This is a genomic window from Cytobacillus massiliigabonensis (assembly GCF_900199725.1).
GTDB classification, from domain to species: Bacteria; Bacillota; Bacilli; order Bacillales; family Cytobacillaceae; genus Cytobacillus; species Cytobacillus massiliigabonensis.
The window spans coordinates 2,591,130-2,648,800 of sequence record NZ_LT904904.1 but is presented as its reverse complement, the minus strand read 5'-3'; the positions used below and the strand labels follow the sequence as shown (position 1 = coordinate 2,648,800).

At 37.2% G+C, this 57,671-nt stretch carries 57 protein-coding genes and 2 riboswitches (1 of these 59 only partly in view); of the genes, 14 read left to right on the top strand and 43 right to left on the bottom strand.

The annotated features are described in order from the left end of the window. Positions 1-513 carry the 3' portion of a hypothetical protein gene (locus tag C1726_RS24250; protein ID WP_102275503.1) on the top strand. 258 nt of this gene lie to the left of the window's left edge, so only the last 513 of its 771 coding nucleotides appear in the window; its start codon lies beyond the left edge, outside the window; its stop codon occupies positions 511-513. A gap of 110 nt (positions 514-623) precedes the next feature. Next, positions 624-1,748 carry a glycoside hydrolase family 18 protein gene (locus C1726_RS24245; RefSeq protein ID WP_102275502.1) on the top strand — a complete coding sequence of 375 codons (1,125 nt, stop codon included), beginning with the start codon at positions 624-626 and terminating at the stop codon, positions 1,746-1,748. 1,796 nt (positions 1,749-3,544) lie between these two features. Here C1726_RS24245 and C1726_RS24240 read toward each other — a convergent pair. Next, complete coding sequence (locus C1726_RS24240) at positions 3,545-4,345, bottom strand: RDD family protein (protein WP_102275501.1); 801 nt, start codon at positions 4,343-4,345, stop codon at positions 3,545-3,547. A gap of 127 nt (positions 4,346-4,472) precedes the next feature. Between C1726_RS24240 and C1726_RS24235 the strand changes: the two genes are divergently transcribed. Beyond that, positions 4,473-5,453, top strand: coding sequence for a stage II sporulation protein M (locus tag C1726_RS24235; RefSeq protein WP_102275500.1), 981 nt, complete (start codon positions 4,473-4,475; stop codon positions 5,451-5,453). Here C1726_RS24235 and C1726_RS24230 read toward each other — a convergent pair. From C1726_RS24230 to shc, 6 genes are all read right to left on the bottom strand, one after another. Continuing rightward, complete coding sequence (locus tag C1726_RS24230) at positions 5,431-6,789, bottom strand: DUF58 domain-containing protein (protein WP_102275499.1); 1,359 nt, start codon at positions 6,787-6,789, stop codon at positions 5,431-5,433. The genes C1726_RS24235 and C1726_RS24230 overlap by 23 nt on opposite strands. After that, positions 6,740-7,669, bottom strand: coding sequence for an AAA family ATPase (locus tag C1726_RS24225; RefSeq protein ID WP_102275498.1), 930 nt, complete (start codon positions 7,667-7,669; stop codon positions 6,740-6,742). The genes C1726_RS24230 and C1726_RS24225 overlap by 50 nt, the downstream gene beginning before the upstream one ends. Beyond that, complete coding sequence (locus C1726_RS24220; RefSeq protein ID WP_102275497.1) at positions 7,666-8,805, bottom strand: DUF4350 domain-containing protein; 1,140 nt, start codon at positions 8,803-8,805, stop codon at positions 7,666-7,668. The genes C1726_RS24225 and C1726_RS24220 overlap by 4 nt, the downstream gene beginning before the upstream one ends. Before the next feature lie 38 nt (positions 8,806-8,843). After that, the gene (locus C1726_RS24215; RefSeq protein ID WP_102275496.1) at positions 8,844-9,473 is read right to left on the bottom strand and encodes a DUF4129 domain-containing protein; all 630 of its coding nucleotides are present in this window, start codon (positions 9,471-9,473) and stop codon (positions 8,844-8,846) included. A gap of 13 nt (positions 9,474-9,486) precedes the next feature. After that, a complete protein-coding gene (locus C1726_RS24210) occupies positions 9,487-10,398 on the bottom strand; it encodes a hypothetical protein (protein ID WP_102275495.1) in 912 nt (303 codons plus the stop codon). 125 nt (positions 10,399-10,523) lie between these two features. After that, a complete protein-coding gene (gene shc / locus C1726_RS24205) occupies positions 10,524-12,425 on the bottom strand; it encodes a squalene--hopene cyclase (protein WP_407642065.1) in 1,902 nt (633 codons plus the stop codon). A 90-nt stretch (positions 12,426-12,515) separates the two neighbouring features. Between shc and C1726_RS24200 the strand changes: the two genes are divergently transcribed. Together C1726_RS24200 and C1726_RS24195 are read left to right on the top strand one after the other, a co-directional pair. Beyond that, positions 12,516-13,655 carry a DUF2515 domain-containing protein gene (locus C1726_RS24200; protein ID WP_102275494.1) on the top strand — a complete coding sequence of 380 codons (1,140 nt, stop codon included), beginning with the start codon at positions 12,516-12,518 and terminating at the stop codon, positions 13,653-13,655. After that, positions 13,579-14,040 (top strand): CBO0543 family protein, encoded by a 462-nt coding sequence (locus C1726_RS24195; protein WP_235822838.1) that lies wholly within the window; start codon positions 13,579-13,581, stop codon positions 14,038-14,040. The genes C1726_RS24200 and C1726_RS24195 overlap by 77 nt, the downstream gene beginning before the upstream one ends. Positions 14,041-14,058: 18 nt before the next feature. Here C1726_RS24195 and C1726_RS24190 read toward each other — a convergent pair whose 3' ends face one another. From C1726_RS24190 to C1726_RS24110, 17 genes are all read right to left on the bottom strand, one after another. After that, positions 14,059-14,388 (bottom strand): rhodanese-like domain-containing protein, encoded by a 330-nt coding sequence (locus C1726_RS24190; protein WP_102275493.1) that lies wholly within the window; start codon positions 14,386-14,388, stop codon positions 14,059-14,061. Between the two features lie 56 nt (positions 14,389-14,444). Next, positions 14,445-15,716: a sensor histidine kinase gene (locus C1726_RS24185; RefSeq protein ID WP_102275492.1), complete on the bottom strand. Its 1,272-nt coding sequence runs from the start codon at positions 15,714-15,716 to the stop codon at positions 14,445-14,447. 108 nt (positions 15,717-15,824) lie between these two features. Then, entirely contained in the window at positions 15,825-16,703 is an 879-nt protein-coding gene (locus C1726_RS24180) for a 2OG-Fe(II) oxygenase (protein ID WP_102275491.1), read from the bottom strand. Positions 16,704-16,870: 167 nt separating this feature from the next. Beyond that, positions 16,871-17,494, bottom strand: a complete 624-nt coding sequence (gene thiE, locus C1726_RS24175; protein WP_102275490.1) for a thiamine phosphate synthase — start codon at positions 17,492-17,494, stop codon at positions 16,871-16,873. Beyond that, positions 17,491-18,294, bottom strand: a complete 804-nt coding sequence (gene thiM / locus C1726_RS24170; protein ID WP_102275489.1) for a hydroxyethylthiazole kinase — start codon at positions 18,292-18,294, stop codon at positions 17,491-17,493. The genes thiE and thiM overlap by 4 nt, the downstream gene beginning before the upstream one ends. 21 nt (positions 18,295-18,315) lie before the next feature. Beyond that, positions 18,316-19,122, bottom strand: a complete 807-nt coding sequence (gene thiD, locus C1726_RS24165) for a bifunctional hydroxymethylpyrimidine kinase/phosphomethylpyrimidine kinase (protein ID WP_102275488.1) — start codon at positions 19,120-19,122, stop codon at positions 18,316-18,318. Then, positions 19,091-19,612 carry an energy coupling factor transporter S component ThiW gene (gene thiW / locus C1726_RS24160; RefSeq protein ID WP_102275487.1) on the bottom strand — a complete coding sequence of 174 codons (522 nt, stop codon included), beginning with the start codon at positions 19,610-19,612 and terminating at the stop codon, positions 19,091-19,093. Before thiW ends, thiD begins: the two co-directional genes overlap by 32 nt. Before the next feature lie 24 nt (positions 19,613-19,636). After that, complete coding sequence (locus C1726_RS24155) at positions 19,637-20,632, bottom strand: ABC transporter substrate-binding protein (RefSeq protein WP_102275486.1); 996 nt, start codon at positions 20,630-20,632, stop codon at positions 19,637-19,639. A 23-nt stretch (positions 20,633-20,655) separates the two neighbouring features. Beyond that, a complete protein-coding gene (locus tag C1726_RS24150) occupies positions 20,656-21,423 on the bottom strand; it encodes an ABC transporter permease (RefSeq protein WP_102275485.1) in 768 nt (255 codons plus the stop codon). Then, entirely contained in the window at positions 21,410-22,168 is a 759-nt protein-coding gene (locus C1726_RS24145) for an ABC transporter ATP-binding protein (protein WP_322091012.1), read from the bottom strand. Before C1726_RS24145 ends, C1726_RS24150 begins: the two co-directional genes overlap by 14 nt. A gap of 10 nt (positions 22,169-22,178) precedes the next feature. Then, positions 22,179-22,868, bottom strand: coding sequence for a thiaminase II (tenA, locus tag C1726_RS24140; RefSeq protein ID WP_102275484.1), 690 nt, complete (start codon positions 22,866-22,868; stop codon positions 22,179-22,181). Between the two features lie 90 nt (positions 22,869-22,958). After that, positions 22,959-23,048: riboswitch (TPP riboswitch) on the bottom strand. A gap of 75 nt (positions 23,049-23,123) precedes the next feature. After that, a riboswitch (TPP riboswitch) is annotated at positions 23,124-23,231 on the bottom strand. Between the two features lie 54 nt (positions 23,232-23,285). Further along, a complete protein-coding gene (locus C1726_RS24135) occupies positions 23,286-24,377 on the bottom strand; it encodes a branched-chain amino acid aminotransferase (protein ID WP_102275483.1) in 1,092 nt (363 codons plus the stop codon). Positions 24,378-25,238: 861 nt separating this feature from the next. Next, positions 25,239-25,838 carry a response regulator transcription factor gene (locus C1726_RS24130; RefSeq protein WP_102275482.1) on the bottom strand — a complete coding sequence of 200 codons (600 nt, stop codon included), beginning with the start codon at positions 25,836-25,838 and terminating at the stop codon, positions 25,239-25,241. Between the two features lie 15 nt (positions 25,839-25,853). Next, positions 25,854-26,972 (bottom strand): sensor histidine kinase, encoded by a 1,119-nt coding sequence (locus C1726_RS24125; protein ID WP_180968292.1) that lies wholly within the window; start codon positions 26,970-26,972, stop codon positions 25,854-25,856. Positions 26,973-27,531: 559 nt separating this feature from the next. Continuing rightward, on the bottom strand, positions 27,532-28,131 hold the full coding sequence (locus tag C1726_RS24120) for a response regulator transcription factor (RefSeq protein WP_102275482.1): 600 nt from the start codon (positions 28,129-28,131) through the stop codon (positions 27,532-27,534). Between the two features lie 15 nt (positions 28,132-28,146). Continuing rightward, entirely contained in the window at positions 28,147-29,265 is a 1,119-nt protein-coding gene (locus tag C1726_RS24115) for a sensor histidine kinase (RefSeq protein WP_180968292.1), read from the bottom strand. 63 nt (positions 29,266-29,328) lie between these two features. Next, entirely contained in the window at positions 29,329-30,363 is a 1,035-nt protein-coding gene (locus C1726_RS24110) for a fatty acid desaturase (protein WP_102275921.1), read from the bottom strand. Between the two features lie 139 nt (positions 30,364-30,502). Between C1726_RS24110 and C1726_RS24105 the strand changes: the two genes are divergently transcribed. Then, entirely contained in the window at positions 30,503-30,862 is a 360-nt protein-coding gene (locus C1726_RS24105) for a hypothetical protein (RefSeq protein WP_102275481.1), read from the top strand. Positions 30,863-30,885: 23 nt separating this feature from the next. Here the strand turns inward: C1726_RS24105 and C1726_RS24100 are convergent, their stop codons facing one another. The 4 genes from C1726_RS24100 to C1726_RS24085 form a co-directional block, all read right to left on the bottom strand. After that, complete coding sequence (locus C1726_RS24100) at positions 30,886-31,809, bottom strand: DUF1002 domain-containing protein (RefSeq protein WP_102275480.1); 924 nt, start codon at positions 31,807-31,809, stop codon at positions 30,886-30,888. Positions 31,810-31,824: 15 nt separating this feature from the next. After that, positions 31,825-32,403 carry a branched-chain amino acid aminotransferase gene (locus C1726_RS24095; protein WP_102275479.1) on the bottom strand — a complete coding sequence of 193 codons (579 nt, stop codon included), beginning with the start codon at positions 32,401-32,403 and terminating at the stop codon, positions 31,825-31,827. A gap of 12 nt (positions 32,404-32,415) precedes the next feature. Continuing rightward, positions 32,416-33,777, bottom strand: coding sequence for a DEAD/DEAH box helicase (locus C1726_RS24090; RefSeq protein ID WP_102275478.1), 1,362 nt, complete (start codon positions 33,775-33,777; stop codon positions 32,416-32,418). A gap of 114 nt (positions 33,778-33,891) precedes the next feature. Then, on the bottom strand, positions 33,892-34,542 hold the full coding sequence (locus tag C1726_RS24085) for a spore coat protein (protein WP_102275477.1): 651 nt from the start codon (positions 34,540-34,542) through the stop codon (positions 33,892-33,894). Between the two features lie 165 nt (positions 34,543-34,707). On the opposite strand from C1726_RS24085, the gene C1726_RS24080 reads away from it, so the two are divergent. After that, positions 34,708-35,841 (top strand): zinc-dependent alcohol dehydrogenase, encoded by a 1,134-nt coding sequence (locus tag C1726_RS24080; RefSeq protein ID WP_102275476.1) that lies wholly within the window; start codon positions 34,708-34,710, stop codon positions 35,839-35,841. A 220-nt stretch (positions 35,842-36,061) separates the two neighbouring features. Here C1726_RS24080 and C1726_RS24075 read toward each other — a convergent pair whose 3' ends face one another. Next, positions 36,062-38,629 carry a helicase-related protein gene (locus C1726_RS24075; RefSeq protein WP_102275475.1) on the bottom strand — a complete coding sequence of 856 codons (2,568 nt, stop codon included), beginning with the start codon at positions 38,627-38,629 and terminating at the stop codon, positions 36,062-36,064. A gap of 197 nt (positions 38,630-38,826) precedes the next feature. Between C1726_RS24075 and C1726_RS24070 the strand changes: the two genes are divergently transcribed. Further along, positions 38,827-39,357, top strand: coding sequence for a YceI family protein (locus C1726_RS24070; RefSeq protein WP_102275474.1), 531 nt, complete (start codon positions 38,827-38,829; stop codon positions 39,355-39,357). A 145-nt stretch (positions 39,358-39,502) separates the two neighbouring features. On the opposite strand, the gene dacB is transcribed toward C1726_RS24070, so the two are convergent. The 7 genes from dacB to C1726_RS24035 all read right to left on the bottom strand — a co-directional run bounded on the left by dacB (position 39,503) and on the right by C1726_RS24035 (position 45,605). Further along, positions 39,503-40,981: a D-alanyl-D-alanine carboxypeptidase/D-alanyl-D-alanine endopeptidase gene (dacB, locus tag C1726_RS24065; RefSeq protein ID WP_102275473.1), complete on the bottom strand. Its 1,479-nt coding sequence runs from the start codon at positions 40,979-40,981 to the stop codon at positions 39,503-39,505. 169 nt (positions 40,982-41,150) lie between these two features. Then, entirely contained in the window at positions 41,151-41,468 is a 318-nt protein-coding gene (locus C1726_RS24060; RefSeq protein ID WP_102275472.1) for an MGMT family protein, read from the bottom strand. 26 nt (positions 41,469-41,494) lie between these two features. Continuing rightward, positions 41,495-42,019 carry a mismatch-specific DNA-glycosylase gene (locus tag C1726_RS24055; protein ID WP_102275471.1) on the bottom strand — a complete coding sequence of 175 codons (525 nt, stop codon included), beginning with the start codon at positions 42,017-42,019 and terminating at the stop codon, positions 41,495-41,497. Positions 42,020-42,132: 113 nt separating this feature from the next. Next, entirely contained in the window at positions 42,133-42,324 is a 192-nt protein-coding gene (locus C1726_RS24050) for a YbxH family protein (protein WP_102275470.1), read from the bottom strand. Between the two features lie 94 nt (positions 42,325-42,418). Further along, entirely contained in the window at positions 42,419-42,856 is a 438-nt protein-coding gene (locus C1726_RS24045; protein WP_102275469.1) for a peptidylprolyl isomerase, read from the bottom strand. A 301-nt stretch (positions 42,857-43,157) separates the two neighbouring features. Then, positions 43,158-43,352, bottom strand: a complete 195-nt coding sequence (locus tag C1726_RS24040) for a hypothetical protein (RefSeq protein ID WP_102275920.1) — start codon at positions 43,350-43,352, stop codon at positions 43,158-43,160. Between the two features lie 183 nt (positions 43,353-43,535). Continuing rightward, on the bottom strand, positions 43,536-45,605 hold the full coding sequence (locus tag C1726_RS24035) for a transglycosylase domain-containing protein (protein ID WP_102275468.1): 2,070 nt from the start codon (positions 45,603-45,605) through the stop codon (positions 43,536-43,538). A gap of 307 nt (positions 45,606-45,912) precedes the next feature. Here C1726_RS24035 and C1726_RS26400 point away from each other — a divergent pair, with 307 nt between their 5' ends. Further along, a complete protein-coding gene (locus tag C1726_RS26400) occupies positions 45,913-46,086 on the top strand; it encodes a hypothetical protein (RefSeq protein ID WP_180968291.1) in 174 nt (57 codons plus the stop codon). 9 nt (positions 46,087-46,095) lie between these two features. Here C1726_RS26400 and C1726_RS24030 read toward each other — a convergent pair whose 3' ends face one another. From C1726_RS24030 to C1726_RS24020, 3 genes are all read right to left on the bottom strand, one after another. Beyond that, positions 46,096-47,358, bottom strand: coding sequence for a glycoside hydrolase family 18 protein (locus C1726_RS24030; protein WP_102275467.1), 1,263 nt, complete (start codon positions 47,356-47,358; stop codon positions 46,096-46,098). A gap of 123 nt (positions 47,359-47,481) precedes the next feature. Then, positions 47,482-48,060 (bottom strand): TerD family protein, encoded by a 579-nt coding sequence (locus C1726_RS24025; RefSeq protein ID WP_102275466.1) that lies wholly within the window; start codon positions 48,058-48,060, stop codon positions 47,482-47,484. Between the two features lie 97 nt (positions 48,061-48,157). Next, on the bottom strand, positions 48,158-48,739 hold the full coding sequence (locus C1726_RS24020; RefSeq protein WP_102275465.1) for a TerD family protein: 582 nt from the start codon (positions 48,737-48,739) through the stop codon (positions 48,158-48,160). A 325-nt stretch (positions 48,740-49,064) separates the two neighbouring features. Between C1726_RS24020 and C1726_RS24015 the strand changes: the two genes are divergently transcribed. After that, complete coding sequence (locus tag C1726_RS24015; protein WP_102275464.1) at positions 49,065-49,835, top strand: hypothetical protein; 771 nt, start codon at positions 49,065-49,067, stop codon at positions 49,833-49,835. Positions 49,836-49,879: 44 nt separating this feature from the next. Here the strand turns inward: C1726_RS24015 and C1726_RS24010 are convergent, their stop codons facing one another. Continuing rightward, positions 49,880-52,039: a PAS domain S-box protein gene (locus tag C1726_RS24010; RefSeq protein WP_102275463.1), complete on the bottom strand. Its 2,160-nt coding sequence runs from the start codon at positions 52,037-52,039 to the stop codon at positions 49,880-49,882. A gap of 275 nt (positions 52,040-52,314) precedes the next feature. Here C1726_RS24010 and yhfH point away from each other — a divergent pair, with 275 nt between their 5' ends. Then, on the top strand, positions 52,315-52,428 hold the full coding sequence (gene yhfH, locus C1726_RS24005) for a protein YhfH (protein ID WP_235822885.1): 114 nt from the start codon (positions 52,315-52,317) through the stop codon (positions 52,426-52,428). A gap of 192 nt (positions 52,429-52,620) precedes the next feature. Continuing rightward, positions 52,621-52,800: a hypothetical protein gene (locus C1726_RS24000; protein WP_102275461.1), complete on the top strand. Its 180-nt coding sequence runs from the start codon at positions 52,621-52,623 to the stop codon at positions 52,798-52,800. Between the two features lie 52 nt (positions 52,801-52,852). On the opposite strand, the gene C1726_RS23995 is transcribed toward C1726_RS24000, so the two are convergent. Continuing rightward, positions 52,853-53,041, bottom strand: coding sequence for a cold-inducible protein YdjO-related protein (locus tag C1726_RS23995; RefSeq protein WP_102275460.1), 189 nt, complete (start codon positions 53,039-53,041; stop codon positions 52,853-52,855). A 175-nt stretch (positions 53,042-53,216) separates the two neighbouring features. On the opposite strand from C1726_RS23995, the gene C1726_RS26395 reads away from it, so the two are divergent. Then, entirely contained in the window at positions 53,217-53,360 is a 144-nt protein-coding gene (locus C1726_RS26395; protein WP_180968290.1) for a hypothetical protein, read from the top strand. A gap of 18 nt (positions 53,361-53,378) precedes the next feature. Here C1726_RS26395 and C1726_RS23990 read toward each other — a convergent pair whose 3' ends face one another. Beyond that, entirely contained in the window at positions 53,379-54,566 is a 1,188-nt protein-coding gene (locus tag C1726_RS23990; protein ID WP_235822884.1) for an MFS transporter, read from the bottom strand. A 396-nt stretch (positions 54,567-54,962) separates the two neighbouring features. On the opposite strand from C1726_RS23990, the gene C1726_RS23985 reads away from it, so the two are divergent. After that, a complete protein-coding gene (locus tag C1726_RS23985; RefSeq protein ID WP_102275458.1) occupies positions 54,963-56,180 on the top strand; it encodes a NupC/NupG family nucleoside CNT transporter in 1,218 nt (405 codons plus the stop codon). A gap of 68 nt (positions 56,181-56,248) precedes the next feature. Here C1726_RS23985 and C1726_RS23980 read toward each other — a convergent pair. Further along, a protein-coding gene (locus C1726_RS23980; RefSeq protein ID WP_102271266.1) for an IS3 family transposase occupies positions 56,249-57,618 on the bottom strand; the annotation gives its coding sequence in 2 pieces (ribosomal slippage) (positions 56,249-57,153 and positions 57,153-57,618; 1,371 coding nt in all). Positions 57,619-57,671 lie beyond the last annotated feature (53 nt).

The window sequence follows — 57,671 nt, the reverse complement described above, 5'->3', positions numbered from 1 at the left end:
AACCTAAGCTGCATTCATCCTGCTTATTTAAAGGAAATGCAGGCATCAAGCTTTGGGAAGGTGTCATTTTCTGACGGTGCTGAACCATCTCCAGCACCTCCCAAGAAAAGCGAGCAGGCTAATGCCGCAAAACCAAAGGATGTAAAAAAAGAGGCACCGCCGAAGAAAGAAAAACAAACTAAAATTGAATTGCCAGAAGAAAAGGTGCATTTTACAGCGACGGTTAAACAGTTTGCATTAAGCTGGAATCATTTCAATGAAGAAAATGATGAAGTCGTCGTTCTCGAAAAAGTTGTGATCGAGCAGGAAAATCCAATTGAAATTGGACTTGCCTGGTGTGCCCACTCTAAAACATTGAAGAAATTTGAACTTGCGCCTGGTGAAAAACTTGAATTCGATGGAAAAATAGTGAAAAAGAAATTGCCTAATGGCAAAGATGTGGAAGAAGAATTTATTGTATCAGATTCCGTTCTATATAAGGTCAATAACCCTTCCAAGTTGAAAAAAAGCTAAGGGAACGTGGTCACGTTCTCTTAGCTTTTTTACTTAATATTACCACCCCTTCCCCCTTCCCTTTTTTGTTACACTTTTATGGTTGAAGGAATTTGAGGAGGGATGAAAGGATGAAAAAATTATATCTGCTGGTTGCAATCATCCTAATTTTTTCAGGAGGATTTCTGGCTGGCTCTTTATATTCTAAGAAAAACAGCTCATCAGATCTTAAAGCAATCGGTCAAAACCCCTCATCCTCGAAAAAAGTGGAATCTAAGGAAACACCAAAACCCGAGCAAGAAGCATCAAAGCTGCTGATTGGCTATGTTCAAGATTTTCGTGATCCGTCTGAAGTGAAATACAGTCAATTAACTCATGTGATCTTTTCATTTGCCCATCCGACTAAAGATGGAAGGCTGTTATTTAACGGTGATAGCGCTCTTTCTAATTTACGTGCAATGGTTACAAAAGCACACCAAAATAAAACAAAGGCAATACTCGCCATCGGGGGCTGGTTCCATATAAATGGCGGGGAGTCATACGATTATTTTAAAGCAGCGATTGCGAGCCATGATACACGGACTAAGCTCGTTAATGAACTGGTGAATCTGGCAGCAGCTGAGAATTTAGATGGGATTGATATCGATTTTGAACATCCGCGATCAAAGGAAGATGCTGAGTACCTCCATGCTTTTACCAAAGAATTAAGTTCTAAGCTTCACCCTCAAGGAAAGGAGCTTTCCATTGCGGTCCATTCGAAGATTCATAGTGTAACTGGAACTGAGCTTGGCTTTGTCGTTTATGAGCCATCTATGTTTCAGTATGTTGATCATGTAAACATTATGGCGTATGACGGCCAATGGGATGGCGGATATAATGCAGCCAATTTATCCCCCTATCCATTTACAGAGGATATCGTAAATTATTGGACTGCTCTTTTTGATACACATAATCTATCAAAAGAAAAGCTTGTTCTCGGAGTCCCTTTTTATGCACAGCCAGAGGACCCAAATAGTAAACAAGTTTCCTATGAGGCTCTTATTAAGAAAAATCCAGATAATGCAGGCAGAGATTCTGTTAACTTAAATGGAACTATCTACCATTATAATGGAGAAGAAACGATTCAAAGGAAAACCAAACTCGCACTTGATCATGGCTTTGGCGGAATGATGATGTGGGAAATTGGACTTGATGCCAAGGGCACGCATAGTTTAACTGCAGCGATCTCTGAGGAAATGAAGGAATCAGGTGATTAGCAGAAGTAACAGGACTTTTTATGATAGGTTTCTTTTGTAAAATATATAGGCTGTGAAAAAAGTTCGAACTCGGGCATCTATAACTTTGCTAAACTTGACCTAAGGCTGACCATGTTCGGACTCGATTGTGCTTTATTTTGCTAAACTTGTCCGAAGACAGACCATGTTCGGACTCGATTGTGTTTTATTTTGCTAAACTTGTCCGAAGACAGACCATGTTCGGACTCGATAGTGCTTAAGTTTGCTAAACTTGTCCGAAGGCAGACCATGTTCGGACTCGATTGTGCTTTATTTTGCTAAACTTGTCCGAAGGCAGCGCATGTTCGGACTTGATTGAGCTTAAGTTTGCTAAACTTGTCCGAAGGCAGCACATGTTCGGACTCGCTTGTGCTTTAGTTTGTCAAACTTGTCCGAAGACAGACCATGTTCGGACTCGATTGTGTTTTATTTTGCTAAACTTGTCCGTAGGCTGAGCAAGTTCGGACTCGATTGTGCTTTAGTTTGTCAAACTTGTCCGAAGACAGAGCAAGTTCGGACTCGATTGTGCTTAAGTTTGCTAAACTTGTCCGAAGGCAGCGCAAGTTCGGACTCGATTGTACTTAAGTTTGCTAAACTTGTTCGTAGGCTAACCATGTTCGGACTCGATTGTACTTAAGTTTGCTAGACTTGTCCGAAGACAGAGCATGTTCGGACTCGAATGTGCTTTATTTTGCTAAATTTGTCCAAAGACAGACCATGTTCGGACTCGAATGTGCTTAAGTTTGCTAAACTTGTCCGAAGACAGAGCAAGTTCGGACTCGAATGTGCTTTAGTTTGTCAAACTTGTCCGAAGACAGACCATGTTCGGACTCGATTGTGTTTTATTTTGCTAAACTTGTCCGAAGGCTGACCATGTTCGGACTCGATTGTGCTTTATTTGGTCAAACTTGTCCGAAGACAGAGCAAGTTCGGACTCGAATGTGCTTAAGTTTGCTAAACTTGTCCGAAGGCTGACCATGTTCGGACTCGATTGTGTTTTATTTTGCTAAACTTGTCCGAAGGCAGCGCATGTTCGGACTTGATTGAGCTTAAGTTTGCTAAACTTGTCCGAAGGCAGCGCATGTTCGGACTCGATTGTGCTTTATTTGGTCAAACTTGTCCGAAGACAGAGCAAGTTCGGACTCGAATTTGCTTTATTTTGCTAAACTTGTCCGTAGGCTGACCATGTTCGGACTCGATTGTGCTTTATTTTGCTAAACTTGTCCGAAGGCAGCGCAAGTTCGGACTCGATTGTGTTTTATTTTGCTAAACTTGTCCGAAGGCTGACCAAGTTCGGACTCGATTGTGCTTTATTTGGTCAAACTTGTCCGAAGACAGACCATGTTCGGACTCGATTGTGCTTAAGTTTGCTAAACTTGTCCGAAGGCAGCGCATGTTCGGACTCGATTGTGCTTTATTTTGCTAAACTTGTCCGTAGGCTGACCATGTTCGGACTCGATTGTACTTAAGTTTGCTAGACTTGTCCGAAGACAGAGCAAGTTCGGACTCGAATGTGCTTAAGTTTGCTAAATTTGTCCAAAGACAGACCATGTTCGGACTCGAATGTACTTTATTTGGTCAAACTTGTCCGAAGGCTGACCATGTTCGGACTCGAATGTGCTTTATTTTGCTAAACTTGTCCGAAGGCAGCGCATGTTCGGACTTAGATATCTATGAAATTGCTAAACTTGTCCAAAGTCTAAAAAAGGAACGAAACTCATAACGGTTTCGTTCCCTTTTTTCATTACGATTAGCAGCAATCCATTCATTACCCCATTCTACAACTCAAATTCCCATTCGTCCTTCAAAATCAAGTAAAGGATAAGTAATGTATCTTCAATTTCACGGCCGCTTTTTCCTTCTAGCGGGATACCAGCTTTTTTAAAGAGAATTTCAGCCACTTGTAATGTAAGTTCATTCCTTTCTTCTAACGGCAATTGAGGAAACCGGCTGCAATATGTTTTAACTAGATTCCATTCCTTTGAAGTTAATGTTTTCAAGATCCATTCTTCAATAAGAAGATCTTCTTTTGTAATGCCTCTTTTTTCAATTTCCCGTTCAATCGCAGTCAGCTTCTTTTTCTTCTTTACTTTTCGCTCGTGCACAACGATTGTCCCTGCGACTAGATCGCCAATCCGCTTATGTTTTGAATGGAAAAAGATCATAATTAGCCCAAGAAAATAATTGGCAGGCAAAGAGTCTATGATTCGGAGCAGATTCCGAATAAAACTAGAAAGAAGGGTTAAACTGTGCCCATTATCCTGTATTACGCGAATGCCAATCACTTTTTTTCCAATTGTTTTGCCACCTGAAAAAAATTCGAAGACAAAAAAATAGCCCCAGTTGATCAAAAATATGAGAATAATCATAATGGCTAAAGGAAGTGAACTCATCTCCAATAGCATAATATCTGCTGTTCCATACATAAATAAGAAAAAAGCAACGATTATTAAAATATTTACAGCCATTAAAATCAATTGGTCGATTATAAATGCAGCCGTTCGACTGCCTAGACCTGCAAGCTGAAATTGAAGGGAGACATATTCAGGTGTTTTAATCCCCACATTCTCTTGATTCATTCAGTTTCCCTCTCTTCTGTTGTTGAATTTCGCTAAAGCGGTTTCTATTTTTCTACAAAATTACTATAATAAGGAGAAAAGAAACATATTTCCATTATTAAAAGTCAAACCTAAAGAAGGTGTAAATATGAATGTAAAACAATTTGTTAAGCAGCACCGGGAAGAATGGAAACAGCTCGAACAGCTCGTGACCATCCTCCATAAAAGGAAAAATCGGATTGCTGGTGCAGATATCGATCAGTTTCATCGTCTTTATCAAAAAGCAGCACAAAACCTGTCATACAGCCAGACATATTTTCCAGCAGAAGAAGTTACACCCTATTTAAATAGTCTAGTTTCGAAATCACATAATCTATTATATAAAGACCAAGTATCAAGCTTAAAGCAAATTCGTTATTTTTTTAGCACGAAATTTATTGGTTTATTAGTAGAGCAATGGAAGTTTGTCATTGCGGCGATGATTTTATTTACACTCGGTGCTGCAGGAAGCTTTATTTCTGTTGTCAATGATCCATTGCATATGTATAGCATCCTGCCGCCAGAGATAGCTCAGGGAGTAGATCCCAACGCACTAGGCTCAAGTGATGGCGAAGTAGATTCATCCTTCATGTCTGCAAGCATTATGACAAATAATATTCAAGTGGCGATTTTAGCTTTTGCTGGTGGCGTAACCTTTGGTCTCTTAACCGTTTATTTATTAATTTATAATGGCATCCTTGTAGGTGCACTAGCTGCCCTCTTTTGGCATTATGGAAAATCGTATGATTTTTGGGCCTATATCGTTCCTCATGGGATGATAGAACTTACAGCCATTTTTATTGCAGGTGGTGCGGGTCTTTTAATGGGCTATAAGCTCTTTGTCCCTGGCAAATTTTCAAGAGGGTACCAATTAAAACAGCAAGCAAAAAGATCAGTCCAGCTTTTACTCGGAACAATCCCGCTCTTTGTCATTGCTGGAATCATAGAAGGCTTTATTACTCCAGCAGACATTTCGCTGGAAGCTAAGTATTTCGTTGCATTTATCACCGTTATTGGGTTAGTCCTTTATGTGTTGATTGGGAAGCTTTTACTTTTGAAAAAACGACCTATAACAGATTTCGATTCATAATATTAATATAGGAAGATACTGCTGCGGTGGCTAATCTTTCTTCTCTGGCCTCTATCATTTGGAGGCCTTGTTTTTCCCATTTGATCTTTTCTTTCTTCTTTAATAGCATTTGCTGCTGAGCAATACTTTTTATCATGGCGATTTGTGCATTTTCTGGGGGCATTTGTATTCTTTTTTGGAGGGTCATATCTTCAATCCCAATCATAAGAAACAAATGCCGCTGTCTAATTCTTTTTAAGTATATTAAAGCACTTTCCTCGTGCAGGAATGTACGAACATCACTGAATAATAGAATGAGACTTCGCTTCTTCTGCATCGTTTCTAAGTAATGCAAAATGGCTGCATAATTGGATTCAGATGCATCCACTTCAATGTTATATATCGCTTGGAGAATGGTCTGCAAGTGTGCCATCCCTTTTGCTGCGGGAATGAAGACTTTAACATCCTTTGAAAAAGCCAGAACTGACACATAATCCCCTTTTTGGAGTGCAGCGGCTGCTACTGTGATGGCAGCCTCTAATGATTTTTCTAAACGGTTGCCTTTTTTCAGTTCAGCTCCCATCATTCTTCCGCAATCAATTAAGATTGTCATGTATTTTCCATGTTCAGGTTCATATTCATTTGTCATGACTTCCCGCAGCTTTGCTGTCTGTCTCCAGTTGATATTCCTTGGGTCATCCCCTACAACATATGATCGTATTTTAGCAAACTCACCAACGCCACTTTGCTGCTTTCGAATTTTTACGCCTTCATACAGTAAAAATTTTTGCGCATTTTCCAAGTATTGCTTTGTTTCTGTTAAATCAGGAATTACTTTAACAGCATGAGTTTGTTCAATTGTTAGCTGTTTTTCCCAGAAACCTAAAGGACTTGAATAGCGAAAATAGATTTTATCGATTTCATACTCGCCTCTTACAGGAGCAATCACTTCATATGAAACTAGAGCTTTTGAGTGATTAGACACATTTCCGCATAATGGAAATTTCTGAATAAAGGATTGTGGCACTCCATCAATCAAACGGAAGGATAATGCAAATGGCGAATCATTTGTTATTTCAATTTGTACTTGATAAGTAATGCCTCTTTCCATTTCTGCAGGAGATATTCTTTTAAAAGAAAGCTCCTTTTTTTTCGGCGAAAACAATAAATCGAATAGACTTGCAATTAATACAAGTATATTGACGGTCAGTAAAAATGGCCAAGGAATGTCCCAGATGGATACAACGATTAAAGCAATAGATAGAAGGGAAAAAAGCCATAATAATCGTTTGGCTGGTAAAATCCCTCTACCTTGGAACAGGAATCGAGCCCACAAGCTCTTCAATGATTTGGTCAACAGTCAATCCCTCCAATTCCACATGCGGGGAAAGTTGAATGCGATGTCTTAAAGCCGGTTTGGCAACCATTTTTACATCATCTGGTGTCACATAATCACGACCTGAGAGGTACGCCCAGGCTTTAGCAGCCTTCCCTATTGAAATGCCCGCTCTCGTACTCGCACCGAAACGAATCGATTCAGTTTCCCTAGTTCTTCTTACCAACTGCATGATATAATCAATCACTGACTCCTCCATAGTCACACTTTCAATCTCTTTTTTGATTGTAAAAAATGTGTCCATATCGAGAATGGATGACAAAGCTTGTTTTTCAAATTTATTTTCAATTACTTGTTTTAATACTTTTTTCTCCTCATCAAAAGTTGGAAATTCAATGTGGAGCTTAAATAGAAAACGATCCTGCTGAGCTTCAGGCAGCGGATAGGTACCTTCAAATTCGATTGGATTCTGCGTGGCCACAACAAAAAATACATCGGGTAATTGATACGTTTCCCCTTGAATCGTTACTTGTTTTTCTTCCATCGCTTCAAGAAGTGCAGCTTGTGTCTTCGCTGGTGTACGATTGATTTCATCAGCTAAAAGGATATTCGTAAAAACTGGTCCTTTAATCGTTTGAAACGTGTTATCTTTCATATTATAAATGGTGCTTCCAGTAATATCACTTGGAAGCAAGTCAGGGGTGAACTGAATTCTGCTAAAGTCTCCTCCGAGAAGAGCAGCTAGTGTTCTGACCATTTGTGTTTTCCCTGTGCCAGGCACGCCTTCTAAAAGGACATGCCCCCCTGCTAAAATAGCAGATAAAAGGAGTCTAAGATTTGTATTCTGACCTAAAATTCGGTCCTCATATTTTTCCAATAAAGATGTAATTTCTGTATTCAAGATTCCTCCACCTCTTTCCTTAAACGGTCAAGCTTTTTTGACCATAGCAAGTATTCTTGCTTGTTTATATTTTCTTTTTGCAGGATTGTGATAAGCTCAATTAAAAATGTTTTAATCTCTTGTGCAGGTATGTTTGTCCACTTTCGTTCTAATGGAGCAGAAAGATCCTTCCATTCTTTGCTGACCGGAATTCCCCATCGTTCCTGAATCAAAAGCTTCACATAATCAGCTTGGATCAATAACGATTCATGGTATCGGCGGCCTCTTATGTACCATGCAGACAAAGCACGAATGCCTTCATCACTAAATCGAACGCTTTCCTCCCTCGGGATAAAGATTGGTCCAAATCGCTTTCCGCGTGCCAATAGCCATAGAATGGCAATAAGCACACCTTGAAGCATCAAAAGTAAAAACCATTTTGGATACAATGTAAAAAATGTTGAGCTGTTTTGCGCTCCATGAATATATTCATCAAATAAGAGATTCGTATTCTCTTCTTCATTCATTAAAGATAGGATGAGAGAAAGATGATCAGCATCTAAAATGCTTCCATTGATTATCCATTCAGGTGAATTAGAGACAATTAATTGGCCTTTGCCAAAAGAACGTTTTAAAGCAAGTACTCCTGCATCATCTTTCAGGAGGACATCATCCTTCTCATTTGATTGAAGACGAATTGGCGAATGCAAATCAGCACGATAACCTGACCCATTTTTGTCAATAACACGTAAGTCATCACCCAAATACTCATCTGAGCTTAAATGCTCAATTTCAATATCAAACATCCCTTTCGGATTTGTATGAAACAAGAGAATTGTATTCCCTTTTTCCATAAACGCCAAATATGCTTCCATTTCTTCTTTTTCAGGAATAAAATAAGGCTCCACCATTAGAAGCAAATGCCCATCTTCATTTTTTGGCAGCTTCTCAGGAGAATGCGACCATCTTTTCACTTCTTTTTTATCCTTTAAATATGTATAAAAAGCTTTGATTCCAGTTGGTGATGGTGAATCTGACACATAATTAGGATAGTCCTTTGGCTGTTTAGAAAAAGCGAAATAACTAATGAGTATAAATAGAATTAGAAGAACACTTAGCCATAACCATGCTCGTTTCTTTTCAAGTGTCTTGTGCAAATTAGCAGCTACCTCCTTTCTTCTCCTATTTCACAGGTTCATTCCATTGAGTTCGCGAGCCATTTCATTGCTGTGGATTGAAACAGTGAAAACTCCTCTTTATGAACAACATGTTTTCCGTATGTCACTTCATCAAATAGTCGTGCAAGGTGATAAAATTGTTCAGCCCATTCATGATTTACTTTGCGGAGTTCATCATAGTACTCCCAATTGGTCTTCCATATGCGGGCTACAAGCCATTCTTTTTCATGAAAATAGAGCAGTAAGGCTAAAAATAAATGGCGGGCAGCTAATGTATATTCACCGCTGGCTTCAAGTTTTTGCGATTCTGACAGATGTCTTTGAAAAGACCAATTTATTTCGCTCATTGATTGCAATGGCTTATTTACCCGCAGCATCCGATTTCTTCTTCTATTTCGAATGATTAAAAAAGCAATGATGCCAAGGATTATTATCATGATAATAATGATTCCAATCAGGATAGGTCCTGCTGCAGCACTTGAAGGAGCAAAGGAAGGAAATAAATCTGCTAGCAGATTGGCAAACCATTCCTTCGCCTTTTCCCACCATCTGGAAATCAATCCCTGTGATTCGTCGTAATAAGCCTGATATTCGCGTGCCTGAAGTATCTCTTCAAGCTCATCTCTTGCCTGGCTATCCTTTAACATAAATCGTCACCTTTTAATAAGACTTGTAATCTTCAATCATATCTTTAATATCATCTGCATCATGTCTTGTTTTCAAATCCAGATACATGACGGCGTATCCAACAGTTAATAGCATGGTCGTCAAAATGGTTGCTAAATTGACAATGATTGATAATAGAACGCTATTTCCTAAGAAGATTCCAAAGGTGAGTTCAATCGCACTGCTAATTGTTGCTATAATGATATAAAAGATGATATAAAGCCCCATGAGCAGCCATGTACGCTTTTTCGTAAGCCTCCAGCTTCGAGTAAAGCCAGGTGATTCCCGGTCAAGAACAACAGAGCCAAAGTAAAAACTCCAGCGAGTCAATAAATATCCAATCCCAACAGCAAAACCCAAAAATAATACAATAGCAAAAATGATCCCGATTGCCGGGTGGATGATTGCCCCGAAAACACCTGTAAAGCTGATCATAAGAATAGGTATAATGATTAATCCAAATATAATTAGACCAAATAAAATTGTGCTTCCTAAAATTGGCCAAAAACGGGAAAATGCTTCTTTAATGACAGAACCAACTGTATATTCCTCATTTTTTCGTATGTGATTTATAGCGAAAAGAACTGCTGCTTCAGCAACTGGGAACAATACGATTCCAAATAAACCAGTCAATATTAATGCAATATCAGCTCCAATAGAACTGTCGAGCGGGACGGCCGTTTCATCAAAACTCGAAAGAATTTGTTCAAACCAAATTTCCCCATTTCCTAGTTCCCTGAAAAAGCTGACCCCTGATAACAGCTGAATGATTGCTTGCAGTAAATAAATGGGTCCCATTAATATAAGTAAGATCATAAAAAAGTCTTTAAAGCGATTTTTACTTAAACTGAATGTATGATCTAATATTTCGCCAAAAGTTTTTGGCTTACTAAATTTCGTATCCAATAGCTGTAATCCTCCTAATTAAATTTTTTGTCATATCGCCTATTTTAACATTTTTCTGGCATTTATTGTGTAAAAACTTGTAAATTGATAGAAAACGCAGGGCATTGAGTTATAAAATTTAGGGGTCATTTGTCTGTATCGTATTTGTTTTGATAATGGGCTAGTGCAAGTAAAGGGAAAATAAAACGATAGCTGTGGTAGTGAATATAAAAGTCACCTGCCATTCCCTGTCCTTTAGGATAATCCGTAGTCCAGTCCTTATGATGGAGGTGATCCAATAAATAATTTATTCCAGCAATGATTGCTTTAGTCGGTTTATTAGAGACTGCGATTAAAGCATCAACCGCCCAAGCGGTGTGAGTCAGTGTGCTTGCGTTTAGTGGAACATAGGCTTGACTACTATCGCTTTTACACGATTCTCCCCAGCCGCCATCTGTATTTTGAATTGAAATTAGCCAATCGGTTGCTGCTTTAATGGAAGCATGTGTTTCTCTTACACCTGCTGAACGAAGACCGGTGATCGCAGCCCATGTTCCATAAATATAACAAATGCCCCACCTTCCATACCAAGAGCCATCCTTTTCTTGATCATGAAGGAGCCAATTCAATCCGCTCTTAATTGAATGATGATTATTTGATAAATTCGTATATAAGCATAGAAATTCCAGTGTTCTTCCTGTTAAGTCTGCTGAAGATGGATCTGACAGAAGAAATTCTGCTTTTTCAATCGGAAGCATTTTTACAAGGCTGCTGTTCGTATTTTTTTCAAATGCAGGCCAGCCTCCATCATCGTTCTGCATAGATAATGCCCATAGAACTCCCCTATCCCATGATTGGCGGTATTTAGGTTTTTTTTGCACACTTCTTGCAATTGCCCGTAAGGAAGAAGTTGTATCATCCACATCAGGATGAAGGGTATTATTGTCTGCAAATCCCCAGCCTCCGGGAAAGCCGGATGGATTATGTATGATCCAATCGCCATATTTATAATGCTGCTGACTAAGCAAGTAGTTGTTGGCTCTATCTACCATTTGTTCCTTTGAGGAGAGCCCTGCCTCTTGTAAGACATAGCTTATTAACGAAGTATTCCATACAGAGGCAGTTGTATACTGGATATGAATCTGACCGTTAATTTCACATTTCATTGATTTTATCCCCTTAACTGCCTTTATTATGATTGGATCCTTTTTGGAATAACCTAATGACAGCAAGGCAAAAATCATTAAAAAGGTAGAGCTAAAGTAGCCAAGAAATGTTCCATTCGCTTCGATACGTGCAAGCATATACTGTTTTGTTTGCTCTGTTGCTAGTTTATGAATGTAGCTTGGCAGTCCGATTAGATTTTTGATTGCTTTCTCTATTGTTGCATATAAAGAACGCCATTCTTCCATGTTATTAAAATAAACAGAATCGTTGCCATAGTGATCATCCTTTCGAGTGAATAAATCGGTTAAATCTGGACTGTTTTTCGTGCGAATACGATATTTTCGATCAGCTAGAATCATAAGTGGAGCCATATTTGCCCTGCCAAACACTGAAAAACTATAAAAATTTATCGGGAATGCAGGCGGCAGCAATATTAGTTCTATAGGCAACGGGAATCTAGCTGGCCATTTCAGCTGACCTGTCATCGCAAGCATGAGTTTTGTAAGCAGATGTACATTGTCTAAACCGCCATTTGCTAAAATAAACTGCCTTGCCTTTACTAACTCCAAATCCTCTTTGCTGTAATATCCGGAATATAAAAGTGCATAATAGGCCTCTGCGGTGGCTGTTATATTCCCTTTTCCTTCATCATAATAGAGCTTCCAAGCTCCGTTCTTCTCCTGTTTGCTTACTATTCGCTCTGTCAGCTGTTTGATTAAGATTTCATCATGAATTTCTAATGTCCTTAATAAAATGATCATATAACAATCAGTAGATATTCCTGTTTCGAACGGATAATTCCATGAACCATTAGCTAATTGATCCTGCTGCAGCTTATCAATTAGCTGGTTTATTCCTGCATTGATACGGCTCTTCATCATTTATTTTCCTCTCCCTGCTATTGGATATATACAAATACATATTCAGCAAATATACTAACCATTCATTAGGGGGTGATTGACATCAGTTGCATGTTTAAGAAACAAGATAAACCCCAACCTTCAGAACGGCTGATAAAAATAAAGAAGGAGCTGAAGAAAAGGGCTAAAAAAATAAAACAAACTGAAAATCTATCACATTGTGAAAAAGATATAATACAAAGGATTAGAACGGAGACGAATCGTTTAAATGAAAATAATGTAACTAGAACAAAAGCATATCTGGACTTTTACAATCGGCATCCAGAAATCCACTGGGCTTTTTTAGGTCATATGGTGTCCAGGAATGGTGGGTGGAATATGACGGACTTGAAGGGCGGGATTCTATCAAAGCTATTAACAAGCAAAGAAGCGAAATCATATTTTTCATTTTTAGAGCGTGGAAATTGGCTGATTTTTCAAGATGCTTTTCCACAGTTTTTGCTTTATGAAGAAAGCTTAAATAAAGGGAAGACTCTTTTTCACTTATTGCCCTATTTAAATGTTTCAATTTTCATGGAGGTTATTTGGGATGACTTCTGGAAGGAACAAGATGTATACCTTTTGACATTGGCTTTAATCGTTAATGAACAAAGCTATTTAGAAGCAAGAGTTTTGCAAAACTCTTCATTTAAAAAGAAGGTGTTTAATACATTAGAATTTAAGCTCCAGGAGTTCCTATCTATGAATCATATACTTTTCCCCTATTTACGGAATGGAAAGCTCAAGCTAACTGGACAAACATTACGTCATTTCGAAAGTTTACATGAGCGAATTTTACTAGGCAAGCGCTTATACAATTTACTGTTCAATAATTCTGAACGGTTTGTACTGACAATGCAATGGGCGAATGCTCATCCGCATACTGGTTCGCGAAAGGACTACTGGCCTCATGTCTTCCATGATGTGGATGAAGGAGTTCCTGGACGCATTTTAAAACCTAGGATAAAATCATGTCAAATTACCCAGGGCTCATCACGAATTTATAGCCCACGTTTAGAATTTGCTTGGAAAAACCAAAACCATCAAAGTGCAGAATTGGGAGATTGGTATAAAGATTGGGAGGTAATCTACTACTTAACTCATATGGAAGAAATAATAAATGGAGAGATTGAAAATGACTATTGCAAAACACTTGAAAGGCTCGAACTTGCGGTTATCACGAAAAAAGCCATTTCTTTTCGCGATGAATAACTGGATGAATTTCCTTCCAGTCGTCCTGTTTTCATCATTATATGGAACATACTTAGACCTTTATTTTATTGGCAGAGGACTTTATTCTTTTCCGGAAAGACCATTGCCCGAAATTTTCACCATTCATCTAGTTTTTACTCTCATAGGTCTTCCATTGCTGACTGTATTTTTCATCATTGTATGCAGCAGGTTAAATAAGTGGAAAATAGCGATTTTTATTCTAGCTTTAAGCCTGATCATGGCTGTTTTTGAAAAGCAAGCAGAAGCACTAGGGTTATTTGTGCATCATCATTCTTGGAAACATTGGTTTTCATTTATTGGTTACGTCATCTACCTCACAATGATCCTCTCTTTTTATAAGTTCATTACGTATATTAAAAAGTAAGCGGTCATTCTTAACCGCTTACTTTTTAGCTTTATATTCTTTCCATGCAGTAATTCCGCCTTCAAGCAAGGTAACGCTGTATTCTTTTTCAGCTAAAATTTCCGCACATTTTTTTGCTGAGTTTCCTGTCGTACAAGTAATGATTATTTCTTTATCCTTTGGCAGACTAGAAATTGACTCCGTATCATTTACATCAAAAATATGTGTTTTTTCGATATTTACACTATGTATATGTTGTTCTTTGATATGATAATGGTCGTATTTTTCTTCTGATCTAACATCTAAAACAAATAGTTCTTCATTCTTTTTTTGCCTATTGTCTAATTCAGCCGGTGTAATTATTTTCATTTAAAAAATTGCTCCTCTTCATAAGTATTTACCTCTTAATTATATAATAAATCCTCTTATCTAAGGATTGAATCTTTTGCATCGTGAATTGGAAATGCTAATGTTATGGAAGTGCCAATATCGATTTCACTCGTTACTGTTACGATTCCCTTCATGCTTTCTACGATCCGGTAAACAACCATCATGCCTAAGCCTGTCCCTTTTTGCCCCTTTAATGAGAAATAGGGCTCCCCAAGTCTTGCAATATGTTCAGGCTTCATGCCATGACCGGTATCGGTTATTTTAATATGGATCCGATTATGGTTTTCGTACGTTTGAATCGTTAATATTCCACCATCTGGCATGGCTTCGATGCTATTTTTAAAAATATTTAACAATACTTGATGGAACTTGTGGGGATCTCCTTTAATGGCACTTGCATGCTGAAAGAAGGTTTCAATTTCTACATTTTGCTTCAAGGTAAGCGGGCGTAATATATCATTACATTTTAAGATTGCATTATCAATGTTCATCAGGCATTCCTCTGTTAAATGCGGCTTCGCAAAGGTTAAATAATCATTAATGATGCCTGAAGCTCGGTTTGCTTCCTCTATAGCGTACATGGCATATGTTTTACTCTTCTCATTTGTTTGCTCATTTTCACCTATTAATTGCAGAAAGCCGATGACTGCGGTGAGCGGATTTCGTACTTCATGACTGATGCTTGCTGCTAAATGGCTGACGATTTCCATCTTTTCAAATTTCATTGCTTCTAGTTGCAGCACGAATGTAGTTCTGAGAATTTCTGAAAGATATGTAACAAAAAAAGTCGATATAACTAAAATGATTCCGTAAATGATAAACGCAATAAAATCATTGAAACCATATAATAAGCCAGGCATTAAATAGGCTATTACCGCATACACGAATGAAAAGGCAGAAACGATACTCAATTTAGTCCACAGCGATTTCTTCAAATAAAGCGGTGATATGACGAAAATTCCAATTGTTGAAATAAGGATTAGAAATAAGGATAGCCAAAATCCGTCTCCGCCGAGAACAAAGCGTACGGCAAGCAGAAAAAGCCCTAAACCAATTGTTACACGTTTCCCCCCATATAATCCTCCCAGAAGAAATGGGACAAATCGTAAATCGTAAATAAATCCATGTCCTACCGATACAGATAATAACAGGGAGATAACAATTTGACTACAAGCGATAAAAACAAAATAATAGTTCCATACAGAAGATTGTATAAATTTATTTTTATGCAATAGAAGCATATTTGTCAGTAAAACGAAAATAAGAATAAAAAGAAGATTGATCAGCAAGCCGTTCATCATTTCCATCGGGCACACTCCCTATGTCATACAACTTTCCTCTTATTTTACGTTCAGATTCTATATTTTGGCAAGATTATGATTTATTCGAATAATTATTTATTTGAAAAATATGATTCATTTAGTTATAAACACTTCAGATTTCTTGTTTATCTGACCAATATCTGTTTGACGGATCCATTTTGTTGCCACCCATTTTTCCCCTTTTAAAACGGGAATACTGCTATGCAAGGACATACGATCAACTTGACCATGGCTATTTCCATATTGGAAAAAAACAGCTGCTCCCTTTTTTGGAACGATTGATATGCCAGCCTTTGGGAAAATCGTTTCCCCGCCGGCTTCTACATCATTTAAATAGATTAAGAAAGTTGCGATCCGTTGGCCGCCCTTCTCCATGTCAATCTGATTGGCAGGAAAGAAATCAAAGTGAGCCTTATATTCCTCACCAATGTTATAATTCAATACTTGAAGACCTTCACCGTGTTCAAGTGGGTGGCTCGTAATTTCAGCTATTCGTCTTTCGATAGTAGAAATAAGAGTTGTTTCGTTTAAATGATAATAGGTTCCTTTGCTCGTTCTGCCAGGTACAGACTTTTTTTCTCCTGTTATTGGATCGATGATTTCAGATGGCTGAAGACGATTCGTCGACAAATGTATTAACTGGTCACATTCTTCTGTGCTAAGCACATTATCAAGATATGTGATGAATGGCTTGTCTATTTTCAAAAGCACTTTCATTTCACGGTCAGTTGTTGATATCATATTTCCCTTTTTAAAAGTATCTATAGCTTCATATATGTATGGTGTTTGATTGCCATCAGAGGTTTTTAGCGTTTGATTATTTAGGATACGTATCATTGTCGAATAAGCGAAGGCTTGATCAAATCCTTTTTTGACCATAGCCGCTGCAATTGATTCAGGATTTACACCGCTTTTTAATGTTTGCAGAATCCAGTCCTTCAGTTCATTTGAAATGCGGGTAATCTTTTCCATAATAAATTCTCCTTAAAGTTTAAATTGTTTTTATATTTAGACCTTTACCTATTATTATAGAACTTTTTAAGTCTTTCTGAAACTACTTACATCATGTATAGATAAAAAGCTAGCAAAAAAAACAGGTCAACTAGAAAACTAGTTGACCTTCCGATTTTTATTAACTCTTATTTAGTGCTACTCATTTCCTTCTGGAAAGAGCTTGCTGCATTGTATGGGTCATGTGCCTTCATGATGCCGGAAACGATCGCTACTCCAGCAATATTTATTTCGCGAAGAGCAGGCAAATGATTAAGTTTTATTCCGCCAATAGCAACTGCAGGGATTGAAACAGCATTTGTAATCGCTTCAAGCATTCCATCAGGTAAAACCTCGGCGTCGTCTTTGGAATGAGTCGGAAATACTGCACCTACTCCAATATAATCCGCCCCATTTCCCTCTGCTTCTTTTGCTTCTTCAATTGTTGAAACGGAGATTCCAACAATCATGGAAGAAGGAACAATATTTCTAACTGCAGCTAATGGAAGGTCGCTTTGTCCTACATGAACCCCATCAGCCCCAACAGCTAATGCGACATCTATACGATCATTAATGATTAGGGGAACATGATAGGAAGACAGCAAAGCTTTCAAGCGTTTTGCTTTTTCAAAAAAAATTTTTCCCGAAGCTTTTTTTTCTCGAAGCTGGACAATGGTGACCCCACCTTTTACAGCTTCTTCAACAGTAAGCAAAAGCTGGTCTAATGGCATTGATTCTTCTGTAACTAAATACAGCGTGTAGTTCGGCTTCATAATAAACGCACACCTTCTGCCCAGAGATGTTCATCCATAAGAAAGATTTCATCCATTAATTTCATTCTGTAAGTTCCGATTCCCTCTGTGTCATGGAGTGCTTGTTTAGCGCGTTCTCCTGCTAAGCTCATGACAGACATCCCTGCAATCGCAGCCGAAAACAAATCTTCGGTAACCCCTGCAAAGCATGCAATTAAGGACGCTGTCATACACCCTGTTCCGGTAATTCGAGTCAACCAGATATCCCCATTATCAATTTGGACCAACTCTTTTCCGTTTGATACAGTATCGATTTTCCCGCTAATTACTGTAATTGCCTGCAGCTCGGTTGCTGCATTATGTGCTAAATCTTTTAAGGGAATGGACAACGTTCCTGAATCAACCCCCCTAGTGCTAGCTTTTCCGCCAATTAAGGCAAATACCTCAGATGCATTTCCTCTAACAATCGACACTTTCACAAGCTCTATAAAGTCCTTTGCTCGATCTGTTCGAAATGGGGTCGCTCCTACACCAACTGGATCAAATACTACTGGTATCCCCTTTTTATTTGCTGCTTGCCCAGCTCGAACCATCGCTGCATAAGTTTCGTCATCAATGGTACCAAAGTTAATAACTAGGGCATTAGCTAGCTTCACCATATCTTCAACCTCTTCTATGCTTGTTGCCATGACAGGCGAGCCGCCTATCGCAAGCGTGGCATTGGCACAATCATTAATTGTTACCTGATTTGTAATATGGTGCACTAACGGGTTTTGTCCTCTTACATTGTTGAATAAGTTCATAATTTCTTGCTTTTGCATCAGCTAAATCCCCCTGCATGTTTACTTTGTCACTAAATCTGCTTTTTTATAAAGCTCGTAGAAATGATTCGTGGGTCCGTGCCCATTGCCTAGATTCAAACTATGTGTAATGGCTAATGTGATATATTTTTTTGCTTCTTGAACAGAGTCTATAAGTGAAATTCCTTTTGCTAGATTTGCAGCAATGGCAGATGACAATGTACAGCCTGTTCCATGCGTGTTTTTTGTATGAATGCGTGTTCCTTTAATCCAGGTGAAATTTTCCCCATCAAATAACAAGTCGTTCGGATCCCCGTTTAGATGCCCGCCTTTTAATAGGACAGCTTTGGCTCCTAGAGCATAAATGGAAAGACAGGCTTCCATCATATCGTCTGCTGAGTGAATATTATCCATTACAAGTACTTCTGCTTCAGGGATATTCGGTGTAATTAATGTTGCCAAAGGAATCATTTTTTCTTTTAACGCAGAAACAGCCTCGAGCTGAAGTAAATGATGCCCGCCTTTTGATACCATGACAGGATCAAGAACTACAAATCTAGGTTGATATTTTTGTAATGTTTGTGCAACTGCATCCACAGTTTCAGCAGATGATAGCATGCCAATTTTTACAGAATCCACTCGAATATCATCAAAGACAGCCTCTATTTGATCCTTTATTATAGAAATTTCAATATCTTGAACGGAGCGAACCTCTTGCGTGTTTTGGGCTGTCACAGCAGTTATTACCGACATTCCGTAAACCCCATGTGCCGAGAAAGCTTTTAAATCTGCCTGAATGCCGGCTCCGCCTCCAGAATCAGAGCCCGCGATTGTAAGTGCTGTTTTCATCGAGCATTCCTCCAATTGCCTTATTTCTAACTAATATTTTCAGCAAGCCATAGCCCATGAGCGCTCCAGTAAAAGAACTGATCATAAAAGCCGGAATAAAGCCAAACAATGCTGCTTCCTGACCTATTAACAAGATTGAAATTGGATAGGTGGCCATAGCTCCTAGTATCCCTGTTCCAATCACTTCGCCTAATGCAGCAAAAGTAAGCTTTCTTGTTTTTGAATAAAGAATGGCTGCCAAAAATGCCCCAATCATACTGCCGGGATAAGCAAAAATACTGCCAGTTCCGAGCATATTCCTTAATGTTGAGGAAATAGCTGCTTGAAAGACTGCATACCATGGACCAAGCAGAACAGCTGATAAGACGTTTGCAAAATGCTGTATCGGGAAAATCTTCGCGAAACCAACTGGAATATAGATGAGACTGCTTGATACAGTTGTAATGGCAGCAATAGCTGCAGTTAAGGTAAGTTTCTTTGTTTTATCCATTAACAATCATCCTTTAGAGCAGATTTATTCTGAAACGATATTTATAAATGCGTCTTTTACGTCCAATTTCTCCTTGATTACCTTTGATTCATATAGCCATCTAGCTACTTCATTCCAAGTTTTCTCCTCCTGGTATCCAAATGGCTTGTTTGACTCTTCCATCAATGGCAATAGCACTCGCAAACTTTCAATTTCCACATCTTTGTCTAATGGAAAGCTACCATTCTCATGATCTAGCAGCACTTTCAGAGCTGCATCAGGGTCCTTTTTAACATCCTCCTGAGCTTTTGTCACTGCTTGCCAAAACTTTTCGATGGCTGCTTTTTTCTTCTTTAACGTTTTTTCTCCAGTAACAACAACAAGCTCGTAGTTATCAGGAACACCGAAATCAGTTAGTTTGAGGATATCCATGTCATAGCCTTCTTTTTTTAACAGAACAAGCTCGTGATTAATATAGGCACCGGTTAGCGCATCCACATGATCTGTAGCAAGGGAGGACATTAAATCCCATCCAACATCGGTCATTTTCACTTTATTTATGTCTCCCCCATCTTTTTTCACCATCGTAGAAACGACTGCTTCATTAACAGAGGCTGACGGGTAACCAATATTTTTTCCTTCTAGATCCTTAGGTGATTGTATGCCGCTTTCCTTTTTAAACATGATGGCATCAAGAGAATGTCTGACAAGAGCAGCAACTGATACAACTGGAATCCCCTCTGCTCTTGAAACTAAAAGCTGGGTTTGGTAGCTGATTGCCAAATCTACCTTGCCAGTAGCGGCAAGCTTCAGTGGATCATTCGTATCTGCAGGCATTTCAATATTGACGTTTAGCCCCTCATCAGCAAAATAGCCTTTTTCCTTTGCGACATAAATGGCCGTATGTACAGCATTTGGATACCAATCGAGCATAATGCTAATATCTTCTGCTTTCTCCTTTTCTTTGCTAGTTGTATTTTCCTCCGAACAAGCTGTTAGAAGCATTGCTAGTATTACCAAAAGAAACCAAGTTCTTTTCATCCAAAATCCAACTCCTGTGTTAGTTATTCTGTATTTTTCCAATATAATGCTTTCTTTTCAATTGCCGACATAATGGCGAACAGAAGGATGCCAACGATCGTCAATATCGTGATGGCCGCAAAGACCCCTTCTGCATTTAAATTCCCAGACATACGTCTGCTGTAATACCCTAAACCTTCACTTGCTCCAAGCCATTCGCCAATCGTTGCTCCAACAAGTGCATACACAGTCGCGAGCTTCAACCCGGAGAAAAATGATGGCAAAGCCATTGGAATGTTTAGTTTAATAAATGTATGCCAGCGGTTGGCACCCATTGATCGAAGCAGTTCGATATATTCTTTGTCCCCAGACTTCAGTCCATCATATGTACCAACTACAATTGGAAAAAATGAAATTAAAATTGTTACGGCTACTTTGCTCCATATCGTATAGCCAAACCAAAGGACAAAGATTGGTGATAGGGCAATAATAGGCATCATTTGTGAAATTAGTACGGCAGGATATAACATTTTTTCAACTGTTTTAGAAAAAAACATCCAAACTGCAAGCAATACTCCACCGATAACGGAAATCAAAAAACCAATGAAAAATTCTAGCATGGTTGCACTTAAATGCTCCAAAACTAGCGGTCTCCAATTCTCCAGGATCATCGAAATCACATTGGTTGGTGCAGGTATTATAAATGATGGAATCATCTGTTTTCTGACGAGCCATTCAGTAATGATTAATAGTACACTTGCAAAAATAATAAATAGACTATATGTTTGAATCCATCTCTTAATCTGTTTCATTCGCAATCTTTTTCTCCAGTTTGTGACGCAATCCACATAATTCTGTTGAATGAAGCAGATCAGGATATCGTGGACGCGGCAGATTAACATTGATTTCTTCTACCTTTTTGTTCGGGTGCAGCAAGATGATTCGGTCACTAAGAAAACATGCTTCCTCCAGATCGTGGGTTATAAATAGGATCGTTTTGTTTAGCTCCTGCCAAATAGATAATAGCCAGGATTGCATTTCTTTTTTGGTAAGTGCGTCGAGAGCGCCAAACGGTTCATCTAGCAGCAGCAAGTCTTTGCCTGTCAGCAGAGCCCGAAGAAAAGCAGCACGCTGCCGCATTCCTCCAGACAATTGTTTTGGAAGTGCGTTTTCATATTCAATCAGCCCAACATGATTAAGCCATTTTCTCGCTTCTTCTTTAGTAATTTGCAAATCCTTTTTAAACTCTGCCGCAATCATAATATTGTCTATGATTGAACGCCATGGGAGCAGGAGATCCCGCTGTGGCATATAGCCAACGTCCCCAAGTGAAAGTCTTTTCCCATTTAAAGATATTTCACCTTCATCTTGTTTAAGAAGTCCAGTAACCAATTTTAGAATTGTGCTTTTACCTGTTCCGCTTTTGCCAATGAGAGAAACAAATTCACCTTGATTGATTTGCATATTTAATTTTGCAATCACTTTGTTGTGTTGCTTTCCATTATTTTTAAATGTATAGGAAACATTTTTTAGCACGAGTGCCATATTTTCACCCACTTACCTTCCTTCATATAGGCCAATCTTGTTTGTAATAGTTCATTTCCCAGAATAAATATTCGTATTTAGAAGTCATTTGGAAATGCTCCTCAAGGATTGCAAGCTCTCGTTCTGGTTTTCCTTCCGCTAATTCATCCATCAGATGGATAAGCCATTTGGCACCTGCTGCAAAGGTTTCTGAATCATATGTTTCAATCCATTTTCCATATCGATTTGTCTCAATTTGATCTCCATATTGATTTCTAAGCAATTTGCCGATCTCCCAATAATCCCATGCACATGGCAAGAGGCAGGCAACGACTTCAGCTAAACTGCCATTTTGAGCAACGTTTAACATATAGCGTGTATACGCAAGATTTACTGGTGTTGGCTTTGCTGCTGCCAGCTCCTCACGTGAAATACCGAATTCAGCAGCAAATTGACGATGTAGCTCCATTTCAAAGTTCAAAGTTTCATGAAGAATTTGAGCGAATTTCCCCATCGTATGTAGATCATGCGCTTTTAATACACCCGCTGCAAACAACTTCGCGTAATCGATTAAATATACATAGTCCTGTTTCATATAATGAATGAACTTCTCTTCATCCAACATGCCTTTCCCTAGCTCTTGGACAAAGGGATGATTGTGATTCTTCTCCCAAATCGGCTGAACATTTTCAAACAGTCTTTCAGTAAATTTTTTGGTTTTTACATTCTCCATTTTATATCCTCCTTGGATTATCAATTGAAGCAAAAATAAAACCGCTTCCCACATGCGGAAAGCGGTTAAATCATTAGGCACAAATAGCCGTAATCATTTTACCTACTTCCCTACGCTAGTATGATCTAGATCAGGTTCAAAGGGTTACTTCTCAGCCATAAGGCGCCCCTAGTAGAAATAGTATTTAATTATTATTTTAAAATAAAAACCCCCACTCTTAATGACATAGAGTGGGGGTTGATGATTTCATACATGTTCAACCATTTACCACTTCCCTACGCCAGTGTGAACTAGATCAGGTTCAAAGGGTTTAGAACGGCCGTTCAATCTCAGTCTTTTAACAAGACACCCCTAGTGTTTCTTATTTGAATTCAATTCATAGCATAACATGTATTTTGAATATTGCAAGCAAAATGATTAAATATTTAAAGCTTCTTCTAATACTTCTACACGCCAGCCAAATGGGTCTTCATGTGTTCCGTATTGAATACCTGTTAACGTATCATATAATTTCTTAGCAAGAACTCCTGTTTCTCCATCATTAATTTCTAGTTGTTCATCTCGCCAGAAGAATTCTCCAATTGGTGAGATGACAGCAGCAGTTCCTGTTCCAAATGCCTCTTCTAAAATCCCGTCTTTATGTGCTTGATAGATTTCCTCCATGGAGATTTTCCGTTCGGAGAAAGGGATATTCCAATATTTGATAAGCTTGATAATTGAATCACGAGTGACGCCGTCTAAGATGCTTCCATTCAAAATAGGTGTAACAACTTCCCCATTTATTTTGAAGAAAACATTCATGCTCCCGACTTCTTCGATATATTTCTTTTCTTTCCCATCTAGCCATAAGACTTGGGAATATCCAGCATTGCCTGCTACTTCTTGTGCCTTTAAACTGCCAGCGTAGTTGCCAGCTGTTTTAGCATTTCCGGTACCGCCTTGAACGGCGCGAACAAATTCTTGTTCAACGGAAATTTTCACAGGATTAATGCCTTCTTTATAATAAGCCCCAACAGGGGATAAAATGATCATAAATCGATAGCTGTTTGATGGTGCTACACCTAAGAATGGCTCTGTTGAGATGATAAACGGGCGTATATATAGAGAGGTGCCCTCATATGAAGGGATCCAATCTTTTTCAATTGTAAGCAACTGTTTTAATCCATATAATGCAAACTCTTCATCAATAGGAGGCATGCATAGTCTCGCATTTGAACGATTCAATCTTTCCATATTTTTCTTTGGTCTAAATAATAAAACTTGCCCTTCTTTTGAGAGATACGCCTTTAACCCTTCAAACACTGTTTGCCCATAATGAAATATCATTGCCGATGGTTCTAAAGTGACAGGTTGATAAGGAATAATTCGTGGATCATACCAGCCTTTTTCCGTAGAATAATCCATCACAAACATATGATCTGTAAAATGTCTTCCAAACTGAAGCTGGTCAAATGCCGGTTTTTGTTTTCTCGCTGCGGTTAAGTTGAATTCCATTTGATAGTCTCTCATCCTACTTCTTCTCCCTGTCTTTTTAATATGTAATTCTCATGATTTCTTTGCTCAAAAGCTTTGAAGTTTTATCAACTCTTTTAAGCGGTACTTAATAAAAGTGAAATATTTATTTTTACAATTATCCTCCAATTCATATACTTTGTCGAGTAATTTTATTAAAAAATTCGAAAAATAATTAATTATGTGTATCCGCCTGCAACTTTGTTTGAAAATAGTGGATGTGCTACTCGTCTACGCAGGGATTTTAATACTTAAGACCAAACTCAAACAGCAAATTATTAGCTAAAAAGAACTGATGTCGCCTGTTTTTTAAAACGTTGAATGTGCTATCTATGGATCGTTTATGAAGCCCGATTTTATTTGAAAACAAAAAATTGGTAGCCATGAAGCGGTCATGGAGCCCGATTTTATTTGAAAACAAAAAATTGGTAGCCATGGAGCGGTCATGGAGCCCAATTTTATAAGATAACAAAAAATTGGTAGCCATGAAGTGGTCATGGAGCCCGATTTTATTTGAAAACAAAAAATTGGTAGCCATGAAGCGGTCATGAAGCCCGATTTTATTTGAAAACAAAAAATTGGTAGCCATGAAGCGGTCATGAAGCCCGTTTTTATAAGATAACAAAAAATTGGTAGCCATGAAGCGGTCATGGAGCCCAATTTTAATAGAAGCCAATAATTTGGTAGCCATGAAGCAGTCAAGGAGCCCGTTTTTTTAATAAAACAAAAATTTGGTAGCCATGAAGTATTCTTACCGCAAAAAAAATATCAAAAAATGGTAAAAACAAATATTTGTTTATGCTTGCTAAATAAAAAAAATGCTCAATTACCCATTTTTACTAATAAAAAAAGGATGGTTCACTTAAACCATCCTTTTTCCTTCGACTGTGTGATTGCTTCTATACGGTTCTTAACCTCAAGCTTATCTAGTATTTGTGAAATATAATTTCTGACCGTTCCGGTTTTAATTTTAAGCTCGTCGGCAATTTCTTTTGTGTTTTTTCCATCTGCAACTAGCTCAAGGACCGCTTTCTCCCGTTCGGTAAGCGGATTTTCTTCACTATACACATCATCCATTAGTTCGGGTGCATAGATTCGTCTGCCAGTCATGACCATTCGAATGGAGCTAGCTAATTCTTCACTCGGGCTATCTTTCAGTAAATATCCGCTCACTCCTGCTTGGAGAGCCCTTTGAAAATACCCGGATCGTGCAAAGGTTGTTAAAATAATGACTTTGCAGCCGAATCCCTTTAACTCTTCAGCAGCCTCAAGTCCGCTTTTCTCAGGCATTTCAATATCCATGATACAAATTTCTGGTCGATGCTGCTTAACAAGAGTGACTGCCTCCTTTCCATTGTTTGCTTTTCCGACGACTTCCATATCTTCTTCTAGGTTGAGCAAGGATCCTAATGCACCTAGCATCATCCGCTGATCCTCAGCAATAACGATTCTAATCATATTCACTCCTCCTTTTTAGGTTTGTTTTACGACACTAGGTACTTTCATTGTAATTGTTGTGCCTTCATTCGATCTTACATCTAAGCTGCCGTTAACAAATTCTAGCCTTTCTTTAATTCCAAGCAGGCCACTGCCTTTAGAAAAGTAATATTGATCGGGAATTCCGATCCCATCATCCTTGATGATAATACATACTTCATTTGCTGTTTGCTCAAATTCAATTTGGCAGGTAGATGCCTTGCTATGTTTAACAACATTTGTAACTGCTTCTTTCAAACACATACTTAGAAGGTTTTCAAGAAATATGGATATATTTAAGCGATTCAAATCATTTTCTACAATGAGTGAGATTTCAGCTGCTTGAAGGATTTGTTTGACACGAATAATTTCTTCTTCCAAACGTATTCCTCGCATTTGCGAGACCATTGTACGAACTTCGTTTAAAGCTGTTCTTGCTGTTTGCTGCACATCCTTCATTTCACTTCGCGATGATTCAGGGTCTTTATATACAAGTCTTCTAGCGAGGTCACTTTTTAAGCCAATTAATGAGAGTTTTTGCCCTAATGTATCATGAAGATCTCTTGCAATTCGCTGGCGTTCCTCTTGCTTCACAAGCTCAGCAATTCGCTGATTTGCAACCTCTAGCTGTTCTTCCAGTTTCTCTTGCTTCTTTTTATTATAAAGATTAAATGGGAGAAGGATGACACTTATCCCAATAATAATAACAAACGGCAACTGCTTCAAAAACAATGGTTTCCCTAGGACTAAATTATAATTAATAGAAGCGATTGTAAACACAAGATGGATAATATAAAGCGTTAAGAAGGCAATTCTGTTTCTGATATTCCCATTATAGTAAGCGATATAGAATGCAAAATAGACAAATTGAAAAATAATCGTCATGGCGGTGGAGATGGCGATGAGGATACCTGTCCACAAATATACAGGCCATTTTTTCGAAAGAAAAGCCATTCGATAAGAAATAAAGAAGATAATTGTCAGTAAAATACCAATAATGACTTCAATTGTTGAAGAAGATTGAAAAATGAAATAAAACGGCAAAATGGCAAATACACTCCAAATATATGGAGATATGCCCGAGCTTTTTAATGTTGTAAAATATTTTTTTATCATACAATTCCCTCTTTATTTCACAAAAATAGGTGAAGTCCACTAAGTGGCCCCACCCATATTGTACTACTTTAACCTAGAAGCCATCTCGCTTTTTTTCGTATTTTGGAGATAATTTGTGATTTCTTTATATGCNCCATGGAGCGGTCATGGAGCCCAATTTTATAAGATAACAAAAAATTGGTAGCCATGAAGTGGTCATGGAGCCCGATTTTATTTGAAAACAAAAAATTGGTAGCCATGAAGCGGTCATGAAGCCCGATTTTATTTGAAAACAAAAAATTGGTAGCCATGAAGCGGTCATGAAGCCCGTTTTTATAAGATAACAAAAAATTGGTAGCCATGAAGCGGTCATGGAGCCCAATTTTAATAGAAGCCAATAATTTGGTAGCCATGAAGCAGTCAAGGAGCCCGTTTTTTTAATAAAACAAAAATTTGGTAGCCATGAAGTATTCTTACCGCAAAAAAAATATCAAAAAATGGTAAAAACAAATATTTGTTTATGCTTGCTAAATAAAAAAAATGCTCAATTACCCATTTTTACTAATAAAAAAAGGATGGTTCACTTAAACCATCCTTTTTCCTTCGACTGTGTGATTGCTTCTATACGGTTCTTAACCTCAAGCTTATCTAGTATTTGTGAAATATAATTTCTGACCGTTCCGGTTTTAATTTTAAGCTCGTCGGCAATTTCTTTTGTGTTTTTTCCATCTGCAACTAGCTCAAGGACCGCTTTCTCCCGTTCGGTAAGCGGATTTTCTTCACTATACACATCATCCATTAGTTCGGGTGCATAGATTCGTCTGCCAGTCATGACCATTCGAATGGAGCTAGCTAATTCTTCACTCGGGCTATCTTTCAGTAAATATCCGCTCACTCCTGCTTGGAGAGCCCTTTGAAAATACCCGGATCGTGCAAAGGTTGTTAAAATAATGACTTTGCAGCCGAATCCCTTTAACTCTTCAGCAGCCTCAAGTCCGCTTTTCTCAGGCATTTCAATATCCATGATACAAATTTCTGGTCGATGCTGCTTAACAAGAGTGACTGCCTCCTTTCCATTGTTTGCTTTTCCGACGACTTCCATATCTTCTTCTAGGTTGAGCAAGGATCCTAATGCACCTAGCATCATCCGCTGATCCTCAGCAATAACGATTCTAATCATATTCACTCCTCCTTTTTAGGTTTGTTTTACGACACTAGGTACTTTCATTGTAATTGTTGTGCCTTCATTCGATCTTACATCTAAGCTGCCGTTAACAAATTCTAGCCTTTCTTTAATTCCAAGCAGGCCACTGCCTTTAGAAAAGTAATATTGATCGGGAATTCCGATCCCATCATCCTTGATGATAATACATACTTCATTTGCTGTTTGCTCAAATTCAATTTGGCAGGTAGATGCCTTGCTATGTTTAACAACATTTGTAACTGCTTCTTTCAAACACATACTTAGAAGGTTTTCAAGAAATATGGATATATTTAAGCGATTCAAATCATTTTCTACAATGAGTGAGATTTCAGCTGCTTGAAGGATTTGTTTGACACGAATAATTTCTTCTTCCAAACGTATTCCTCGCATTTGCGAGACCATTGTACGAACTTCGTTTAAAGCTGTTCTTGCTGTTTGCTGCACATCCTTCATTTCACTTCGCGATGATTCAGGGTCTTTATATACAAGTCTTCTAGCGAGGTCACTTTTTAAGCCAATTAATGAGAGTTTTTGCCCTAATGTATCATGAAGATCTCTTGCAATTCGCTGGCGTTCCTCTTGCTTCACAAGCTCAGCAATTCGCTGATTTGCAACCTCTAGCTGTTCTTCCAGTTTCTCTTGCTTCTTTTTATTATAAAGATTAAATGGGAGAAGGATGACACTTATCCCAATAATAATAACAAACGGCAACTGCTTCAAAAACAATGGTTTCCCTAGGACTAAATTATAATTAATAGAAGCGATTGTAAACACAAGATGGATAATATAAAGCGTTAAGAAGGCAATTCTGTTTCTGATATTCCCATTATAGTAAGCGATATAGAATGCAAAATAGACAAATTGAAAAATAATCGTCATGGCGGTGGAGATGGCGATGAGGATACCTGTCCACAAATATACAGGCCATTTTTTCGAAAGAAAAGCCATTCGATAAGAAATAAAGAAGATAATTGTCAGTAAAATACCAATAATGACTTCAATTGTTGAAGAAGATTGAAAAATGAAATAAAACGGCAAAATGGCAAATACACTCCAAATATATGGAGATATGCCCGAGCTTTTTAATGTTGTAAAATATTTTTTTATCATACAATTCCCTCTTTATTTCACAAAAATAGGTGAAGTCCACTAAGTGGCCCCACCCATATTGTACTACTTTAACCTAGAAGCCATCTCGCTTTTTTTCGTATTTTGGAGATAATTTGTGATTTCTTTATATGCGACAAATTTCTTTTCTTTTTCATCCCAAAGGTGAAATTTAAGGGATTGCAAGCTTGTACTTAGAGTGATAGTTGGAACATTTTTTAGCGGTTCCGTATTATTATGTGCCTCTTCCAGCTTATAGTTTGGCACTCTCGGACTTAAATGATGAACATGGTGATAGCCAATATTCCCTGTAATCCATTGCAATGGTTTTGGGAGTTTATAGAATGAGCTTCCTTCAACAGCTGCTTTTACATATTCCCATTCCGCATCTTCCTCGAAATAGGAATCTTCAAATGTATGCTGTACGTAAAAAAGCCAGATTCCCGCAGCGCCAGAAATTAAGAAAATTGGTGATTGAACGAGGAGAAATGCTTCCCAGCCAATTCCCCAGCATAAGAGACCATATAAGGCAACAATTGAAACATTCGTCAAGTACGTATTCATTCGCTCTTTCGTACGAGCACCTTTTCTGTTAAACCGATTCTTAATAAGGAAGACATATATGGGACCAAGTCCAAACATAATAATTGGATTTCTGTACAAACGATAGGAAATTTTTTGCCAGAAAGATGCTGCCATGTATTCATCAACAGTAAGCATCCAAATATCGCCTACCCCACGCTTATCTAAATTGCTGCTAGTTGCATGGTGAACAGAATGGTCATGCTGCCATTGGCTATAAGGGAAAATGGTGATGATCCCAGTAATCGTCCCAATAATTTTGTTTGCCGTCCGGTTTTTAAAAAAAGAATGGTGGCAGCAATCATGAAAAATAATGAATATCCTTACTAAAAAGCCCGCGGCTAATACAGAAATAATAAGTGTCAAAATATAGGATACGGATAAGCTCTTATATGCCAAAAACCAAAGACCGATAAAAGGTAAAATGGTGTTAATCAGCTGCCAAACACTTTCTTTCGTATTCGCTTTTTCATACGGGGCCATTTGCTTCTTTAAATGAATTTGTTTTTGTTTGGTCATAATCATTGTATCCTTCCGCCGTTTTAATGATAATACTATAGAAGATAAGTTTGAATTTGAAGACACACGTGTCATGCACACCACATGATAAGTGTCATGTTTTAAAAAGGATTATTACGAAGAAGCGAGGAGTTTTATTATGAAAAACCTAGTAGATAGTATGCTTCATAAAGCAAAGGTAACGTACAATCAAGCAAATGCAAAAATGAAAGAAAGATTCTATAGCCTTACTGGTGCTAATGCAGCCTCGGTAAAAGAAATAGCAGATTTTATTAAGAATCACCCTGAAAGCAAAGTGATAAAAAAGGACTATTTAGGTTTACAGTTTACTTTTTACGAAATAGTATTGGATGGGTTTCATTATTATTTAGAAATGAAACATTCATCGATATTACAAGTGGATGTACAAGCACGAGATGAGCAGATCGTTGCCTATCGTTCTTATCGGGATAAGTATTCCTTACTTACGCCTATAAAATTCCCAGTTTTTGAAAAATAAAAAAAGCAGGGGTTGCCCTGCTTTTAAGAAAATAGACTCTTAATTCCTTCAATTAAATTTTTAAAGAAATCCCCAATCGCCTGAAGGAAGCCCTTATCGCCGACTGCTTCTTCAAGTCGAGTCTGTATTTCTTTTGATAAATCTTCAAGCTGTGATTTTACATTGTCAAAGTTTATATTTAGATTGCGCATTTTTTCAAATAGATCAATAAGCAGCTGGCGATCGTCAGGACTTAATTTGATTTCCAGGGTCTTTAATTGCTCATTGATTATCTGTTCTATATCCTCTTTTGTTGCAGGGTTTTGTGCAGCAATTTCTTTCTTAATTTCCGTTAAAAGTTCAGAAATTTTGTCTTTATCCAGCCCTTCCTGCTGTGCTAATTTAGATGCTAGGCTTAATTCTTCATTGGCTACTTCTGTATGTTCTGTATTTAATTCAGTTCCTTCGCCCTCGTCATATGCTTTATAGATTCCGACAAGAGCTGAATGACCGCTTACTTTTACGGGTGAAGCCACATCAACGACCGCATCTTGAATGCCTGCAGTTAAAAGGGCATTTGCATACATCTCATCTGAAACTTCTGTGATGTTTTCTGGTGTCACTTGATTAATATAGAGACCAGAGCCAGAATCCTTCAGTGTAATTTTGGCAGACGAATACATATTAGAATGTTTGTTTCCTTTTATATAGCGTTCTAAATCTTCTCCACTGACTGTTAGTTCCTTCACCATTTTTGGATCTTTTACACCTAATAATTTGCGGACCTCTTCCTTTTGTGCAGGTGTTAAGGCTGAGCCATATACAACAACTGGCAGACCGAACTTTTCGTCAATACTATCTTCGTCATTTTTATTATCTCCATTGGAGGCAAGTGCACTTGTTGAAATTGCCATTGTCAGAAGGAATAATAAAGCTATTACAATCCATTTCCTGGTATTTTTGAACATATTATACAACTCCTCTTATTTATTTTCCTCAACCGTTTCAGCCAATTTGAAAAGGAAACGGTAAACAAGAACAAGGACTTCACCGATAGTTAAGTCTTCATTGAATCCTTTTACATTATTCAATGCGAAGTTGAAATCCCATAATCCATCAGTCTGGTTAAATAGTAAACTTACTTTTATTTTACCAATTAATTCCTGTTCCAAGTAGGCTTTGATTTCTTTTTCATATTTTTTTTGAAGCTTTAAACCAAGCATGACTTCATATGTACGAAAGATATCATCTACTTCAAGACAGATTGATTCAGCATGTATCATTGGAAAATAGGCTGATTCAATATAAATAAATTCATTAAGATTCTTTTTAAAATAATGAATAGGCTGATTTAAAAAGCTTGCAGACTCTTCTCCGAGAAACTCTTCTGTTTCTTTATCGCTCCGTTCAATATACGCATCATTGAAACGCGCAACGGGATCTATTTCGATTATTGTTCTTGTTTCATCGATAAGCTCATGCTTCCTTGCATATTCGATTTCTTCTTTAAATGCTTTTGTTTTTTCATCAGAAAAATAATTTGTTATTTTTGTATTTAGCATAATTACACCTCTTTATCGTGTTCTTCTATTTTTGCTTCTACTTGATCTTCCTTTTCCCTTTGAAGGGCTCTTCAAACCTTTGGAAACAGTAGTGGCTCTCTGTTTTCTTACCGGTTTACGTTCCTCTTTTTGTTTGCCATTATTTTTTTGCAGCCCATTTGATTTTCTGGACCGATCTGATTTCTCTGCTATAGAATGATTTCGGTTAGCTCTTGTTGTAGGTTTACCTTTATTTTTATCCTTTTCTTGTTTTTTCTCTATTTTTCCTGTCGGTTGCTTTTGTATCGTTATATGAAGTTCTTTTTCAATCAGATCAAGTGCCGGTCGATCGGCAGAAGAATAGAAAGTAATCGCAAGTCCCTTCATTCCTGCTCTTCCAGTTCGTCCAATTCTATGTACATAGCTTTCAGCATCCTGAGGGATATCATAATTGATCACATGCGTAACGCCATCAATATCAAGGCCTCTTGCAGCGACATCTGTTGCAATAAGCAGTTGAAGTTCTGCCTCGCGAAACTGTTTCATAACTTGTTCTCTCTTTGCTTGTGAAAGATCGCCATGCAATTCGCCACAAGAAAATCCATTCCCTTTAAGCACCTCATACAACTTTGAAACCCTGCGTTTTGTCCGGCAAAAAATGACGGCAAGGAATGGACGATGGGTTTCTATTAAATGAATAAGTGTCGCCTGTTTTGCCCGATCAATCGTATGAATAGCAATTTGTTTCACATTTACTGCTGGTCCCTGCGTTTTTTCCATTTGGAGATATTCAGGTTCTACCATATGCTTCCTTGCTAAGCTTTTGATTTCATCTGGAATGGTAGCTGAAAACAATAATGTTTGCCTTGATCTCGGTGTTTGACTAATAATCTCTTCCACTTCATCTAAAAAGCCGATATGAAGCATTTGATCAGCTTCATCTAAGACAAGAAAGGAAACCCTATCCAATTGAATGGTTCCTCTTCTAATATGGTCTAATAAACGCCCAGGTGTTCCAACAACAATGTGAATATTTTTCTTTAATTTTTTTAACTGTTTTTCTACATCCTGCCCGCCATAAACGGCTAAGACGTTTATTTCATCTCTATGTTTAATAAGCTTTTCAATTTCGTCAGTAATTTGTAAAGCAAGTTCACGGGTAGGTGTGACAATTAAAGATTGTATATGGTCGGCTTCACGATCTAGTTTTTCTAAAATAGGCAAAACAAACGCAAGTGTTTTACCTGTCCCTGTTTGAGATTGTGCTATAAGGTCTCTTCCATTCAAAATAGCAGGAATCGCCTTTTCTTGAATGGGAGTTGGTTTAACAATACTTCCTTTCTGTAATGCATGTAAAACACTTGCTGAAATCCCTAATGATAAAAAATCAGGCAAAAAAACCCCTACTTTCCATAATTCCTATTTTATTATTTTGCTTGTTTTCCTTTAAAATAGCAAATTTTTTCTTAAGAACAAAGGCGACCCCATGGTTTGGGATCGCCTAAACTTTTAGTGAGCGGTAGTGGGATTTTGCATTTGCCCATTCATTGGAGCAGGGGCAAAGGAATTGACTAATTGCTCCATATCCTGTTCAGCAAGCTGTGGTACTTGATAATAATGATGTTTATTTTGATATACAGCTAGTTCATAAGCCATTTCAATGCAGTTTGGAATGGAGTCAGCAAAAACTCTGCGTACGACAGGATTTGTTATCTCTAATGCTGCCATTGCTTTAGAGCCTGCACCAGCTTTTAGCGAGCCAAGCATATAGCTGGAAATGCATTCATCAGTAAGCTCTGAAGCAGATTGTAATGGTTTTTTCGGCTGGGAGGGCTTTAATCCGTATACGAAATCATTTCCTTGCGTCATATTGTAGGGCTGCATTCGTATAGCAGGGTCTTGTCCTGTTTTAAAGCAATCCACTGTAGTGTTGTACTCCGTTTTCATATATTGCGTTTGTCGATCGAGTATATTTAACAGCTCTGGGTCTTTTACATGAGGTCGCAGCAATGTATACAAATCTAATGTTCCAATTGTCCCTGATAAGACTTCATGAACATCAAATACTTCATGCCCGCCATGATTTAATTGCTGATTAACCATACCTGTATGCATATTTTGATGCATCTGACCTTGGCCTTGCTGGTTTTGGAATTGCATAGGTCTCCTCCTCATAATAAAAAATCATTGTTATTTTGCGACCGAACTCAGTTATTATTCATTAAACTAAATTAAGGTAATTTCAATCTTTTTTGGAGTAAGCGGGTTTCTCAGGAGAATACTATTTAGAAGATAGTTATAATATTTGACTGGAGTGTTGGTAAAATGAAAGCCGTAACTTACCATGGACCGAAAAATGTATTAATTGACAATGTATTGGATCCGGCAATTGAGAAAAATGATGATGTTATCGTAAAAATTTCTTCAACTGCTATTTGCGGGTCTGATTTACATTTATATCAAGGAAATATGCCCTTGCCTACTGGTTATGTTATCGGTCATGAACCAATGGGAATTGTCGAAGAAGTTGGACCAGAAGTAACAAAGGTAAAAAAAGGTGATCGGGTTGTAATCCCGTTTAATGTTGCTTGTGGTCATTGTGCGTATTGTAAACAGGATTTAACTAGCCAATGTGACAATTCAAATCCGCACTATGATTCAGGAGGTTATTTTGGCTATTCGGAAAAATACGGAAACTATCCTGGAGGGCAGGCCGAGTATTTAAGAGTGCCTTTTGGAAATTTCACGCCATTTGTCATTCCAGAATCATGTGAATTAGAAGATGAATCATTATTATTTTTGTCTGATGTGCTTCCGACAGCATACTGGAGTGTTATCCATGCCGGCGTTAAAAAAGGTGATACTGTCATTGTTCTTGGATGTGGTCCTGTTGGCCTTATGGCACAAAAATTTGCTTGGCTGCAAGGGGCTGAACGTGTGATTGCAGTAGATTATTTAGACTATCGTATGAATCATGCAAAAAAGATGAATCATGTAGAGGTATATGAATTTACGAAGTATCCTGATATGGGTGAGCATTTAAAAGAAATTACCCATGGCGGTGCAGACGTAGTTATTGATTGTGTTGGAATGGATGGGAAAAAATCTCCGCTTGAATTCCTTGAACAAAAATTAAAGCTGCAAGGTGGTACCCTTGGACCGATTCAAATTGCAACAAAAGCAGTAAAAAAAGCGGGTACAGTTCAAATGACTGGTGTTTACGGGGGGAACTATAACTTATTTCCGTTAGGGGCATTCTTTACTAGAAATATTACCTTAAAAATGGGACAAGCACCTGTGATCCCATTTATGCCGAAGCTTTATGAGATGATTAAGAATAAAGAGTTTGATCCAACAGATATTATCACTCATAAGCTCCCTCTTGATCAAGCAAGTCATGGGTACCAGATCTTTAATGACCATGAGGACGATTGTATTAAGGTCGTATTGAAACCTTGAGTGGTGTTTTTACTTTGGAGTTAGTGAATGAGTGCATTCTTCTAAAATAATTGGCAGTTTCGGTAACCACTACCTCTGATTGAGGACTGATTTAGTGAAGGTCTATTGACTTTGGTAGCCAAGAGGGCTGATTGAGGACCTATCTTAATAAAAATTTTATCAGCAACAGCAGACAATGGATTTCAGATTGGCTGCCGTTGCTGATTTATAAGTCATTATGTTATTCCCAGACTCTTTTTCTAGATTGGTTCATATGGCATTCATCACAAATTTGGAATTCATGCTCCCATGGGAGTTTTTTTCCACATCGCCGGCATTTCTTTGCCATATTTTTCACATCTGTTTTCAATCTTTCATGCACATGGTCGCTAATTTCCTCCCTCAGCCGTTCCCAGTAAAGTGCTTCAGTTCGTTGATCCAATCGGTATAAAAATAGAAGATGGAGTCCAATTGCTTTGTAAGTAAGCTCTAATTCCTCGAGATTTCTTTTTTTAATCCTTGGTTCAGGAATTTCGGATTTATTTAAGATCGCATTCATCGTTTGTTCCCATTGCCAGATCAAATCATGTTCTTTTTTAGAAAAAGGGAGATGCAAAAATCCATAAAGATCCGTTATTGACAGTCTAGCTTCGATTTCTGTTCCACGGACCCGTTCATAAAGATCTCTTTCTTCAGATAAAGTTGCTTTCTTTGTTCCATTCGGACTTTCAAACTGCTCCCAAAGCTCAAAAAAAGTTCCCAGGTCACGGTAATATTTCTGAAATCGTTCAAAAATAGCATTTGTCGGTGCGACTGAAAAGGTTTGAACGGGCTTATCCTCAGAATCAAGCAGCCTTTTCATCGTTCGAATATCTGAAACAAAAGCGACTTTTCCGACATTATAAATACCCTTTCGCCCAGCTCTTCCAGCGATTTGCTTCACTTCCTGTGATGTGAGCAGCCGCCTCCTAGTGCCATCGAACTTTTCATTCTCAAGGAACACAATTCGGCGAATGGGAAGGTTTAAGCCCATCCCAATGGCATCAGTAGAAACAATCACTGATGTTTCCCCTTGTATAAAACGCTGGACTTGTTTTTTCCTTGTCTCAGGAGGCATGCTTCCATAAATCATGCTGACAGAATGCTTAGAATTTTCAAGTCTTGAGGCTGTTTCAAGGACGCGTTTTCTCGAAAAACAAATAAGTGCATCCCCTTTTTTTACTTGACTAATCTTAAATTCTTTCTTTTCAACCTCAAGCGGAATGTCACGATGATATTCATATATTTCGATGTCCGCATCTCCAAGCAGCTGGAGAATCATTTCTTTTGCGCTCCAGCTGCCAATAATATGTACTTCCTTTGCATTAGCTTTCGTGATGGCTTTATACCATGAGAAACCCCGATCTTTGTCATTTAACATCTGTGCTTCATCAATAACAATACAATCATAGAATTCTTTTTCATGGAACATTTCAACGGTACAGGAAATATGATTTGCTCCGGAAACGAGCTTTTCTTCCTCTCCCGTTTTTAATGAGCAAGGAGTTCCTTCTCCGTTCAGCTTATCGTATACCTCGAGTGCTAATAGCCGAAGTGGCGCCAAATACAAACCGCTATCAGCAGTTTTCATATTTTCTAATGCTTGGTGTGTCTTCCCTGTATTTGTTTCCCCAATGTGCAAGGTATAACGAATATTTCGTTCCACAGCAGGTCGATATTCTTGACCAAATATATCATCTAGAATCCGTTTCTTTTCTTCCTCTTTACGTGCCATTTCTTCTTGCTCTTCTTTCCTCTTCCGTTCCCTATTGTCTAATGCATCTTCATATATCTTCTTATGTTCACTTAAATCAAAAGGGATGGCTGAAAGCTTAAGCAAGTCATATATATATTCATCCTGAACGATCTCGATCAACTCACTTGCTAACGGTTGGTACGCATATTCGAGTACATTTTCAATCATCGATGCTGTAATTGTTCCGGAAAAGGTATTTTTATACTCATTTGCAATATAATCAGGAAGCTGATCTACCACCAATTTTGGGAGAATAGCTGCCAAATTTTCTGCATACATTCTTTCGTATCGATCATAATACGTTTCGTATTCAAAATAATTTCGTCCTTGGTATCGGGATTTGTGAATTTCACCAGTTAGCTCGTGAAAGAAATCCGATATGGCTGAAAAAGAAGTTTCTTCAAACCCGCCAATTTCAACTAACTTTTCTTCCAAGGCAAAAGTATCAACAGGAGCAAATCTTCGTCTGTTTTTTAAATCAGCTGCCAACTGTTTTGCAGTAAAATGCCTGATATATAAATATAATGTCTCTTCATTCGCATCAATTATCTTTTCTATTGATTGTTCTATGTTATCCTGAAGTTTTACCATTTCTATACGCAGCCTGTCTTCTTCCTCCTTTTGGAGAAAATTAGTACGGGCCTTTTTATATTGATGAGACCACAGTTCAGTTTGGTCATTGAACTTTTCATTTACCCATTTGAATGTATCAAAAGGTTTGTATGTCCTTATTTCCGTTCGAAAAAGATGATTAATAATCTTTCGGCTTACATTGTCTGTTTCAAACCCCTTTTCCAGCAAAAATGTGATTTTTTCCTGCTTCGGTATATTGTTTGTTGCCTTATTTAGCCAGACATTTGTCCAAATTTGCTCCAGATACTGTCCTCTATCAGCAAGATAGTCCTTAAATGTAGGCATAAATTCCTTGTTGCCTAGATATTTATTCATGTCCTCCTTAATTTTATTTTTTGTCTGTTCAATGGCATTACGGTAAGTCAGCTCAAGATGCGTCATTCTTTAAATCTCCTTCGATCGCTAGTATTACTCCTTATTGTAACACTAGGCGCTCAGAAACATGAATGTTATAGATTTTTATAAAAAAGTTAAATAATTTATTGACAAAGGGCTTATACCTTTCATATAATTTATCTAGAATTAAATTATCTCGAATTCAAATTAAATGAATCCAAATAATATGGAGGCGAAATAAAATGACAAACACTAAATGGGCAATTGATCCAGTACACAGCAGCGTTGATTTTTCAATCAAACATATGATGATTGCAAATGTTAAAGGAACTTTCAATAAATTTGATGCGGTGATCGAGGCGAATCCAGCAGATCTAACTTCAGCAAACATTGAATTTTCTGTTGATCTAGCAAGCATCGATACTCGTAATGAAGATCGTGATAACCATCTTCGTTCAGCTGATTTCTTTGATGTGGAAAATCATCCATCCATGACTTTCAAGGCAACGAAAATTGTAAGCAATGGCGATAATGAGTATGATTTAACTGGAGATTTGACTCTGCATGGTGTGACAAAATCAGAAACGTTTACTGTGACTTATGAAGGATCAGGAAAAGATCCATGGGGAAATGAAAAAGCAGGATTTACAGTTGAAGGTGCTGTTAAGCGCAGCGATTATGGCTTAACATGGAACTCTGCTCTTGAAACAGGCGGCGTTTTAGTTGGAGATAAAGTGAAAATTAGTTTAGACGTTCAGGCAGCAAAAGCTTAATTAATAAATACAAAAAAACGGCTCACTATGTATGAGCCGCTTTTTTTGATTATCAAATTTCAAAAATAAAAATATATGAAAATCAGGCTCCAAATAATTGCATAGCATCAAAAACCCCATTATTTGTTTACTGTAATTCCAAAAATTATGATTCTGCTAAAACTAAAGCTATTTTATCCTCAATCATTTTCCCCTTTGCATCATTCAATAAATTGTTTAGGATGATTGAAAAAATGAGCCTTTCCCCGCTCTTTGTATCCACATAACCTGATAGTGAACTAACTGAAGCAATGGATCCTGTTTTTGCTCTTACCTGCAATTGCGCCGGTGAATTTAGCATTCTATTTCTTAGAGTTCCCCCGATCATCCTATTAGGTGCTCCGCTAACCGGAAGTGAATGTAGAAACTGATTAAACCATGATTCATTTTGGACTGCGAAGAGAAGGCTGGTTATTTCATTTGGAGGAATTAGATTTATGTGTGAGATGCCTGAACCATCTCTTAATTCAATTGTATTTGTCCGAACTCCAAATTTTGAAATTTCTGATTCAACTGCCTCCAGCCCTTTTTCCCAGCTTCCTTCTCCTTTAACTACTCTTCCCATTTCCTTAACTAATATTTCTCCATGGACATTATTGCTTAATTTCATAAAAGAAAGCAGCAATTCAGCTAATGGCTGGGATGGATATCCTTTCAGCATTTGAGCATTCATTGGTACTGAGGCTGTCCTCATGCTTCCGTCAAAAGAGATTCCATACTTTTCCAATGATTGTTTTAATAATTCAAGTACAAAATGTGTAGGCTCCCAGACAGCAACCCATTCTTTCGTGGTTTTCGCGTTCTTCGGAATTGTTCCCTCAACGATAATTGTATTCGTTCCATGCAAACGCTCGATAGTAATGTTCTTCTCTTCACCTGATTCTACTGTAATAGCATGATTTATTATTTCAACATAATCAGTTGCAGGCTGTAGAACAATGGAAGGTCTCTTTCTAATATCATCACCAGGATTTACTTCAACAATCACTGTTCCCGCATCATAATCCTCGTCTGGAGAGGCTGTTAATGCTGAAATTTGCGCACCATAATAATAAGTTTCATCACTCCAATTCATATCTCTTGAATATCGAACATTATCATACCAAGTGTCATCTCCTAGGAGATCTCCATTAATTTTATTAATACCTAGGGCTTTTATATCCTTTGCCATTTGATCAAAATCCGAAATTAATAAAGTAGGGTCTCCCTTTCCTTTTATATACAAATTCCCGTTAAGTATTTTATTTTTCACCTGTCCATCTGTTAGTATTTCTGTTGTAAAAGTGTAATCTGGGCCTAATACAGATAAAGCTGCAGCTGCTGTAAATAGCTTCAGATTTGAAGCTGGTTTAAACCGGGTGTCTCCCATTCGTGAATAAAGAATGTCACCAGTTGCCGCATTTCGGACACTAATGCCGGCCAAAGCGCCTTTTAATTCAGGTTCGTCTTCAACGAGCATATTGAGCTTCTGTTCCAGCCCCAAAATGTCCTTGGTTGCTTGTACAGGAGATCGCTTCGAATGGATAAGAGAGCTAATAGTTAGAATGGTAATGATACTAATAGCAAGAATAAGCGTTTTTCTCAAATAAACCAGCCCTTTAAATGAAATCAGCAGCTATCTCGGTATAGCTGCTTGGATTGTAAAAATAACTTCAGGAAATACGTAACTTCTATAATAGTATATAGAAAGCTAGGAAGTAAAATAACCTGAAATGTACTTTAAATAACGTACATTTCAGGTTATAAACATTGCTTTATTCCTCTTGTTCAGGAAAAAATTGAAATCTTGATAGGTCTATTCTTCCACTACTAAAAAACTCCACTCCCTCTCTTTCTAGAGAAAGTTTTTGAATGGAAAAATGTTCGTCGTCCTTTAATCCGATTTCTCCTTTTATATTAACAACTCGATGCCACGGTAATTGGTGTTTTTTGCTCATAGAATGCAAAATTCTAACTACCTGTCGGGCTCCTCTTGGGCTGCCTGCTAGTTTAGAAATCTGCCCATAAGTCATTACCCTTCCTGCTGGAATGTTTTTAATAATTGCTACTGCCTTTTCTGTAAAAGTCTCCAATTGTCTGGCTCCTCTTCCCAGTTCTTTTAGTTCTTTATATTTTTCAATTCACTTAAAATCTGAGGGATTTTCCCATAAATAGCTAGTACATCATTCATTTTCATACGCACTAACCCGCTTGATGATGGTGCAACAAAATCAATAATACCTGGAATGACTGATTTCTCCTGTTTTCCCCATGGCAGTGATTTTTTTTGGCTGAATTCTTGGTAGACACCTTTTCCTACGTAACAAACAATTTTCGGTTTAAAATGACTGATTTTCATTTTCAACTCTTCTCTGCCTACTTGATACTCTTCTTTTGTTATTTCCTCTGCCGCTTTTGTAGGTCTAGAAACTATATTTGTTAATCCATAGCCAAGATTTACTAGCTTATAATCATCTTTTGCATCAAATTTCTCCGGTGTTAGTCCTGATTCATGGAGAATCTTCCAAAAACGATTATTTGGATTGGCAAAATGATGACCAGATTCTGCAGATCGAATACTCGGATTAAAACCAACAAATAATAGATCAAGGTTTTCCTTTAAATGATCCTTAATGGGATTCAAAAAAAGACACCCTTTCTTTTCATTTTCTTATATGGAGAATACAAAAAAAGCAACTACCTGTCTAGTCAATTAATGAAAAAGAACCTATTAAAGGCTCTATAAGGTTTTATCATTTAGATTTCATGCTTAAAACAATAATGATTGACTAGCTCTTCAATTTGATTATGTTCAGGAAACTCACCGGAAAACTCAAAATGAACATCTTCAATAAACTTTCCATTCTTTGTAACATGAATGGCACCATTTTTACTTACAACACTATACTCTGGCTCAAAACGATACCCACTTCTTTCAATAGCTCCCATAAAAACGACTCCTTTTTCATTAGTATGAGATTTTTTCATTGAAAAACTCATAAAAATAGAAAAAGAGCCAAAAAAATGGCTCCTTCAATTACAATTAAGCTTCTGTAACTTCGACCTTCTCCATTACATCTCCATTAGTCATAGCTTTTACAGTATCCATTCCAGAAGTAACTTTCCCAAATACTGTGTGAACACCATTCAAATGTGGCTGTGGCTCATGCACAATAAAGAATTGACTTCCGCCTGTATTTCTTCCAGCATGCGCCATTGATAATGAACCTACCTCATGCTTATGCGGATTGCCTTCAGTTTCACAATTAATTGTGTAGCCTGGTCCACCTGTGCCTGTCCCCTGCGGACAGCCTCCTTGGCTAACAAAACCAGGAATTACGCGATGAAAAGTAAGACCATTATAGAAGCCCTCATTAGCTAGCTTTTCAAAATTGGCTACTGTCCCTGGAGCTGCATCCGGGTATAATTCAAATTCAATTTTTTCTCCGCCTTGCATTAATATGTATCCTTTTTTTGCCATGAATAATCATCTCCTACTATTAAGAATCAGCCTTAATAATAACATTATTTACCCTTCAATTAAAAGTAATTGCATCAGAAATTGTATTAACTTAATAGCTCCATAAAAAAAATTAAAATAAATACGATTAAACTATAAAATGATATATGCAAAAATATGGTTGTTAATCCGAATTTAAGATTATCTAAATTCTTTGGTTCTCTACTAGTTCTTGTTCGCATTATATCACCATCCTTATTAAAATAGTACCGAATTCTAATTACTTTGACAATATGCTAATGGTGACAATAAATATTTGAATTTAGAATTTCTTATTTGCATTCTGCTGTTTTTTCATTACTTCATAAGATTTCTCAATAATGTCTGTCAGCACATCACCTTTGTAAATTCTGCCGAGCTTCGTATTATGCTGATAGTATTCGACAATTTCATCAAGCTTTTTTGATGTTTCATTTGCAATCCGGACATTTAATTGAATTCGTTTATCTTCATTCATCATACCTAAAAACCCTCCAGAATAAGTAATCAATTAATACACTATCTTTACGCTTGCAATTTGCTAGCAAACAAATAGCGAATGCTATCATATTGCTAGCATGATATTTGCCATTATACCACTTTATTTTAAAATAAAAGGAGAATAGTGTCCTTTTTTGCGGACAGCTAATTCTCCTTTTAATTAATTATTAAATGTATTTTTCCATTTATCTTTAAGAAAGTCACCAAACTGGTCGAGTTCATCGACTACATCCATTAGCTTTTCCTTCCATTTTGGCAGCTCTTCTTTAATTTTTTCTGCAGAATCCTTAATCGTTTGCTGGACTTCCTTTTGTTCTTCCTGCTGAGCTAGTTTCTCATTCACAGATTTTGTTGAAAACTCTTCGTTTTCGATATACGGAAGCGATTGCTCGATAATTTCTCTAAATAAAGGGACGACTGTTTTCGTTGTACTGCTTGATAAATAATGGTCTCGATCTGTTTGATCATAGCCTAGCCATACCGCTCCGACGATATTCGGTGTGTACCCGACAAACCACTGATCCTTTGTACCGTTTATTTCATTGTATGGCAGCTGGGTTGTTCCTGTCTTTCCGGCAATTTGAACGCCATTCATTTTTGTTGCTTCTCCAGTTCCTGACTCAACCACATTTAAAAGCATGGAGGTCATTTGCTTAGACACAGTTTTTGATGTAACTTTAACAGTTTTTTTCTTTCTTTCAGCAATGACATTGCCAGTCGGTCCGACGATTTTCGTTATAAGATGGGCATCATGCCGCTTCCCTTCATTTGGGAATGTTGAATATGCCTCTGCGAGTTTCATTGGGGAGATCCCTTTATGCATTCCTCCTAAGGCAATTCCTAAATATTCATCTTCTTCTTCAAGCGGAATGCCAAAACGTTTTAACGCATCAAGTCCTTTATCCAGACCAATTTGATCAAGCAGCCATACAGCTGGGATGTTTAAAGAATCTTCAACAGCTTTATACATCGGAACATCCCCCCCATATTGTTTCGACGAGTTTTCAGGCCTGTAGTCACCAAAGCTCTTTGGCTCATCCTTTAAGATGGATGCAGCTTGATATCCTTCCTCTAATGCTGGTGTGTACACAGCAAGAGGCTTCATCGTTGAACCTGGCTGGGCTTTAATATGGGTTGCACGGTTAAAACCGCGGAAAACATAATCCCCTCTGCCGCCAACAAGTCCTCTTACTCCGCCTGACTGGGGATCTAATAATACGGCACCGCTTTGAACGAGGACACCGCCTTTTCCTCTTGGAAAAAGTGAATCCCTTTCATATATTTTTTCAAGATTTGATTGAAGGTCCTGATCCATTTCTGTATAGATCCGATACCCTCTTGTGAAAATTTCTTCTTGTGTAAGTCCGTATTGATTAATGGCTTCGTCCAGGACAGCATCAACATAATATGGATACTTTCTTTCAATAAAGCTGCCATGCCCTTCCTCTAATGCAATCTTTTCAGAAATTGCCTTCTCATAATCACTGTCAGTAATCATTTTGTGTTCTTTCATTTTTCCTAAAACGACATCTCTTCGCTCGATCGCACGATCATAATGCTTAAATGGATCCCTGCCAGATGGTGATTGCAATAAACCTGCAAGCAATGCAGATTCACTTATCGTTAGATCTTTAGCACTTTTGTTAAAATATTTATTAGAAGCTTGATCAATTCCCCAAGCTCCACTGCCAAAATATACTTGGTTCATATACATCTGCAATATTTCGTCTTTTTTATAGTTTTTCTCTATTTCAACAGCTAAAAACAGTTCTTCGATCTTACGTTTATACGTTTTTTCAGATGAGAGCAAAGCATTCTTTGTTAGCTGCTGAGTAATGGTGCTTCCGCCGCCAGTTATTCTCCCCGCAAACAGATTTTTAAAAAAGGCACGTGCAATCCCTTTGATATCGAATCCATTATGCTCATAAAAACGTTCATCCTCAATTGCAACAATCGCATTTTTTACATAATCAGGCAATTCTTCAATCGAAACTCCCTCAGACCGATTAGTTGCTAAATGGCTTGCTATTTCTTCATTTTTATCATAAATGACAGTTGATTGCTTTAATCCTTCCTTTAATGTTTCTACATTTGCAGTAGCGGCTATAAATGCAAAAAAGAGAATCGTTAATAATAATAGTGTAAGTAATATGAGGAGCAATATCTTTGTTATATGCTTGTTACGCCAAAACCTTCTTATTGCTTCCCAAATTGGCTGAATTCTATTCATCGTATCTCCCTACTTATATCTATTTCAAAGTTATATCTTAATAATAAACGAAAATAAGCCTAAAAGGTTTCAAAAAGTGTAATTTTAGGTCTATCATGAAAGTTGCTGCCCGCTTGATTGCTATTATTTTTTATTTATGTTATAGTAATTATGCGATGAGCTAATTGCATAAGACGATGGACAGTCCTTCAAAGGAAATGCACGAATGTGGCGTGCAGTCATCGCCGCAATACGTAAAAAGACGCCTTATTGGCGTCTTTTTTTATACTTTGATGTCTTTAAGATAAATTAGAAAGAAGGAATGACAATGAAGCGTACGAATAAATTTGAAGCGGAAGAAGTTGTTATTTTAATTTCAACAGGTGAAAAGGTCACAATAAATAAATCTAGTTATATTTCTAATATGAAAAGGTATTCTTATACCATTAAAGAAAATCCAAGTATGTTTTATTTTGAAGATGAATTGGAAACGATTGATTAAATCATTTCACTACTTAATTTGAAAGTTGTGATTCATATATGCCCAATTTTGCGGGAAAGAAAGGCTTAACTGCCAATAGGTTGTTCCTAATAGACCATATTGATCGATAAGCTTATATTTTTCTTGAAAGCTTCGAATATCGTCAAACCAAACGATGTGTTCCTCCACTCCATTCCAATAAGTAAAATATGGTGCTGCGGCTTGAAGATTATAATAAATGACTGAACCAGCTGAAATTGATAAATTTTGCGCTCCAAGAAGTGAATGGGCACTCGTTCTATTATCGGAAACCCTCCAATCGTAGCCATACAAAGGCAAGGCAATTTGTAGCTTTTGCGGATTAATTAAACTAATGGCATAGCGGATAACCTGCTCCATCCACCATAAAGGTGATACAGGATTTGGTGGTCCGGTAGGGTAGCCATAGTCGATTGTCATGACTGCAACAATATCTGCTGCTCTTCCAATGGCTGCATAATCATAAGCTCCGATGATTCGATTTGTTGGAATATCTTCTGTTTTAGCATGAACATTTACGTGGAGAATTAGAGAGCCTAACGCCGTTTTCAGTTCGGTAAGAAACAGATTAAAATCCAATCTTCTTTGCGGCGGAATAAATTCGAAATCAATGCTCACTCCTCCATACCCTTTCTGTATAATAAAATTCATTAAACTATTAATTAAATTTTGCCGATAATTTGGGTTTTCTAGTACACTGCCAATGAGTTCAGGACTAAATTCATCATTTACGAAATTTCTAATCATTAGAAGCGGAACAACATTTAATCTTATGCTTTCTGTAATGAGTTTTGTATCATCTAGGAGAATATATGCATATCCTTCATTTGTTAAGGAGTATGAAACAATTGATAAATAAGTAAGATTATTTGCAATTTGATTGAAGAATGGAAGGAATGTATTTGGAGAATATGGAACAATAAAACCGAGTGTTTCCATCGCTAATTTTATTGGAGATGGAATATTTATTTTTTGCCCAATTTTTAGCTGGTAAGGGTCAATGCCTGGATTTGCCGTAAGAATCAGGTTTATCGTTGTTTCAAACTGGTTTGCTAATCGGTTTAGTGTATCTCCTTGGGAAACGATCTGAGATCTTACAGGTAAGATATTATTAGGAATATAAAGCGCTAGACCGGGTATGATTGCTCCATATTGATTTAACTGATTCACTTCTATAATTGATGAGATGGGTACTTGATAGCTCTGTGCAATTGCCCATATGGATTCCCCACTTTTCACGACATGTACTGTCATTCTCTCACCTCTTTATCATCTCTTTTTAAAAGTTTATGGTAAACCCTTCAGCTAATAGTACAATTATGGATGAAAAAAAGCCCTTTCAAAAATTCTTTGAAAAGGCTTTTCACAGAACAAAAATTAAACCTGCAATCCATAATTTCGGCAAAGGGATGCAAGCCCACCTGAAAATCCGCTGCCAATAGCATTAAACTTCCAATCATTTCCATGTCGGTATAATTCACATACTACAACTGCTGTTTCAATTGAAAAATCTTCTCCTAAATCAAAACGTAATAATTCCTGATTATTCGCATCATCTACTAAACGTACGAAAGCATTAGAAACTTGACCAAAGTTTTGCATCCGTTGATCTGCATCATGAATCGTAACAGTAATTCCAATACGATGAACATTTGCAGGGATTTTTGTGAAATCAACGACAAGCTGCTCGTCATCGCCGTCGCCTTCCCCTGTACGGTTGTCACCAGTATGAATTACGGCTCCGCTTGGATGCTGGAGATTATTATAAAAGATAAAATCAAGATCGTTTTGACATTTATTATTCGCATCAACTAAAAAAGCGGAAGCATCTAAGTCAAAATCATGTCCGCCCTGGTATTTGTTAGTATCCCAGCCAAGTCCGATGATTGCTTTCGTTAATCCAGGATTTGTTTTTGTTAGGTCAATTCGTTGTCCCTTTGATAATTGAATTCCCATCATAAACCCTCCCTAAAAATCTAGTTTAAAGAATGAGCCAGATAGAGTCATGTCTACCTGGCTTTTTTGTATTTGTATTGCAAATACCAGTTGAAAATTAACCTACCTGCAAACCAAAGTCTGTAGCAATACGAGCTAAGCCGCCTTGGTAGCCTGAGCCAACTGCTGAGAATTTCCATTCGCCAGAATGACGATATAATTCACCAACAATAACCGCTGTCTCAATGGAGAAATCTTCGCCAAGGTCATAGCGAATAACTTCCTCGTTTGTTTCTTCATTTACAATTCGCACAAATGCATTCGATACTTGTCCGAAGTTTTGTCCGCGGCTTTCTGCATCATGAATAGTAATGACGAATGAGATTTTTTCAATGCTAGCAGGTACAGCACTTAAGTTCACTTTCACTTGCTCATCATCGCCGTCCCCTTCACCAGTACGGTTATCACCAGTATGTACAACAGAACCATTGCCGCCTTCAAGCTGATTATAGAAAATAAAATCCTTATCAGAAGCACATTTCCCGTTAGAATCAAGCAGGAATATACTTGCATCTAAGTCAAAATCTTGGCCGCCGTCATATTTATTTGTATCCCAGCCAAGACCAACAATCACTTTTGACAGCCCAGGATTTGTTTTAGTTAAATCAACTTTTTGTCCCTTTGATAATGAAATAGCCATAATCGCATTCATCCTCCCAATAATTAATTTACAAAAAAGCAGAAATGAAAAGATAACTCTTCATCTTCTAGTGTAACCGTTTTAATCTATTTACGTAAAACATTTACACCTATATTCCCTTTTTTATAAATCTATTCTACTAAAGTTAAACTTTACTGGCTACAATAATATATCAAAATTTTACCATTGCCGTAAAAATTTATGGGTTTTTCTTATACTAAAAAAAGTGAGAAGCCCATTCTTGCCACGTTTTCCTGTCAATAGACATAACATAAAAAAAGTGCTGCTTTACGTGGTATAAAAAGGGAGGAGTGAACAATAGCAAATGTTTTCTAATCATGATATTGAACCAAAGTTATTTCAAAGAAAAGATGTAAAGGAAACATCCAATCAAGATACCTTTCGCTATAATTATCTGAAAACAGTACTTGAGCAGCAGCAGAAAGTGAATCAGCAGTTTTCAGATGCCTATAGAAAATTGTACAGCCGGATTGATCATTCTATAAAGGATGTTCATTATCAAATCGTAATTTCAAGAGAGAATCATAACGAAAATTATCATACACTTATGAACAAACTGGTAAATCAGGATGAGCTCATAAACCATTTAGTAACATCAATTGAGCAGCAAGAGAACGAAAATAGTATGCTCCTTGCACGTCTTGACCTGCTTGAAAATAGAAATGAACTCATTGCCGAATTAATCGAACAAGAAAACCTAATCAACCAGGCAATTTTGGACCAAGTTTCCATACAGCACCATTCTACTGAATTGCTTACAGGCAAAATTGCTAATTTTGAATCGGTTTCCACCAAGATGTCCGAACAGCTGGAGAAACAAGAGGAACAGTATGATGAGTTGACGAAGCAGCTTGAGGTGCAGGAAGTCTATCATACAACAGTCATGGAACGTTTAGATGTGCAAGAGGCATTAACGCAGAAAATCATAAGGCAGCTTGAAAATCTCCGTGCAGTCATTTATGAGCGCTCAACCTATATAAGTCAAAGGTTTGAAGAGAATTTCAAAAAGATGGTAAAACCAGTTCATAGTTTTTTTGTTCACCAAAATGATAAAGAGGATAGTCAGTCAAAATGAAAAAAGACAAAAAGGAAGTGCTACATTTTCCTTTTTGTCTTTTTTTATGATGTTTTAGCTGGTAGTTGGATTGTGAACGTTGTCCCTTTATTAAGTTCACTTTCAACATCAACTCTGCCGTTATGACTTTCAATAATATGAAAGCTTACCATTAATCCAAGACCATTCCCCTTCTTTTTCGTTGTGAAAAATGGTTCGCCTATTTTTTCTAGCTTGTCTTTCGGAATCCCTATACCTGTATCTTGAATTGAAACATGTACTATTTGAGCGATCACCCTTGCGCGTATTCTTATTTCTCCTCCATTAGATATAGCATCGATCCCATTTTTTATAAAATTTATGAGTACTTGCTTTAAACGGTTTTCATCACATTCCACAGTAATCTTGTCTTGGTTAAATTCAAAGAAAATATGAATATTTTTCTTCCTTGCTTCAAATTCAAATAATGAGAGAACGGTTTTAATAATAGGTATAATATTTTTTTCTTCTAGTACGACCGCTTTTGGTTTCGCGAGCATCATGAAATCTTCGACAATATTATTTACCCGATCAATCTCATCGAGGATAATGTCTAAATATTCTTGCCGTTCCTTATTTTTTTCATCTAATTGAAGAAACTCTGTGTATCCTCTCATTGAAGTTAAAGGATTGCGAATTTCGTGTGCAACACCAGCAGCTAGCTGCCCAACTGTTGCCAGCTTGTCCTGACGATGCATAATTTCTTCGTTTTTCTTTCTTTCAGTAATATCATTCCGAATAGCTAGGTACTGATACGGTTTTCCATTTTCCTTTAGAAAGGGAACAATTGTTGTATCAACCCAATAAAGCGTGCCATCCTTCGCTTTATTTTGTATTTCCCCTTTCCATACTCTTCCCTGTCCAATTGTTCTCCAGAGCTCTTGGAAAAACTCTTTTGAATGATGCGTCGAATTTAACAAAGAATGTGTTTGTCCGATAATTTCTTCTCTGCTGTACTTCGAAATTTCACAGAAACGATCATTTACATTCGTAATGATCCCTTTTTCGTCTGTAAATGCAACAATGGAGGATTGATCAAGGGCAAATTTTATATCACTTACTTCTTTTAAAGTTTCCTTTAAATGCTTTTCGGTTGTTTTTAAGGCAGTAATATCTGAACGAATCGAAACGAATTGATAAGGTGCTCCCTCTCGATTAAGAAATGGCACGATCGTTGTCTCAACCCAATACAGTTTCCCTTCCTTCGACCGATTACAGATTTCACCTCTCCAAATTTCCCCAGAAGATACTGTATCCCACAAATCTTTGAAAAACTGGGCAGAATGAACGCCTGAATTTAAGAGATTATGAGTCTTACCCAGCACCTCATGCATTTCATATTTAGAGATTTCAACAAATTTATCATTCACATATGTTATTTTTCCATTTGGATCTGTAATGGTCACGATTGAAGATTCATCGAGTGCTGACTTAATATCGCTTAGATTTGTATTGCTTACAGCAAGCATTTTACCTGTAATGGTTCTTGAACCAATCAATCCGCTTAGGATAAGTATTGAAACAAAAAAGACGAGATAAATCAGATAGGTTTCAGGATTAGACGTTTGCTGAGCAGTTCCTGAAGCTTTGAGTGAGGAAGATGCGCGCAGCAGCAATAAATATCCTTCAATGATAGCACCTGTAATAACGAGCGAACTGATGGGCATGATCCATATCTCATTAAATCGTGATAGACCTTTAGAATAAAATAACATCCAATATGAAAATACAAATGAACAAAAAATGAGAAGGGTTGAGACTGAAAATAACACTGGATTATAATGGATATTCATTTTCATGGCATACATGCCGGTAATATGTATCGACAAGACCGCAATGGTCATAAAAAAGCTGCCTAATAACAAATGGCGAAATTTAATTTTCATATCAATGACACAGTAAAATGACATTCCTGTAAATGCAATGCCAAAAACAAGTGATAAAACAGTTAACGGTATATGGTAGGTTGCTGAACCATTCATATTAATGGCAACCATCCCAATAAAATTCATAATCCAAATTCCTACTCCGAGTGAAAACGTCCCCCCCAAAAATAGAAACCCTTTATTACTTTCGGTAGAACGTGTAAGAGAAAATAAATCTAAACCTGTATAGGATGCGATAAATGTAAGAACCATCGCCACAAAGATAAGCATTGGATTAAACAATTGTAAAATATCAAGCATAGACGTTATAAAAGCCCCCTTTAGTTAAGGCATTAAAAATAATCACAAGTATGATTGTAATCCAAATATCCATTGGTTGGAAGTGAAATTAAACAATATACTAAATTTCTACTGCCTATAAATTAATCTTTGTGTTATTAATTGAATTTTTATAAAATTCTTTTATTTATAGTACACATTTCGGGGGATATGGTGTATACTGTACTATAACAATAAGAACATTATTAAACTGTATTATAAAAAGGAGGATTTACATGATTCAAGCTGTAAATGAAATGATAAAAGGAATACAAGGAAAAGTATGTCCAGAATGCGGTCAAAAGGTTCATGAACATGTGGAATCATATTTATTGGAATGTGACCGCTGCCTTTCAAAAAAAGTAGAATAGCGCTTTTAATCTAACCATACATTTAAATTGATTGAGCCCTCCCTACCATGGAGGGATTTTTTTTACCCTTCTGCTTCTATATGGAATAGTCATACCCAGTTAGTTGCCTCCGCTTTTCTTTTTGGATTGTGAATAATGAAAAGGTTTATATCTCATGTTATTGATAAGGTGATTTGCTGAAAGGAGAAAAATATGAAAAAGCATGTAAACAAGAATGAAGGAATCAATGATTATAGAATTATGAGCAAAGATGAAAAGTATCCAAATCAAAACAATTATAGAGGCGATTCATTAAATGAACACCACTCAATAGAAACAGCAAATATGATTATTAGCGAAAATGAAATTGGCCAGCAGAATGAAAACCTGTAAACATAAAAAGACTGTTGAGTCCTTTCTCTACAACAGTCTTTTCCTTGAATATTTATTCAATTTGCGGAAGTTCACGCATTTCCGCATTCGTATCATTGCCGCATAAAGGACATTTTAAGTCATCTGAAGCAAATTCTTTTCTCATCCAGCCATTGCATTCATCTTGACTGCAGGAGTATATTTCAGTATCTAACATAATTACTTCTGGCTTATCATCTTGATTTTTTCGGTTGAAAAAAATAGGAAACGCCCCCTTTTTATCAAATACATGCGCCTATCTTATTATCACTACAGGAACGATCTGTGCTTGATGGTTCCGAAGGCGCTTATGCAATTCCTGCTTAGTATGTTCATATTAAGGAAAAATTAACCTTCGAAAAGTTTAGAGAATCTATTCATAATTGGAGGATTTAACAATGAAAGTAAATAATAATACAAAAAAGTATACAGTTGTTGGAACTGATATTGAAGAGGTAAAGCGGCTTAATCGCGATTCGGGATTATCGTACAATGAAGTGAAAGAACTTCTCGCAAAAAGATTAGATCAGAAAAATGAATGACCTCTCCTTTACGAGAGGTCATTCATTTTTCATCACTGCGTGTAATTTTGAGCTTGCCTTTTCTTCCCTAATTAGCCATAGGCTCAAGAAAATACCGATCACTGCGAGTATGGCGAAAAATAAGTAGACCGTAAAAATAGAAGATTCCTCAAAGATAATCCCTCCGACAAAGGTACAAAACCAGTTTCCGAGACCATTTCCAATCGCGGAGTATAGTGTAATCGCTGTAGCAGTAATATGTGCGGGTGTAATATCACGAATATACTGTAGTCCTGCTGGGATAAATAGACCAATCGAGAAGCCTTGTAAGATAGAGGTAGCATAGATAATCCAAAGATCCGGTTCAGCAAAATAAAGCAGCCATCTTCCTAATGAGACAACTCCAGCAATGGTTGCAACCTGAAGTAATCCGATACGATTAATCCAGCTTGCAGCTACTTTCATGAAGGGCACTTCTGATAAAACCGCGAGTAAAAAAGCAATCCCTATTCCTGTATACGTACCGCCGCTCCCGTCAATGAACAGTCCAAAATATGTATTATTAGCAAGGTTTGGACCAAAAACTAAAAATGTGATTCCTAGAAAAACCAGAAACTTCTTATGAAAAAGTATCTCCTTCACTCCCCCAAGGAGGTTTTGATTTCTAGAACTTTTTTCGTACGGCATTCTAGCAGCTAAAATACTTGCTGCTAATAAAGAGAAGAAGAAGGAATAAAAAATAATTTCTTGATTTAGTTCAGATAGCCTTCCCATTACAAATACTGCGATACCAAATCCAAGTGATCCAAATAATCGGATATTTCCATAATTAACTTTGACCTTACTTGTGTATGTTAATGATAAACTATCAGAAACAGGAATGATGGCGCTCTGAAATATAGCTACTAATGTAGCTGTCATGAAAACCCAATAATAGCCATTAAATGTGATATATCCTAGCCCAAATATCGCTGCAATTAGTGTCGCTGAGGTAAGTATTTTAATAGGTGCATTTAATTTATCAGAAATCATTCCCCAAATAGGCTGAAAAAAAATCATAACAATTGGACTAATCGACATGATTGTTCCTATTTGATACCCATTTAGATGTTCAACATCACTTAAGTAAACACTTAATAAGGGATATAAGCTGCCAGTTCCAAAAAAAGTCAATAAATAGAAGGATTGCATGGTCCATATATTTCTTTTTATTTCCTTTGTCATTATTCATCCTCACAATTTTTTTAGTTTTAGATTGAAATAAATAGAAAAGCTTTCTAGATTTTAAAAGATTGCAGAATATATTGTATCACTTTTGAAGTGACTTATCTTAACTAACTTTAGCGCACAGTAAAAATATTTTTGTATGATTCCTTTGTTTTTTGGGAAAATCTAAGGATAAATCGTGCAAGAGATATACGATGTAATTGCATGAATCTTCTAACCTTTATATAGCATAAGAAAAATACTTTACTGCAAGTGAATTCATGTTAGAATAATCAAGTGACAAAAAGAAGATGTCTGACGTCTATTTTCATACCTCTTTGCGGAGAGGTATGTATTTTTGACTAAAATGATAAGCGTTTTCATTGTGGCCATTATTTCATAACGAGGTGTGTTTTCATGAATTATATTTGGGGATTATTTGGGATTGCGACGATCTTTGCCATAGCTCTTCTTCTCTCTTCCAATAGAAAGGCAATTAATATTCGAACAATCCTTGCAGGGCTTGCAATTCAATTAGGCTTTGCTGTTATTGTACTAAAATGGGAGTACGGAAAGATGGCATTAGAAAAATTCACTAATGTTGTCAATGAAGTTATTAGCTATGCAAATGAAGGAATCAACTTCTTATTTGGCGGATTGTTTGCTGAAGGAACAAACATTGGGACAATTTTTGCCTTTCAGGTGTTGCCGATAGTTATTTTCTTTTCCTCGCTTATTTCTGTTTTGTACTATCTTGGGATTATGCAAGTAATTATTAAATTCATAGGCGGCGGTTTAGCAAAACTGCTCGGTACAAGTAAAGCTGAATCAATGTCAGCTGCTGCAAACATTTTTGTCGGTCAAACAGAAGCTCCATTAATTGTGCGTCCATTTTTGGCAAAAATGACTAAGTCAGAGCTGTTTGCTGTGATGACTGGAGGGCTAGCCTCTGTTGCTGGATCTGTTATTGTGGGCTATGCATTGTTAGGCGTACCTTTAGAATATTTACTTGCAGCAAGTTTTATGGCAGCACCTGCGGGCTTAATCATGGCAAAAGTGATGATGCCTGAAACGGAAAAATCAGAAACGACAGATGATATTACGATTGAAAAAGATAAAGAATCAGTGAATGTAGTCGATGCAGCGGCACGCGGGGCTAGCGTAGGGCTATCACTTGCCTTGAACATTGGTGCGATGCTGCTGGCATTCATCGCTTTAGTTGCTTTAATCAACGGTATTATTGGCGCTGTTGGCGGCCTATTTGGATTTGAACATTTGACGCTAGAAATGATTTTGGGTTATGTATTCTCGCCAATTGCCTTTGCAATCGGTGTCCCATGGAGTGAAGCCGTTCAGGCTGGCGGTTATATCGGACAGAAATTAGTGTTAAATGAATTTGTTGCCTACTCTTCCTTTGCACCTGAAATCAGTCATTTGTCTCCGAAATCAGTTATTGTTATCAGCTTTGCCTTGTGCGGTTTTGCTAATATTTCATCTATGGCTATTCTCCTCGGAGGATTAGGAAATCTTGCACCTGAACGGAGAAGTGACATTGCTAAACTTGGAATTAAAGCAGTAATCTCTGGTGCGCTAGCATCCTTATTAAGTGCGGCTATTGCAGGAATGTTAATTTAGTAAACCAATAAAAGCATGCTGGCCAATGAATTGGATTGATCTGACCCAATAAAGTTAGACAAATAATTTTATGCAACTTTTAAGACTTGAGTTCGGTATTCCACCGGACTCAGGTCTTTTAATTTTGCCTTCATTCGTTTGTGATTGTAATAGTGAATATAATCAGCTAATTCCTTTTCAAAATGCTCTATACTGTCAAAATCCTGTAGATAAAGGAGTTCGGACTTTAATAAGCCAAAGAAGTTTTCCATGACTGCATTGTCCAAACAGTTTCCCTTTCGAGACATACTCTGCGTAATTTGGTGCTGTTCTAATGTTTTTTGATATTGTTTCATTTGATAATGCCAGCCTTGATCTGAATGAAGAATCACTTGCTCTCCTGGCTGAAGACGTTCTATTGCTTGGACTAACATTTCTCCGACCAATTTATAAACAGGACGTTTCATGACGTTATAAGCAATGATTTCACCATTACACAAATCAAGTACTGGAGAGAGGTAACGTTTCTCACCGAATAGGTGGAATTCCGTCACATCGGTTACCCATTTTTGATTCACTTTCTCTGCAGAAAAATCACGGTTTAGGATGTTAGGAGCAACTTTTCCCACATTACCTTTATAAGAACGGTACTTTTTCATGCGGACTAAGCATAGTAAGTCCATATCATTCATTAAACGATTGATGGTTTTTTTATCGTGTTTAAACCCTCGTTTCTCTAGTTCTTTCGTGATCCGACGGTGTCCATAACGACCCTTATGTTCATGAAAAATCTCTTTAATACTTTCTTTTACGTTCGCATATTTATCAGGTTGATTTAATTTTTTCTCCCAATAATAATACGTACTACGTGGAATGTCAGCGACTTCAACTAAATCTACAACTTCATACATATGCTTTAGTTCAAAAATTACCTGCGCTTTGATTTTGTTTGTAATTTTTCCTGCATTTGAACTAAAGCGTTCAACTTTTTTAAGTAGGCATTCTCCATTTCTAAACGCTCAATTTTCGCTTGTAGTACTTCTACCGTATCTTCAACTAGTTTTGGTGTTTCTTTCTTTGAATCAATTTTCTTTGTTTCTTTCTTCATAGATGGTCGCCCCTTTTTCTTTGGTTGTAGGGCGTCTAATCCATCTCGATTTAACTTTAATCTCCAATTTCGTATCATTCCAGGAGAAGAAATATTAAATATCGCAGCTGTATCAATAGAAGATGTACCCGTTTCGATCATATAATTTAGTACATCCATTTTAAACTGAGTTGAATAACTTGTATAGCTTTTTAGAAAAGCTTCAATGCCATGTTGTTCGTATAGGCGAATCCATCCACTCAAAATAGTTGGTTTTACCTGAACCTCCCGCGCAATCTCATTGATAGATTCATTCCCATTTAAATACCTTGAAACAATTAGAATCCTTTGTTCTGCAGTAAATTTAGCCATTAAAAAACCCCCATAAATGTTAGTTTGATGTCTAACATTTATGGGGCAGTTCA

Coding starts and splice junctions, on each gene's coding strand:
- C1726_RS24245 (WP_102275502.1), top strand. CDS start 624: ATGAAAAAATTATATCTGCTGGTTGCAATCATCCTAATTTTTTCAGGA.
- C1726_RS24240 (WP_102275501.1), bottom strand. CDS start 4,345: ATGAATCAAGAGAATGTGGGGATTAAAACACCTGAATATGTCTCCCTT.
- C1726_RS24235 (WP_102275500.1), top strand. CDS start 4,473: ATGAATGTAAAACAATTTGTTAAGCAGCACCGGGAAGAATGGAAACAG.
- C1726_RS24215 (WP_102275496.1), bottom strand. CDS start 9,473: ATGTTAAAGGATAGCCAGGCAAGAGATGAGCTTGAAGAGATACTTCAG.
- shc (WP_407642065.1), bottom strand. CDS start 12,425: ATGATGAAGAGCCGTATCAATGCAGGAATAAACCAGCTAATTGATAAG.
- C1726_RS24200 (WP_102275494.1), top strand. CDS start 12,516: ATGTTTAAGAAACAAGATAAACCCCAACCTTCAGAACGGCTGATAAAA.
- C1726_RS24195 (WP_235822838.1), top strand. CDS start 13,579: ATGACTATTGCAAAACACTTGAAAGGCTCGAACTTGCGGTTATCACGA.
- C1726_RS24190 (WP_102275493.1), bottom strand. CDS start 14,388: ATGAAAATAATTACACCGGCTGAATTAGACAATAGGCAAAAAAAGAAT.
- C1726_RS24185 (WP_102275492.1), bottom strand. CDS start 15,716: ATGGAAATGATGAACGGCTTGCTGATCAATCTTCTTTTTATTCTTATT.
- C1726_RS24180 (WP_102275491.1), bottom strand. CDS start 16,703: ATGGAAAAGATTACCCGCATTTCAAATGAACTGAAGGACTGGATTCTG.
- thiE (WP_102275490.1), bottom strand. CDS start 17,494: ATGAAGCCGAACTACACGCTGTATTTAGTTACAGAAGAATCAATGCCA.
- thiM (WP_102275489.1), bottom strand. CDS start 18,294: ATGCAAAAGCAAGAAATTATGAACTTATTCAACAATGTAAGAGGACAA.
- thiD (WP_102275488.1), bottom strand. CDS start 19,122: ATGAAAACAGCACTTACAATCGCGGGCTCTGATTCTGGAGGCGGAGCC.
- thiW (WP_102275487.1), bottom strand. CDS start 19,612: ATGGATAAAACAAAGAAACTTACCTTAACTGCAGCTATTGCTGCCATT.
- C1726_RS24155 (WP_102275486.1), bottom strand. CDS start 20,632: ATGAAAAGAACTTGGTTTCTTTTGGTAATACTAGCAATGCTTCTAACA.
- C1726_RS24150 (WP_102275485.1), bottom strand. CDS start 21,423: ATGAAACAGATTAAGAGATGGATTCAAACATATAGTCTATTTATTATT.
- tenA (WP_102275484.1), bottom strand. CDS start 22,868: ATGGAGAATGTAAAAACCAAAAAATTTACTGAAAGACTGTTTGAAAAT.
- C1726_RS24135 (WP_102275483.1), bottom strand. CDS start 24,377: ATGAGAGACTATCAAATGGAATTCAACTTAACCGCAGCGAGAAAACAA.
- C1726_RS24130 (WP_102275482.1), bottom strand. CDS start 25,838: ATGATTAGAATCGTTATTGCTGAGGATCAGCGGATGATGCTAGGTGCA.
- C1726_RS24125 (WP_180968292.1), bottom strand. CDS start 26,972: ATGATAAAAAAATATTTTACAACATTAAAAAGCTCGGGCATATCTCCA.
- C1726_RS24120 (WP_102275482.1), bottom strand. CDS start 28,131: ATGATTAGAATCGTTATTGCTGAGGATCAGCGGATGATGCTAGGTGCA.
- C1726_RS24115 (WP_180968292.1), bottom strand. CDS start 29,265: ATGATAAAAAAATATTTTACAACATTAAAAAGCTCGGGCATATCTCCA.
- C1726_RS24110 (WP_102275921.1), bottom strand. CDS start 30,363: ATGACCAAACAAAAACAAATTCATTTAAAGAAGCAAATGGCCCCGTAT.
- C1726_RS24105 (WP_102275481.1), top strand. CDS start 30,503: ATGAAAAACCTAGTAGATAGTATGCTTCATAAAGCAAAGGTAACGTAC.
- C1726_RS24100 (WP_102275480.1), bottom strand. CDS start 31,809: ATGTTCAAAAATACCAGGAAATGGATTGTAATAGCTTTATTATTCCTT.
- C1726_RS24095 (WP_102275479.1), bottom strand. CDS start 32,403: ATGCTAAATACAAAAATAACAAATTATTTTTCTGATGAAAAAACAAAA.
- C1726_RS24085 (WP_102275477.1), bottom strand. CDS start 34,542: ATGCAATTCCAAAACCAGCAAGGCCAAGGTCAGATGCATCAAAATATG.
- C1726_RS24080 (WP_102275476.1), top strand. CDS start 34,708: ATGAAAGCCGTAACTTACCATGGACCGAAAAATGTATTAATTGACAAT.
- C1726_RS24075 (WP_102275475.1), bottom strand. CDS start 38,629: ATGACGCATCTTGAGCTGACTTACCGTAATGCCATTGAACAGACAAAA.
- C1726_RS24070 (WP_102275474.1), top strand. CDS start 38,827: ATGACAAACACTAAATGGGCAATTGATCCAGTACACAGCAGCGTTGAT.
- C1726_RS24050 (WP_102275470.1), bottom strand. CDS start 42,324: ATGGGAGCTATTGAAAGAAGTGGGTATCGTTTTGAGCCAGAGTATAGT.
- C1726_RS24045 (WP_102275469.1), bottom strand. CDS start 42,856: ATGGCAAAAAAAGGATACATATTAATGCAAGGCGGAGAAAAAATTGAA.
- C1726_RS24040 (WP_102275920.1), bottom strand. CDS start 43,352: ATGAATGAAGATAAACGAATTCAATTAAATGTCCGGATTGCAAATGAA.
- C1726_RS24035 (WP_102275468.1), bottom strand. CDS start 45,605: ATGAATAGAATTCAGCCAATTTGGGAAGCAATAAGAAGGTTTTGGCGT.
- C1726_RS26400 (WP_180968291.1), top strand. CDS start 45,913: ATGAAGCGTACGAATAAATTTGAAGCGGAAGAAGTTGTTATTTTAATT.
- C1726_RS24030 (WP_102275467.1), bottom strand. CDS start 47,358: ATGACAGTACATGTCGTGAAAAGTGGGGAATCCATATGGGCAATTGCA.
- C1726_RS24025 (WP_102275466.1), bottom strand. CDS start 48,060: ATGGGAATTCAATTATCAAAGGGACAACGAATTGACCTAACAAAAACA.
- C1726_RS24020 (WP_102275465.1), bottom strand. CDS start 48,739: ATGGCTATTTCATTATCAAAGGGACAAAAAGTTGATTTAACTAAAACA.
- C1726_RS24015 (WP_102275464.1), top strand. CDS start 49,065: ATGTTTTCTAATCATGATATTGAACCAAAGTTATTTCAAAGAAAAGAT.
- C1726_RS24010 (WP_102275463.1), bottom strand. CDS start 52,039: ATGCTTGATATTTTACAATTGTTTAATCCAATGCTTATCTTTGTGGCG.
- yhfH (WP_235822885.1), top strand. CDS start 52,315: ATGATAAAAGGAATACAAGGAAAAGTATGTCCAGAATGCGGTCAAAAG.
- C1726_RS24000 (WP_102275461.1), top strand. CDS start 52,621: ATGAAAAAGCATGTAAACAAGAATGAAGGAATCAATGATTATAGAATT.
- C1726_RS26395 (WP_180968290.1), top strand. CDS start 53,217: ATGAAAGTAAATAATAATACAAAAAAGTATACAGTTGTTGGAACTGAT.
- C1726_RS23985 (WP_102275458.1), top strand. CDS start 54,963: ATGAATTATATTTGGGGATTATTTGGGATTGCGACGATCTTTGCCATA.